Source organism: Leuconostoc sp. DB-1, from assembly GCF_013414845.1.
In the GTDB taxonomy this organism is placed as follows: Bacteria; Bacillota; Bacilli; order Lactobacillales; family Lactobacillaceae; genus Leuconostoc; species Leuconostoc mesenteroides.
Genome location: NZ_JABFNJ010000001.1, coordinates 1 through 57,671, shown reverse-complemented (window position 1 = coordinate 57,671; position 57,671 = coordinate 1). Strand labels below are relative to the sequence as shown.

Annotated in this window: 55 protein-coding genes, 1 tRNA gene, 1 other RNA gene and 2 pseudogenes (1 of these 59 running past the window's edge); 6 read left to right on the top strand and 53 right to left on the bottom strand. The window is 38.1% G+C overall.

Annotation, left to right across the window (positions count from 1 at the left end):
• Positions 1-645, bottom strand: the 5' portion of a protein-coding gene (locus HFP47_RS00295; protein ID WP_011679208.1) for an exopolyphosphatase. 279 nt of this gene lie to the left of the window's left edge; only the first 645 of its 924 coding nucleotides appear in the window; the start codon lies at positions 643-645; its stop codon lies off the left edge, out of view.
• Positions 646-704: 59 nt separating this feature from the next.
• Between HFP47_RS00295 and HFP47_RS00290 the strand changes: the two genes are divergently transcribed.
• Complete coding sequence (locus tag HFP47_RS00290; RefSeq protein ID WP_011679207.1) at positions 705-1,106, top strand: YbaN family protein; 402 nt, start codon at positions 705-707, stop codon at positions 1,104-1,106.
• Between the two features lie 49 nt (positions 1,107-1,155).
• Here HFP47_RS00290 and HFP47_RS00285 read toward each other — a convergent pair whose 3' ends face one another.
• The 31 genes from HFP47_RS00285 to HFP47_RS10450 form a co-directional block, all read right to left on the bottom strand.
• A complete protein-coding gene (locus tag HFP47_RS00285; protein WP_042251201.1) occupies positions 1,156-2,316 on the bottom strand; it encodes an LCP family protein in 1,161 nt (386 codons plus the stop codon).
• A 203-nt stretch (positions 2,317-2,519) separates the two neighbouring features.
• Positions 2,520-4,508: an ATP-binding cassette domain-containing protein gene (locus HFP47_RS00280; protein ID WP_050884211.1), complete on the bottom strand. Its 1,989-nt coding sequence runs from the start codon at positions 4,506-4,508 to the stop codon at positions 2,520-2,522.
• A 205-nt stretch (positions 4,509-4,713) separates the two neighbouring features.
• Positions 4,714-5,349, bottom strand: coding sequence for an SdpI family protein (locus HFP47_RS00275; RefSeq protein WP_042251207.1), 636 nt, complete (start codon positions 5,347-5,349; stop codon positions 4,714-4,716).
• On the bottom strand, positions 5,339-5,605 hold the full coding sequence (locus HFP47_RS00270) for an autorepressor SdpR family transcription factor (RefSeq protein WP_010290287.1): 267 nt from the start codon (positions 5,603-5,605) through the stop codon (positions 5,339-5,341). The genes HFP47_RS00275 and HFP47_RS00270 overlap by 11 nt, the downstream gene beginning before the upstream one ends.
• 122 nt (positions 5,606-5,727) lie before the next feature.
• Positions 5,728-7,770: a penicillin-binding protein 2 gene (locus HFP47_RS00265; RefSeq protein ID WP_179875898.1), complete on the bottom strand. Its 2,043-nt coding sequence runs from the start codon at positions 7,768-7,770 to the stop codon at positions 5,728-5,730.
• 80 nt (positions 7,771-7,850) lie between these two features.
• Complete coding sequence (locus HFP47_RS00260) at positions 7,851-9,104, bottom strand: aminoacyltransferase (RefSeq protein WP_042251210.1); 1,254 nt, start codon at positions 9,102-9,104, stop codon at positions 7,851-7,853.
• 75 nt (positions 9,105-9,179) lie between these two features.
• Positions 9,180-10,298, bottom strand: a complete 1,119-nt coding sequence (locus HFP47_RS00255) for a LysM peptidoglycan-binding domain-containing protein (RefSeq protein ID WP_179875897.1) — start codon at positions 10,296-10,298, stop codon at positions 9,180-9,182.
• A 191-nt stretch (positions 10,299-10,489) separates the two neighbouring features.
• Entirely contained in the window at positions 10,490-10,843 is a 354-nt protein-coding gene (locus HFP47_RS00250; protein WP_002815861.1) for an NlpC/P60 family protein, read from the bottom strand.
• Position 10,844: 1 nt separating this feature from the next.
• Positions 10,845-12,155, bottom strand: a complete 1,311-nt coding sequence (locus tag HFP47_RS00245) for a LysM peptidoglycan-binding domain-containing protein (RefSeq protein WP_042251212.1) — start codon at positions 12,153-12,155, stop codon at positions 10,845-10,847.
• Between the two features lie 317 nt (positions 12,156-12,472).
• Positions 12,473-13,441, bottom strand: a complete 969-nt coding sequence (locus HFP47_RS00240) for a beta-ketoacyl-ACP synthase III (protein WP_050894821.1) — start codon at positions 13,439-13,441, stop codon at positions 12,473-12,475.
• Positions 13,442-13,620: 179 nt separating this feature from the next.
• A complete protein-coding gene (locus HFP47_RS00235) occupies positions 13,621-16,305 on the bottom strand; it encodes a valine--tRNA ligase (protein WP_179875896.1) in 2,685 nt (894 codons plus the stop codon).
• Positions 16,306-16,621: 316 nt separating this feature from the next.
• Entirely contained in the window at positions 16,622-17,122 is a 501-nt protein-coding gene (locus HFP47_RS00230) for a MepB family protein (protein ID WP_011679198.1), read from the bottom strand.
• A gap of 86 nt (positions 17,123-17,208) precedes the next feature.
• Positions 17,209-17,566, bottom strand: a transfer-messenger RNA (tmRNA) gene (gene ssrA, locus HFP47_RS00225).
• 52 nt (positions 17,567-17,618) lie between these two features.
• Positions 17,619-18,422 (bottom strand): carboxyltransferase subunit alpha, encoded by an 804-nt coding sequence (gene accA / locus HFP47_RS00220; RefSeq protein WP_042251225.1) that lies wholly within the window; start codon positions 18,420-18,422, stop codon positions 17,619-17,621.
• On the bottom strand, positions 18,423-19,265 hold the full coding sequence (locus tag HFP47_RS00215; RefSeq protein WP_179875895.1) for an acetyl-CoA carboxylase carboxyltransferase subunit beta: 843 nt from the start codon (positions 19,263-19,265) through the stop codon (positions 18,423-18,425).
• Between the two features lie 56 nt (positions 19,266-19,321).
• Positions 19,322-20,698, bottom strand: coding sequence for an acetyl-CoA carboxylase biotin carboxylase subunit (accC, locus tag HFP47_RS00210; protein ID WP_014324252.1), 1,377 nt, complete (start codon positions 20,696-20,698; stop codon positions 19,322-19,324).
• 1 nt (position 20,699) lies between these two features.
• Positions 20,700-21,131: a 3-hydroxyacyl-ACP dehydratase FabZ gene (gene fabZ, locus HFP47_RS00205; RefSeq protein ID WP_014324251.1), complete on the bottom strand. Its 432-nt coding sequence runs from the start codon at positions 21,129-21,131 to the stop codon at positions 20,700-20,702.
• Between the two features lie 79 nt (positions 21,132-21,210).
• Positions 21,211-21,669, bottom strand: coding sequence for an acetyl-CoA carboxylase biotin carboxyl carrier protein (gene accB, locus HFP47_RS00200; protein ID WP_010286228.1), 459 nt, complete (start codon positions 21,667-21,669; stop codon positions 21,211-21,213).
• A 3-nt stretch (positions 21,670-21,672) separates the two neighbouring features.
• Positions 21,673-22,935 (bottom strand): beta-ketoacyl-ACP synthase II, encoded by a 1,263-nt coding sequence (fabF, locus tag HFP47_RS00195; RefSeq protein ID WP_042251238.1) that lies wholly within the window; start codon positions 22,933-22,935, stop codon positions 21,673-21,675.
• A 122-nt stretch (positions 22,936-23,057) separates the two neighbouring features.
• A complete protein-coding gene (locus HFP47_RS00190) occupies positions 23,058-23,789 on the bottom strand; it encodes a beta-ketoacyl-ACP reductase (protein ID WP_042251239.1) in 732 nt (243 codons plus the stop codon).
• A gap of 1 nt (position 23,790) precedes the next feature.
• Positions 23,791-24,729 carry an ACP S-malonyltransferase gene (locus HFP47_RS00185; RefSeq protein WP_011679192.1) on the bottom strand — a complete coding sequence of 313 codons (939 nt, stop codon included), beginning with the start codon at positions 24,727-24,729 and terminating at the stop codon, positions 23,791-23,793.
• Between the two features lie 57 nt (positions 24,730-24,786).
• Positions 24,787-25,752 carry a nitronate monooxygenase gene (locus HFP47_RS00180; RefSeq protein WP_002815884.1) on the bottom strand — a complete coding sequence of 322 codons (966 nt, stop codon included), beginning with the start codon at positions 25,750-25,752 and terminating at the stop codon, positions 24,787-24,789.
• A gap of 50 nt (positions 25,753-25,802) precedes the next feature.
• On the bottom strand, positions 25,803-26,042 hold the full coding sequence (locus tag HFP47_RS00175) for an acyl carrier protein (RefSeq protein WP_002815886.1): 240 nt from the start codon (positions 26,040-26,042) through the stop codon (positions 25,803-25,805).
• A gap of 75 nt (positions 26,043-26,117) precedes the next feature.
• Positions 26,118-27,089, bottom strand: a complete 972-nt coding sequence (locus HFP47_RS00170) for a beta-ketoacyl-ACP synthase III (protein WP_179875894.1) — start codon at positions 27,087-27,089, stop codon at positions 26,118-26,120.
• An 11-nt stretch (positions 27,090-27,100) separates the two neighbouring features.
• Entirely contained in the window at positions 27,101-27,559 is a 459-nt protein-coding gene (locus HFP47_RS00165) for a MarR family winged helix-turn-helix transcriptional regulator (RefSeq protein WP_011679190.1), read from the bottom strand.
• The gene (gene fabZ, locus HFP47_RS00160; RefSeq protein ID WP_014324248.1) at positions 27,552-27,998 is read right to left on the bottom strand and encodes a 3-hydroxyacyl-ACP dehydratase FabZ; all 447 of its coding nucleotides are present in this window, start codon (positions 27,996-27,998) and stop codon (positions 27,552-27,554) included. The genes HFP47_RS00165 and fabZ (HFP47_RS00160) overlap by 8 nt, the downstream gene beginning before the upstream one ends.
• A gap of 136 nt (positions 27,999-28,134) precedes the next feature.
• On the bottom strand, positions 28,135-28,944 hold the full coding sequence (locus tag HFP47_RS00155; protein WP_011679188.1) for a metallophosphoesterase: 810 nt from the start codon (positions 28,942-28,944) through the stop codon (positions 28,135-28,137).
• A 203-nt stretch (positions 28,945-29,147) separates the two neighbouring features.
• A complete protein-coding gene (gene gap, locus HFP47_RS00150; protein ID WP_146957100.1) occupies positions 29,148-30,167 on the bottom strand; it encodes a type I glyceraldehyde-3-phosphate dehydrogenase in 1,020 nt (339 codons plus the stop codon).
• A 197-nt stretch (positions 30,168-30,364) separates the two neighbouring features.
• A complete protein-coding gene (gene bioD, locus HFP47_RS00145; protein WP_042251247.1) occupies positions 30,365-31,042 on the bottom strand; it encodes a dethiobiotin synthase in 678 nt (225 codons plus the stop codon).
• A complete protein-coding gene (locus tag HFP47_RS00140) occupies positions 31,032-31,184 on the bottom strand; it encodes a hypothetical protein (RefSeq protein ID WP_179875893.1) in 153 nt (50 codons plus the stop codon). Before HFP47_RS00140 ends, bioD begins: the two co-directional genes overlap by 11 nt.
• 130 nt (positions 31,185-31,314) lie before the next feature.
• Positions 31,315-31,458 carry a hypothetical protein gene (locus HFP47_RS10450; RefSeq protein ID WP_223316403.1) on the bottom strand — a complete coding sequence of 48 codons (144 nt, stop codon included), beginning with the start codon at positions 31,456-31,458 and terminating at the stop codon, positions 31,315-31,317.
• 171 nt (positions 31,459-31,629) lie between these two features.
• Here HFP47_RS10450 and HFP47_RS00130 point away from each other — a divergent pair, with 171 nt between their 5' ends.
• Positions 31,630-32,199 carry a biotin transporter BioY gene (locus tag HFP47_RS00130; protein ID WP_096638892.1) on the top strand — a complete coding sequence of 190 codons (570 nt, stop codon included), beginning with the start codon at positions 31,630-31,632 and terminating at the stop codon, positions 32,197-32,199.
• A gap of 38 nt (positions 32,200-32,237) precedes the next feature.
• Here the strand turns inward: HFP47_RS00130 and HFP47_RS00125 are convergent, their stop codons facing one another.
• Both HFP47_RS00125 and metG read right to left on the bottom strand, forming a co-directional pair.
• The gene (locus HFP47_RS00125; protein WP_059442251.1) at positions 32,238-33,221 is read right to left on the bottom strand and encodes a biotin--[acetyl-CoA-carboxylase] ligase; all 984 of its coding nucleotides are present in this window, start codon (positions 33,219-33,221) and stop codon (positions 32,238-32,240) included.
• A gap of 108 nt (positions 33,222-33,329) precedes the next feature.
• Positions 33,330-35,438, bottom strand: a complete 2,109-nt coding sequence (metG, locus tag HFP47_RS00120) for a methionine--tRNA ligase (protein ID WP_011679184.1) — start codon at positions 35,436-35,438, stop codon at positions 33,330-33,332.
• Positions 35,439-35,695: 257 nt separating this feature from the next.
• On the opposite strand from metG, the gene HFP47_RS00115 reads away from it, so the two are divergent.
• Both HFP47_RS00115 and HFP47_RS00110 read left to right on the top strand, forming a co-directional pair.
• Positions 35,696-36,349 carry an HD domain-containing protein gene (locus tag HFP47_RS00115; RefSeq protein ID WP_179875892.1) on the top strand — a complete coding sequence of 218 codons (654 nt, stop codon included), beginning with the start codon at positions 35,696-35,698 and terminating at the stop codon, positions 36,347-36,349.
• 75 nt (positions 36,350-36,424) lie between these two features.
• Positions 36,425-37,294, top strand: a complete 870-nt coding sequence (locus HFP47_RS00110) for a DNA/RNA non-specific endonuclease (RefSeq protein ID WP_042251259.1) — start codon at positions 36,425-36,427, stop codon at positions 37,292-37,294.
• A 46-nt stretch (positions 37,295-37,340) separates the two neighbouring features.
• Here HFP47_RS00110 and HFP47_RS00105 read toward each other — a convergent pair whose 3' ends face one another.
• Positions 37,341-38,351 carry an NAD(P)/FAD-dependent oxidoreductase gene (locus HFP47_RS00105; RefSeq protein ID WP_011679181.1) on the bottom strand — a complete coding sequence of 337 codons (1,011 nt, stop codon included), beginning with the start codon at positions 38,349-38,351 and terminating at the stop codon, positions 37,341-37,343.
• Between the two features lie 138 nt (positions 38,352-38,489).
• Between HFP47_RS00105 and HFP47_RS00100 the strand changes: the two genes are divergently transcribed.
• Positions 38,490-39,446, top strand: coding sequence for a nucleoside hydrolase (locus HFP47_RS00100; protein ID WP_036089650.1), 957 nt, complete (start codon positions 38,490-38,492; stop codon positions 39,444-39,446).
• A gap of 79 nt (positions 39,447-39,525) precedes the next feature.
• Here HFP47_RS00100 and HFP47_RS00095 read toward each other — a convergent pair whose 3' ends face one another.
• From HFP47_RS00095 to HFP47_RS00060, 8 genes are all read right to left on the bottom strand, one after another.
• Positions 39,526-40,767, bottom strand: coding sequence for a glutamate-5-semialdehyde dehydrogenase (locus tag HFP47_RS00095; protein ID WP_179875891.1), 1,242 nt, complete (start codon positions 40,765-40,767; stop codon positions 39,526-39,528).
• A gap of 4 nt (positions 40,768-40,771) precedes the next feature.
• On the bottom strand, positions 40,772-41,560 hold the full coding sequence (gene proB / locus HFP47_RS00090) for a glutamate 5-kinase (protein WP_002815906.1): 789 nt from the start codon (positions 41,558-41,560) through the stop codon (positions 40,772-40,774).
• 69 nt (positions 41,561-41,629) lie between these two features.
• Entirely contained in the window at positions 41,630-42,277 is a 648-nt protein-coding gene (locus tag HFP47_RS00085; protein ID WP_179875890.1) for a deoxynucleoside kinase, read from the bottom strand.
• A 98-nt stretch (positions 42,278-42,375) separates the two neighbouring features.
• Positions 42,376-43,149, bottom strand: a complete 774-nt coding sequence (locus tag HFP47_RS00080; RefSeq protein ID WP_011679178.1) for a D-alanyl-D-alanine carboxypeptidase family protein — start codon at positions 43,147-43,149, stop codon at positions 42,376-42,378.
• Positions 43,150-43,216: 67 nt separating this feature from the next.
• A tRNA-Lys gene (locus tag HFP47_RS00075) sits at positions 43,217-43,289 on the bottom strand.
• Between the two features lie 427 nt (positions 43,290-43,716).
• Positions 43,717-44,583, bottom strand: a complete 867-nt coding sequence (locus HFP47_RS00070) for an ROK family protein (protein ID WP_042251269.1) — start codon at positions 44,581-44,583, stop codon at positions 43,717-43,719.
• Positions 44,584-44,683: 100 nt separating this feature from the next.
• Positions 44,684-45,949 carry a glycoside hydrolase family 32 protein gene (locus tag HFP47_RS00065; RefSeq protein ID WP_179875889.1) on the bottom strand — a complete coding sequence of 422 codons (1,266 nt, stop codon included), beginning with the start codon at positions 45,947-45,949 and terminating at the stop codon, positions 44,684-44,686.
• 52 nt (positions 45,950-46,001) lie between these two features.
• Positions 46,002-47,963, bottom strand: a complete 1,962-nt coding sequence (locus tag HFP47_RS00060; protein WP_179875888.1) for a sucrose-specific PTS transporter subunit IIBC — start codon at positions 47,961-47,963, stop codon at positions 46,002-46,004.
• Positions 47,964-48,122: 159 nt separating this feature from the next.
• Here HFP47_RS00060 and HFP47_RS00055 point away from each other — a divergent pair.
• A pseudogene (locus tag HFP47_RS00055) lies at positions 48,123-49,087 on the top strand (LacI family DNA-binding transcriptional regulator).
• Positions 49,088-49,615: 528 nt separating this feature from the next.
• On the opposite strand, the pseudogene feoB reads toward HFP47_RS00055, so the two are convergent.
• The 10 genes and pseudogenes from feoB to recR all read right to left on the bottom strand — a co-directional run.
• A pseudogene (feoB, locus tag HFP47_RS00050) lies at positions 49,616-51,728 on the bottom strand (ferrous iron transport protein B).
• Positions 51,729-51,731: 3 nt separating this feature from the next.
• Positions 51,732-52,205 (bottom strand): ferrous iron transport protein A, encoded by a 474-nt coding sequence (locus HFP47_RS00045; protein ID WP_102753418.1) that lies wholly within the window; start codon positions 52,203-52,205, stop codon positions 51,732-51,734.
• Between the two features lie 197 nt (positions 52,206-52,402).
• Positions 52,403-53,395 carry a UDP-glucose 4-epimerase GalE gene (galE, locus tag HFP47_RS00040; protein WP_002815920.1) on the bottom strand — a complete coding sequence of 331 codons (993 nt, stop codon included), beginning with the start codon at positions 53,393-53,395 and terminating at the stop codon, positions 52,403-52,405.
• Positions 53,396-53,423: 28 nt separating this feature from the next.
• Positions 53,424-54,155, bottom strand: a complete 732-nt coding sequence (locus tag HFP47_RS00035) for an acyl-[acyl-carrier-protein] thioesterase (RefSeq protein WP_011679173.1) — start codon at positions 54,153-54,155, stop codon at positions 53,424-53,426.
• A gap of 1 nt (position 54,156) precedes the next feature.
• The gene (rsmI, locus tag HFP47_RS00030) at positions 54,157-54,945 is read right to left on the bottom strand and encodes a 16S rRNA (cytidine(1402)-2'-O)-methyltransferase (protein ID WP_257229670.1); all 789 of its coding nucleotides are present in this window, start codon (positions 54,943-54,945) and stop codon (positions 54,157-54,159) included.
• A 29-nt stretch (positions 54,946-54,974) separates the two neighbouring features.
• Positions 54,975-55,928 (bottom strand): DNA polymerase III subunit delta, encoded by a 954-nt coding sequence (locus tag HFP47_RS00025; protein WP_257229669.1) that lies wholly within the window; start codon positions 55,926-55,928, stop codon positions 54,975-54,977.
• The gene (locus tag HFP47_RS00020; protein ID WP_002815926.1) at positions 55,928-56,257 is read right to left on the bottom strand and encodes a cyclic-di-AMP receptor; all 330 of its coding nucleotides are present in this window, start codon (positions 56,255-56,257) and stop codon (positions 55,928-55,930) included. Before HFP47_RS00020 ends, HFP47_RS00025 begins: the two co-directional genes overlap by 1 nt.
• Positions 56,254-56,895 carry a dTMP kinase gene (gene tmk / locus HFP47_RS00015; RefSeq protein ID WP_025267709.1) on the bottom strand — a complete coding sequence of 214 codons (642 nt, stop codon included), beginning with the start codon at positions 56,893-56,895 and terminating at the stop codon, positions 56,254-56,256. The genes HFP47_RS00020 and tmk overlap by 4 nt, the downstream gene beginning before the upstream one ends.
• A 30-nt stretch (positions 56,896-56,925) precedes the next feature.
• Positions 56,926-57,186, bottom strand: coding sequence for a YaaL family protein (locus HFP47_RS00010; protein WP_011679170.1), 261 nt, complete (start codon positions 57,184-57,186; stop codon positions 56,926-56,928).
• On the bottom strand, positions 57,183-57,671 hold a 489-nt coding region (gene recR, locus HFP47_RS00005; protein WP_179875887.1), incomplete at its 5' end, for a recombination mediator RecR. The genes HFP47_RS00010 and recR, both read right to left, overlap by 4 nt.

The window sequence follows — 57,671 nt, the reverse complement described above, 5'->3', positions numbered from 1 at the left end:
CATACGCGCGAGCGAACGATTTGCCCCACCTAATAAAATAACTGGCTTTTGGTATTGCGTTTCCAACCACTGCAACGTGTTATACTGACTTAATATATAATCACTTGCGGAAGCCAGATTGTTCGGCATGATATTATTAGCTAAGTGATATTGTTCTGATAAAGTAACTGCGCCAAAAGATAAGCTTACAGCTTCCTTGCTGCGTCGATTATCCACAGCAATCAATTCAACTGAAGCACCACCAGTATCTAGAATCACACCCTCGGTAACATTTAAGGTTGAGATCACACCCAAATAATCATAATATGCTTCTTGATCACCCGTCAAAACTTGAAACTGAATTCCCGTTTCTCGTGCGACACGATCTAAAAACTCAGTTTGATTTTTAGCCATACGAACTGCTGCCGTTGTAATCGCACGGACTTTCGGATGAAAATTGATATATTTAGATTGAAAATATTTTAGCGCCTCAATAGTACGCAAAATTGGTGTTTCTTTTAGTAGTAGTTCTTCTCCCATATTTTGAGCAATACGCGTGTCTCTTTTTTCGCGGATTAACTCAGTATGAGTACCATCATCATGCAGCTCTTCGACTACCATTCTAGCAGAATTACTACCAAGATCAACGATTGCTAAATAGCTCATATAGACATCCTAATCAATTTTATTAGTTTAATTGTACCATGTGATGGTACACTATATATATGAAAATACTATTAATTGCCCTTGGGGCGCTCAGTTTTGCTATTGGTACCATCGCGATATGGATTCCCGGCTTGCCAACAACAGGATTTTATGTCCTAACCGCAATTTTGTGGTCTAAATCTTCTAAAAAGCTAGATAGTTGGCTACACAACAATAAATATTATCAAAAGTACGTTGACGAAGCTGTTTTTGATCGGCAACTATCACTAAAGGGGCGGGCTTTAATTTATTTAGTGACTGCTGCCATGATGGCTATCCCATTTTTCAAGACAGATATGGTTTGGCTAAAATGGGTACTACCACTCACCTCGTTAACACAGATTATATCAATGGAAAGCTACTATCGTGGCTATCTTTGGCGCGACGGCATTCCCTTTACCAAAGCAAAAACACGTGAGTAATTCAAATAAAAAAATACTTCCCTCAAACAAATATGAGGGAAGTATTTTTTTATTGCGCGTCTAATGTTTCACCAATAACATTTAAGTTATATTCAGCAACGCCATAAGATAGTACGGGTACCGAACTACCAAACTGTGTGCCTGTTGTTTTACTGCCCAAGTTTAATGACTTGCGTAGTAGATTTGTAACACGTTGCTTTTCTGATGCTTTCACCATTTGGTAACTCACACCATTATACATATCACCAACGCCCTGTAAATGATCAGATTTCTGATTTTTAGTGGCTGCCATGTAAGATAAAGCAATTTTTGTCACATTATTATAAGTTAAGTCTGTTTCTGCATTTTTAGATATTGATTTCATAAACTTTGCATTCAGTAGAGTTTTAGCGCTGGCTGATTTTTTAACCAAAGCTTTCAAAACTAGCCGTTGACGCTTTTGTCGACCGTAGTCTCCCTCTGGATCGTCATAACGCATTCTTGAAAATGACAACGCGGCGTAGCCATCCATTGTCGTATACGTTTTAAAATTCTTACCATCAGAGGCATATTCATATTTTTCTTGATTTTTGTAAAATTTATAAACATCAGACTTGTCATTTTCAGGCTGATAAGTGAATGTTAGTGGAGACTTAACTTTCACGCCACCTACTTGATCAATAACTTTTTCAAGTCCGCCCATGTTAACCAGAGCGTAAAAGTCAATTGGTACGTTCAAATAGTTTTGCAACGTAGACATCGTTGCCCCAACACCAGCAATTGGAAATGCAGCATTAAGTTTTTGTGGAAAAGTATCTTCTCGACCGACAATTGAAACCATAATATCACGAGGGATTGACAACATTGTCGTTGTTTTAGATTTTGGATTAACAGTGATTAGCATCATAGAATCGGTTAACCCTGTTCGATCACGTGCTAAAGCACCTGTGTCTGTACCCAGTACTAAAATTGAAAATGGTTTGCCATCTTTTAAGACTTGGTTAACATCACGAGCTTTTGTAATATTCGCACTACGATGCATTGTATCAACCGATTCTTTGATATTACTCAATAGCATCGATATCACAACGCCACCAATAATCAACAGAATAACAATTATACTAACAATCCAACGCAATTTTTTATGTCGTCTTTTAGGTTTTCGTGGTTGCTTATCGTCTGGTCTTGGCGCTTGATTTTGACGTGCCATTCGACTCATGTTATTATCCATTGTTTTGTACCCCCAGGGATATCCTGATTTAATATTATACCATTAAAACCAAGAATGGCGCTAATACAATTAAGTTAATAATAACGCCATATTAATTAGGTTAGCCGATTTATTTTAGAGCTTTTGTTGACATTTTTGTTTAAAACTTGTCTAATCAATAACAAAAAAACACTCACAAGAAGTGAATGTTTTTGTTCAACATATTAATCAGCTGCTAATGCATCAATTGTATTCAAATTAGCCGCTCGACGCGAAGGAACAAATGAAGCAACTAGAGCAATAACAAGAGAAATCACTACCGCAAATATAACATTACCAAGAGAAACCTGTACAATATCAAATTTAATTAAGCCATACAAAGCTGCGTTCATAGCAAATTGTCCTAGATAAGCTGTGACAATACCAAGAACAGCTGAAATGATTCCCATTAACAGCGCTTCATTTGTAAATAAACCACGAATATCTTTTGAACGTGCACCAAGTGCGCGCAATACACCGATTTCTTTGGTACGTTCAGAAACAGACATATAAGTTGTCACAATAATCATAATCGCTGATACGATCAATGAAATTCCGGCAATGGCAGCCAATACATATGAAGCCAAACTTGTAATTGTGTTAATCGTGTCTAGCACACTACCAATGGATACTGCCACGACGGCTTGCTTACCATTATCCTTGATTTTGTTAACCGCACTCACTGTTGACTTTACGTTTTCCGTATCATTAACCTTTAATGTCAAATAGTTAGCTTCGGTCATGGCATTAGCCTTTGCTAAGTCTTTTTTCATTGCAGCAAATGTAGTTGCAAACACTGTACCAGCTTGTCCGCCGTCAGTGATTCCAACAATTTTCATTGTTGATGTCACAGGAACTGCTTGATTATTTTGATTATAAGCTACGTAAGTATACGTGATACTCTTACCAATCAAAGATTTCCAATTTTTATTAGCTTTTTGAGCAAATGTTTTGTCAATCACAATTTCATTGTCACCAGATGGCTTGTGCCCCGCCTTGATGACTTTGTCGGCATAGATTGGTGACCATGTTTGTACCTGCGTACCAGCCTGTGATTGTGCTTTCCCGTACTTGAATACAGCACCATTAAACTCATATCCTTGATAAGTCTTGGCAACATTTTTTACATTACTAACTTTTTTAATTACATTATCAGAAAAAACAATCGACGAGTAATTTGTTGTTGATGCTTGCGCTCTGGCTTGAACACGTTCATTGCTTGACGCATCATCATCATCTAACGTGTTCTTAACAACAGTTGGATAGTTAGGATTAGCCAACGAACTAACTTGATTATTAATATACCCTTTAATACCATTACCCAATCCGAGGAATAGTATTACCGAGAAAACACCAATAGCCGATCCGAGAATAATCAAAAAGTTTTGTAATTTTTTATACTTCAAATGATCAAAGGCCATGTCCCAAACTGATCTAGTTGACAACGGTCTCGATGTTAACCGATCAGGTGCCGATGGTGCCTCAAACTTGTCTTTCAAATTTTTTTCTTCATCAATTTTTCCATCAGCCATGTGCAAAATACGCGTTCCGTAATTAGCTACCGCTTGTGAATGCGTAACAACAATAACCAATTTACCTTCTTGGGCGATTTGCTCAAGAAGCTCCAGTACTTCAGTGGTATTCACAGAATCTAATGCGCCCGTTGGTTCATCAGCAATCATGACATCAGGATCTGCTGCTAACGCACGCGCAATGGCGACACGCTGCTTTTGACCACCGGAAAGTTGTGATGGATACTTATGAACATGCTCGCTCAAACCAACTTTTTCCAATAATTCCATGGCACGTTGTTTACGTTGCGCGGATGATAAAGTAGTCATGTTTAAGCTGGTTTCAACATTTTCCAAGTTCGTTTGATAATTAATTAGGTTAAAGCTTTGGAAAATATAGCCAATCGTCTCACGACGATAAACATCTAACTTCTTTTCTTGTTTATGATCTAATCGATTTCCGTTGATCAACACATCACCTGAAAAGTTTCGATCAAGGCCACCAATAATATTCATTAGTGTTGATTTACCGCCACCTGATTCACCAAGAATGGAAACAAATTCACCTTTATCAAATGATAAGTTGATCCCCTTCAAAACTGGAAATTCATCTTTTCCTAAAAAATAGGATTTATGAATATCTTTTAATTCTAAAAATGACATACTTTTTCTCCCTCTTTTGAATTTACTATGTCGTTTAATATGCAACCCTTTTAAAAATAGTTAAATTAGTACACTACTTTTGACTAGTTGTAATCTAGTATACAATAGTCATGTTCTTTTTCAATCTTTTCCGTTAAATATTTTAGTTTCTTATTTATTTCTTCTGTTTGATCAAATGTGAAAAACACTACTATGCCGACTCAAATTAAGCTTTATGGCTTGATCTAATCGAATAAATAATCGGTACGACAGTAATTAATACTAAGGACAGAATCATTAATGCTATAGTCCAAAATTCAGAAATCATTCCTAAAAAACCACCACCAATCATCATAAACCCGCCAACAACAAACATCAAACCACCAATACGTTGCGTCTTAAACCAATTTATATCATTATTCAGAGCGGTTGGTATTCGTATCCCAACAAAGCGATTTCGCTGTGTTTTGGGCATGTAGTTACCTAATGCTATAAATAAAATGCCAATAGTCGGCAACAATATACTAGTTATATTGATGTGATTACCTAATCCATAAGCAAATATATAAGATAATAAAATGTTATTGCCTAATGGAATAGACCAACTAATAATTGTATGCATTTTATTATTTTGACTACGAGCAACTATTTTCGTACGATAAATAATTAGAAACAGGTGCAAGAGTGTTGCTATTATTGGCCAAATAATGATAAGCCATACTTTATTAGCATATCTATCCACTTCTCCGTTAATATTAAAATGGATTGGAAGCTCAACTGGCAGCTTCGTCCACAATATTAGCCCATAAAAAATGGGTAATAAGGTAATAATTAGTGGTAAAAAGCTTTTTTTATTTTTCATTAGTAAATCCTTTCAACCATAATGTGGCTTCTTCAAACACAGATAAATTTAATTCATAATAAATAAAATTTTTATATTTATCTTCTCTTATCAAATCAGCTTGTTTTAATTGGGCTAAATGTGATGATATTGTTGCTTTACTCAATTCAAAATGATCCGCAATGCTTCCCGCTGACTGAGGCCCTTCTTTCAGTAGTGTAAGAATATCGCGCCTGACAGGATTCGAAATCGCTTTCAGTGTATTTTGTAAACTCATTATTTCTTTCCTTTACCTATTTCGCTATATTTCTAAATAGATTATAACATCTATTTAGAAATATAGCGAAATAGGTAAGAATAAAAAAGACAGTAATCATGATTACTGTCTTTTTTATAAAGTTATGGTTTATTTTGAACATACTTCCAGTAAGCATTAATTATTTTTGCCGCAATCTTACCATTGGTACCATCTAAATAATTATTCATACCTGGGATAGCCATGGCCATGACCATCGGTTGTCCCGGTACATAAGCAACAATGGATTCTGTATAAGTCGTATGTCCATTGGTTGTCGTTTCGGCGGTTCCTGTTTTAGCATAAACATGTGGTTCAAGTTTATGTATATCTGTTCCACCAGTATTGTACGTGTCCGTACCATTTGCAACACGATTCATTCCTTCATGGATTACTTTCCATTCGTCAGAATCCAACTGAACTTGCCCTTGTATATTCGGTGTGGCTGTCCACACTGTACGCTTTTTTGAACTATTAGTTGAACTTTGTAATATTGAGCTTACCAAATGAGGCTGAATCAAATACCCACCATTAGCAATTGTAGAAACGTATCGTGCAAGTTGAAGTGTTGTATAGGTGTCATATTGACCAAATGATTCGTACAAATATTTACCAATATTTGACCCTGTAGTATCTCCGCGATAACCAGCAGTTTCTCCGCTGACATCAATACCTGTTTTTGTCCCTAATCCGAATTGTCCTAACCCATTACGTAATGTCTGAAAGGCATCAGAATTCAATGCTAATGCCGATCCCGAGCTATAAGTCTGTCCACCAATCTTCATACCCAATTGAACGAAATAAGTGTTCGAAGAACGCTCTAAGGCTGTTTGTGCATCAACTGAAACAGGCGTACCTGTTTTATTCCAATATGATGTGATTGTTGGTGTTCCCGCAATTTTAATAGCTTGATCCAACAATGTAGAATTTGAGGGAGTAATCACACCTTTTTGGAAAGCTGTAGCTAATACCGCCGGCTTAACCACAGATCCCATGACAATAGCATGGTTAATATTTCCCAACGGATCAGCTGTTTTTGTTCCGGTTGAGTAATCTCTGTCTACGCCTGCCATAGCATAGATACCGCCAGTATAGGGATTCATTACTGTAGCATAAGCACCTTGAACATCCCCAGTTGGTAAATTGTCTTCCAAAATTTTCTGAACTTCTTTCTGAAAGTCAGCATTAATGGTTAATTTAAGACTATCTCCAGACTGCCCTTTGTATTTTACAGAAGATGATTTTACCGTACCGTCAGAAGCAGTTGTAACTACAGTCTGTGAGGCTGATCCCTTCAATAAGGATTCATAGCTAGATTCCAAATTAGAACTACCAACTGATTCATTTTGTGAATATCCTTGTGCTAAGAGTGTGTGTAACTTATCATCTGGCAACCCATTATCTTCACTAGTTACTGTACCAATCAAAGCCTTAAAATCGTTTCCTTCAGGATATTGTCTTGCCCAGCTTGTACCTATCTTAATACCAGGGAATTGGCTTAAACGCTCGCCAATCTCCGCTAATTCTGTTTCTGTCACATCGTCTTCTTTGATAAATGTCGTTGACAATGAATAAGCACCGCTCATCCGCTGAAATATCATTGCATCATTATCACTAACTTTTGAAAGCAAGTTATGCTCTTCTACATAACTTACCGACAGACTATTAATCTCTGATGTCGTCAGGCTACTACCATTCTTATGTTCTTTAGCAACGTGTTTCTGCACCTTAGCCGCGTTAGTTGCGTCAGCCAAATAAAAGTCAGCTTTAGAACGATCACTGAGGCGGGTCGTATCAACTGTCAAATATTTTCCAAGTTTAATTGCAGTGCTTCGCATTGTGCTAGAAGTAATATTAGTACCACGCGTAAATGTAATCGCCGTTTGCGCCTTGTTTCCAGCCAGAACACGGCCGGTTGAGTCGTAAACTAAACCTCGTGGTGTATTTCCTTTTTCAACGGTCTCTTCACTTCGGTTGACTTCAGCCAAATAATTGGCTCCCTGCTTAATCGTTAAAAACCCTAATTGTACAACTAGGGCAACCATTAGTATAAACGATATAAACAACAAAATTCGCAGACGTGTCGGTAAGTTAGCACGTGCGTCATTTTTATTATCTCGCTCTTCTAGATATGGATTGTGTTTCATAAGTATTGTGTACCGCCAATTTAATAATTACCTTATATACCATACCACAAAACGGGTTTTACTCGCTAAAAAAGCTCATTTTAAGCACGGCCCATCATTTTTTTGAGCAATCGATAGACGCCATATTTAAAGGGATTAACAGGCATCATGAAGTTTCCTACCAGTTGACGTGCTTGTCCCTCAAAAGTCGTTTTGAATCCTAGTACACCATCGCTACCATCGAACTTTCCAGCAATGCCGTAGAAGTTATAGCGCTTGAGTCCTGCCTGAACTGCCTTGTTGATCATAACGTCTTGTATTTGATAAGGGCCGTAATAGTCCATATACTCTTCATAAGTGCCTGAATACAGATAATTCATTTCTTGAGGTTGCTGTATAAATAATGCACCAGCGACGACGACTGTCGATTTACCAGCAGCTTCTTTCTGTTGTTCCGCTTTTAATATGCGCTTGCTATGTTGATTTTTTTGATCATCAAATTCAGCATACTGACGCTTAAATTTATCATTCGTAGGATATTTTTCGATCTTCTGATTAATTTTGGCCAGTTTGGCATCTAATTCAGAGATTTTTTCATTCTCTTCCTTAATATAGTTGTCAAAGTTTAGTTCAGCAAAGACAAATGTTGCCTCATCGCCATACACATCATATACTGTTTGATAAAAATTCAAGTTTTTATCTTTATAATGTAACCTATCGGCAGTTTTTTGTGTTAATTCCTTAAAATCTGGCAAGTCATCTCGTGTTAATTGACGTAAACGAATACCGAACTGAGCATTCTTTTTTAAATAATACTGAGCCTTCTTATTATACGAGGCACGAACAGATTTCTCATCGGTTAATTCTGACAAATCTTTGATATACTCCCATTCTGGAGAACCAGCTGTAGTGAAACCATCTACAAATGGCAAATGAGTAAATCCAAGCTTTTTCATCTCTTCGATAAACACCGTATTCTCTTCACCTAGAAGATCGCCATGGTTATTCGTCATTTTCAAAGTCACATTTGGCCTTACTTCAATATAAAGCCCTTTATTCTCGCGTGAAAACTTTACGAAATTAGACATGAAAAAAGCCAACAATTCATGATTTTCAAAATCCAATAATGGCCCACGATCAATTGAAAAGATGTATCCCATATGTACCTTTTCACGCATGACCAACGCTGCAGCCACTACCTTGTCGTCAGCTTTGATACCTAACAACCATATTTTATAGCCTCGTTTTTGTAATAATTCAGCTTGTTCACCTGATTGTAAAAAGGTACCCACAGAACTTTGCTTTTCAAATTCTGTATATTCTTCTTTTGTTAATTCAGTAAATTTGTACAACATTTTTTATACCTCTGCACTCTACTATACATGAGAACACAAAAAAAGTGGATAGCAACTATCCACTTTTTGGTGTTATTAATGTGCGTCAATGACGATCCATCCGTCATAATAACCTACACCAGCTTCGGTGAAGCTAGAGTTAACAATAAATTCAGTGTGACCACCGTTAACCATACCTGTTTCATAGTACCAAGCATTAATTACAGTTGCACCTGCAGCAAAACCATTAGCAACAACTTCAGGAGTTGATGATGATTCATGCAAACCAAACCAGTTAGATGATGTTGCAAGAGCTTGTGCACGGCTTTGAGCTTGTGCTGTCAATGAAGCTGAAATCTTAATTGGTGACAAGCCAAGAGTAGCACGCTTTGCATTCCAAGCATTAATAGTAGCATCAGCTGTTGTTGAAGTTGATGAGCTGTTGCTTGTATTGCTTGTATTTGATGTTGAAGCAGTATTATTAGAAGTTGATGATGATTGTGTAGAACTTGATGATTGTGATGTTGTTGCAGTTGATGAACTTGAAGTTGAAGCAGATGATGCTGACAACTTTAAAGTTTGACCAACAGTAATCACATTAGCATTTGAAATGTTATTAGCAGCTACTAAGTTAGCTACTGTTGTCCCGTTTGCTGCCGCAATCTTGTTTAATGTATCACCTGACTTAACAGTGTATGAACCATTTGAGGCAGTTGCTGTGTTATTTGATGTTGTTTGAGTTGTCGTAGTTGATGATTGCGTTGTTGTTGAGCTTGAAGTTGATGAAGCTGATAACTTCAATGTTTGACCAACAGTAATCAAGTTAGCATTTGAAATGTTATTAGTTGCTACCAAATTTGCTACCGTTGTACCATTTGCTGCTGCAATCTTGTTTAATGTATCACCTGACTTAACAGTGTATGAACCATTAGATAATGAAGTTGTTGTAGTTGAGCTCTCTGATGATGAACTTTGTGTAGTAGTTGATGATGAAGATGCAGTTTGTAGTTGCTGTCCAACAAAAATCAAATTAGCATTTGAAATGTTATTAGCTTTAACCAAAGCGTCAACAGTTGTACCGTTTGCTGATGCAATCTTGTAAAGTGTGTCACCAGCTTTAACTGATACAGTATTAGCAGAAACTTGAGCAGCACCAGCAACGGCAAAAGCACCGGCAGCTGTAACGACAGATTTAGCAATAGTAGATTTTTTCATAATAGTCAAACTCCTAATAGGGACTCATATTCAGTAATATATTTTAATTTAAATTCTTTTCCGTCTTCTCGACAATTCCTAGTATAGCAATCCGCTGTGTCATGGATATTTTCTGTACTTTGCACTTTGTTGTCAATATATCAAAGGAGTTTCTTTTGTAACAAAACAAACATCTAAATGACAATTGTGTGTCAAAATATAGAACCGGCAATACATGGATACCAGTTTCTTGATAACGTTTGAATTTTTGCCACATGGTCCCCGTTATTTACAGCAATAAAGTGGTTCCCACCGACATAAATACCCACTTCATATGGTGCATTCTGTGTGCCCCAAAATAGCAAATCTCCTGGTGTCGCTTGTAAAACGCCCAATAAATGATGCATTTGTTTAATGAGATGCGCTGGTGAAGCATCCCAATGCGATCCTTCGGGTAATGGTACTTGCGCTCTCATAAGCTGTTGAGCAACAAAACGACCACTATTGTAGTCGTTGAATGTTTTTCCTAAGTTATCTAATGCTAATTTTAAATAATCATTTTGCATATTATTGTGCGTTAATAACAATCCAACCGTTGTAATAGCCAACACCTGCTTGTGTGAAGTTAGGGTTAACAATAAATGCTGTGTGCCCGCCGTTCACCATACCTGTTTCATAATACCAAGCATTAATAACAGAAGATCCAGCACCAAAACCATTTGCAACAACTTCAGCAGTACCGGAAGACATATGTGTACTAAACCAGTTTGACGATGTTCCAATTGATTGTGCGCGACTTTGAGCTTGTGAAGTCAATGATGCAGAAATTGTAACGGGTGATAATCCTAATTCTGCACGCTTTGCATTCCATGCGTTGATTGTTGCATCTGCCGTTGTGCTACCAGTTGAAACGTTAGTTGTTGTTGCAGTGGCAGTAGTATTAGTAGTTGTCGTTTGCGTTGACGAAGAAGCTGATGATGCGCTAGATGTTGAACCGCCATTAGCCTTGTACGCATTGTACTCAGCCATTGTCATGTAGCCATCATTATTAGTGTCAGCCGCAGCAACATAAGTGATATTGTCACTAGTTGATGATGAAGCACTTGATGTGCTTGCTGAAGATGAGGCCGTTGATGTGGTGGCTTGCGCTGATGATGATGTTGACCCACCGTTAGCTTTGTATGCATTATACTCAGCCATTGTCATGTAACCATCATTATCTGAATCTGCTGCTGCAATATATGTGATATCTTCTGTAGCTGATGAAGCGCTTGCTGATGAAGCTGATGATTCTGTCGCAGCTGATGATGTTGAGCCGCCATTTGCAACATATGTATTATATTCATCAAGCGTCATAAAGTTATTGCTGTCTGTATCAGCTGCTGCAATATATTTCAAATTACTTGTGTCAACAGATGAAGATTGTGCAGAAGCTGCTGTCACAGTTGTAGCAGCTGAACTGGTTGCTTGAGTAGTTGAAGCCTTCAATGACAATTCTTGTCCAGTCAAAACAAGGTCAGTATTTGACAAACTATTCAATGAAGACAATACTGATGCATCTACACCAGTTTTTTCAGCAATCTTTGATAATGTATCACCTGATTGCACTGTATATGATGTACCGTCTTCTGATAAACCAGAAACTTCTTGTGTTGCGTTAATTTCTAGTGATGAACCTGCTAAAATCAAATCTTTGTTGCTAATTCCATTAGCCTTAGCTAACGCATCAACAGTAGTATTGTTTGCTGCTGCAATCTTTGACAAAGTGTCGCCTGATTGCACTTCTACTGTATCAGCAGAAGCTGCTGCATGTCCACCAACAAAGGCCGCAGCACCAGCTGCAGTAGTCAATAAAGTCTTCTTAAAAAATTTACCCATATTCTTATGTAACTCCTGAATGAATTGTATTAACTCGTAATAATTAAATTTTAGATTTACTGTTAAGCAAATCTTAATAACATTAATTAGTATATCCGTTTGTTGTAACGTGTGTATTGTGCGACTATATCAATATTGTAACAATATTACTGAAATATGTCATACTCGAATAAACGTTGATACATAGGTATTTTAAGACCTTTTAATAATTTAAAAATGAACTCATTCCACATAAAAATGGTGAAAAAGTACGCTTCATTTTGCATTTTTCACCATTTCAATATTATTAAATCCAACTAAAACTCTTAAGGTTTTCTTTAAAATTGTAAAAGCATGCTGCCATAAGTAAAGCCAGCACCGAATCCAGTTAGCAATACCCGTTTTCCTTTTAAGCTAACTGACTTATTTAATTCATCTAGTCCAATAGCGATCCCAGCAGATGATGTATTACCATTCGTAACAACGTTTGTTGAAAACTTTGTCATTGGTTCGCCGAGATCATTTGCAATATACTCGATCAAACGTAAATTTGCTTGATGGGGTATAAAGTAATCAATATCACTAGTTGATAAATTATGTTCGCTCAAAAAATTGCGGATATGATCTGGAACAATAGTTGTTACTTCATCAAATACATTACGTCCTTGTTGTGAAAAAGCATCTATTTTTGGATAGTTATCCACAGATAGACTTGTCAGTGGTGCTATTCGCCCTGAATGTACAACATCGGCATTCCCGATTGTGTGCATTTTTTCAGCTTCCACAACACCGGCATCATCAGCTGTCATCAGCACTGCTCCTGCACCGTCTCCAAAAAAGACAGTACTGGTGCGATCCTTGAAATCCATCATTTTGGAGTTGACTTCCGCAGAAATAACTAATGCATTCTTATATTGACCAGATTTAATAAACTTGTCAGCTGTGCTCAATCCAAAAACAAACCCTGAGCAAGCTGTTACAATATCGTAGGCCCAAGCATTTTCAGCATGTAAATTGCGCTGTACTAATGCTGCCGTTGACGGTGCCAATCCATCTGGGGTAAATGTTGTTACAATAATTAGATCAATATCTTCTGGTTTAATATCAGTTTGGCTCAATACTGACTCCGCGGCACGTGTCGCTAAATCACTCGTATTTTCACCTTGCAATGATATATGTCGCGTTTTGATACCAGTATGAGCCTGAATCCACTCGTCACTGGTATCTATGATTTTTGCTAAATCATTATTAGTCACGATGTCTCTAGGTACATAATGTGCACTTGCGAGTATTTTACTTCCGGACATTGTAACTCTCCTTAAAAAATTGCATACTGCCATATATTACACGCTATTTTATACTCTAACTATTGTATCGAATTTAAGAAAAAAGTCCACTACTTGATTTTTTTACCATACAAAACTATTGCTCATTACCTTGTCAAATAATAAATAAAATCACCCTGTTAAGAGTGATTTTATAATTTCTATTGATTTGCTTTTAATGTCTGTAATCTTTCTTCTGTTGCGTTAAGTTTGGCTTGCCAATCAGCTAATTTTTCTTTTTCCGCAGCAACAACCGCTTCAGGGGCCCCAGAAACGAACTTATCATTTCCTAGTTTTCCTTCAGCTCGTTTTACTTCCCCAGCAAATTTTTTCACTTCAGTTTGTAAGCGTGTTATTTCTTCGTCAATGTCAATCAGCTCAGCCAGTGGAACATAAATTTCAGCACCTGAAATTACTTGTGACATTGCCAAATTAGGAGCTTGCACATCATCACTGATTGTTAACGTTTTAGGATGAGCAAAACGATTAATGTAATCAGCATTCGCTTCAAAAATGTGCTTCAAACTATCATCCGTGGTTTGAATCATTAAATCAATTGGTGTAGACATTGGTGCATTTGCTTCTGCTCGGATATTACGAACAGCTACAATCAAATCCTGCAACGATTTGAAGGCTTGTTCTGCGTCAGGATTGCTTAACTCTTCGTGCACGACCGGATATTTTACAATGGCAAAATCGGCTTCGCTGCCATTTTGAGCTGGCATTTCCTGCCAAATAGCTTCAGTAACAAATGGCATGATTGGTTGTAATAGACGTAATGTCTGATCCAATACGTAGGCCAATGTTTGCTGAACTGGTGCCTTATCTTGATCACCATTCAAAGTTTCCTTGGTCATTTCGATATACCAATCGGCAAAATCAGACCAAATGAAGTTGTACAACTCACGTCCTGCTTCACCAAACTCGAATTTGTCAAAATTACGTGTTACATTCGTAACCACTGTATTCAAACGTGACAAAATCCATTGATCAGCTAATGTTAATTGACTCATATCTGGTAACGTAGATGGTGTATCTTCATCCAAATTCATAATAACATAACGTGACGCATTCCAAATTTTGTTAATGAAGTTCCAAGCCGAATCCATCTTTTCGTAAGTAAATCGTAAATCTTGTCCCGGAGTTGACCCCGTTACTAGGAACCAGCGTAATGCATCAGCACCATATTTTTCAATAACATCCATCGGGTCAACGCCATTACCCAATGATTTTGACATTTTACGCCCTTCACCATCACGAATTAAACCATGAATCAAGACATTTTTAAAAGGTCGTTGTCCAGTAAATTCTTTCCCCTGGAACATCATCCGTGCTACCCAGAAGAAAATAATATCATAGCCAGTTACTAATGTATTTGTTGGATAATAACGGGCGAAGTCACCGTCTAGCTTTTCTGGCCAACCCATGGTTGAAAATGGCCATAGAGCAGATGAAAACCATGTGTCCAAAACATCCGGATCACGCTCCCAGCCGTCACCTGCTGGTGCTTCAGTACCAACATATAATTCTTCTTTATCTGTTCCTTTATTTTTGTACCAAGCAGGAATTTGATGACCCCACCACAATTGACGTGAAATAACCCAGTCACGAATATTTTCCATCCAGCGTGAAAATGTATCTTCAAAACGTGCTGGTACAAATTCAACCTTTTCATCGTCATTCTTTTGCATGTCTAAAATTTGTTTAGCCAATGGTTCCATTTTAACAAACCATTGCGTTGATAGACGTGATTCAACCTGAACACCTGTACGCTCTGAATGACCAACAGAATGAACAATTGGGTCTACTTTTAGCATGTAATCGCCAGCTTCAAGGTCAGCAACAATTGCTTTACGAGCATCGAAACGATCCATGCCATTGTATTTACCAGCAAATTCATTTAAATGACCGTCTTCAGTCATCGTATTAATGCGTTCCAAATCGTGACGATTACCCACTTGGAAATCATTAGGATCATGGGCTGGTGTGATTTTCACCATACCAGTACCAAAATCTTTTTCTACATACTCATCTGCAATAATCGGAATTTCACGACCAACTAATGGCACCAAAACCTTTTTACCAATCAAATCTTTGTATCGTTCATCGCTAGGATGGACCGCAACAGCGACATCCCCAAACATTGTTTCTGGACGAGTGGTTGCAATTTCAATGTAATCTTTTCCGTCGAATGTTGTCCCATCTGTAAATGGATACTTAACGTGATAAAATGCGCCAGCATCATCTTGATAAATAACTTCAATGTCAGATAAGGCAGTTCTTGCCTGTGGGTCCCAGTTAATGATATATTCCCCACGGTAAATTAATCCTTTATTGTATAGATCAATAAATACCTTGTTAACAGCCTTATTCAGACCTTCATCAAGCGTAAAGCGCTCGCGGTCAAAGTCAAGTGACAGCCCCATCTTACCCCATTGTTGCTTGATGGTAGTAGCATACTCGTTTTTCCAGTCCCATACTTGTTCAACAAATTTTTCACGACCCAAATCGTAACGTGAAACACCTTCACCACGTAATCTTTGTTCAACTTTTGCCTGCGTTGCAATACCAGCGTGATCCATTCCGGGCAACCACAAGGTATCAAACCCTTGCATCCGCTTTTGGCGAATGATCATGTCTTGTAATGTCGTATCCCATGCATGCCCTAAATGAAGTTTTCCGGTAACGTTAGGAGGTGGAATGACAATAGAATAAGGTTCTGGCTCATTGCCTTGAATTTCTTTGTTTGATTCGGGTGCAAATAACTTTTTGCTTTGCCAGTTGTCATAACGGCCAGCTTCAACAGAAGTTGGATCATACTTTGTTGACATATCAATATCACGCATAGTTAATTCCTTTCTTTTAAGTCGTAACACGAAAAAAGATCGTCCTAATCTCAAATTACAGAGATTAGGACGATCTTTCTACCGTGGTACCACCTAATTTGTCGTTTTTAAACGACCGCTTATTTATTTAATATGATTAATTATAATTCTCAGCAACCTTGGGCATTAACACGATTGATTTCCACTAAACATCAACTCTCTAGACGTGCGCTTGCTTAATCCTCTAAGATTATTTTAATGTTACCGTAAATTAGACAGTTCGTCAAGCAGATATTCAAGACGCTGCATAACTGGTATTTATTTCATAGCATCTTAATCAACAGTTAGATTTAGAAAGCAATCTTTTAAACCTATCTTCATCAACTTGATCAGTTGACAAATCCACAAAGTAATTTTTCTGCCATGTTTGTGTTTGCTGGGCAGTTTTATTTAATTCAACTACCCAATCTGGATAAACTCTGAAAGCCATTTTTCCTTTGGTTTGCTGCGAACTCAATATTTTCTGTTGCACCAGTAACACTTTAGGAAAAATGAAGACTCCCTTTTGCTGATTATCTATCACACAAACCACTAATAACTCAGGACTATTGTACGCATCAAATGGTTTATTTTGACCTCTGTCGTCTTTTTCCCACAACACGACAAAGTATCCTTGTTTAGTAGGTGTTTTCTTCGCCAAACGGATACGAAGACTTTTGTTACCAACAAATAAAGTTGTCCCTTCATATTCGTTATTTTGTGATTCTTCTGATACTCGTGTTACGTCACATTGGTACATACGTGCAACAACGCCTTCAATTAAGTTGAGTGACTCCATTTTACTTTTCCTCACAATCAACGTTTTTCATAAGAAAAAGCGCTACATCAAGGTTTTTGAAACCTTATGCAACGCCATGAAATGCTAAATGGATCTGAGGGGAGTCGAACCCCTGTCCAAATCGCCCGATACACCAATATCTACGTTTATAGGGCTATTATTTGTAGTTCATTATATTGTCTGCCATAGCTCAAGGCTCTTCAATATAACTAACCTGATTGATTTAATACTGCTTTTCCAGATGTGAGAAGCAGTACGATCTGGCCTTTTATGGCCTAACCTCAGACGCCAGCAACCAAGATTAAGCTACGCATCACTGGTTTTTAGGCAGCGATAGCGAAAGAGTTTTCGTTTTTTGCAGTTAAAATTTCTGCCCGTTTTGCGCCCGGATGGCGAAACGCAATCAATGCTCTAAACGACCTGTCGAATTCCAAAAACAGACCCGTCTAAAATCTACCCATTATCTGAGAGACTTTATTATAACATATTTATCGGATTAGAATGCTCTAAAGCGGTTACGTCGCTTCGTTAATAGTTCATCTGGTGTTAATTGATTCAATGTATGTATCTCGTCATTTAACCGCTTCCGAATTAAGTTGAAAACTCGAGGATGATTACGAGACTCTGGAATAATATACTCAATAACATTTTTCTCCAAGAGATCTTTAGCAGTTAGTCCCATAACAGCCGCTGCTTCTTCACTACGTTTGCTATCTTTCCAAAGAATGGATGCAAATCCTTCTGGTGATAGTATCGAATAGGTTGCATTTTGGAACATCCAAACTTGATCAGCCGTGGCCAATGCAAGTGCACCACCAGAGCCTGCCTCACCATATATGATAGAAATCATTGGAACGGTTAACTTCATTGAGTCTAGGATTGATTTGGCAATTGCCTCACCCTGCCCTTGCGCCTCAGCCTCTTTGCCTGGAAAAGCACCTGGTGTGTTAACAAACATGATAATTGGACGATTAAATCGATTAGCTTGTTGCATTAGACGTTGAGCTTTACGGTAGCCCCATGGCTCTGGCGAACCATTACGTTTGCTCAACTTGTCATGAATATCTGTACCCTTGTCAACAACAATCACCGTAACAGGCCGGTCTGCTAAAAATGCAATGCCACCAATGATAGACATATCGTCACCACCGAGACGATCCCCATGCAATTCGACAAAGTCTGTAAAAATGCCATCAATGATTTCCCGCGCCATAAAACGGTCTTCACGGGATTTTTTAACCACTTGCGCTGGCGTTAATTCACGTTTAAATAATTTCAATCCACTTAAAATATCAGGCATTTATTCGGCCTCCGCTGTATGTAATCTAACAATTTTGGCAATCAGTTGAGCTAATTCTGATCGATGTACAATTTGATCTAAAAAACCATTTTCCAATAATGTCTCTACCCGTTGAAAGTCTTTTGGTAGTTTTTCATGTATTGTTGATTCAATCACTCTTGCCCCAGCAAAACCAACAAGCGCGTGTGGTTCAGCTAAAGTAACATCCCCTTGCATAGCAAAACTTGCAGTTACTCCGCCAGTTGTAGGATCAGTTAGCACAACTAGGTACAATAACTTAGCTTCCTGGTGGGCTGCAACAGCTGCTGAAACCTTGGCCATCTGCATTAAGGAATCAATTCCTTCTTGCATACGTGCGCCACCTGATGCAGTGAACAAAACAACCGGTAACGTATGAGCCGTTGCGTATTCAAACAAGCGCGTAATTTTTTCACCTGTCATTGAACCCAAAGACCCCATCATGAAGTAGGAATCCATGATTCCTAAAGCCACCTGTTCCCCTTCAATGTCAGCCGTTCCAGTCAAAACAGATTCTGCCAACTCAGTTTGTGACTGTGCCCGCTTTAGTTTTTCTGCATAACCTGGAAACTCTGGATGATCCATTTGGATATCTGAATCCATTTCTTCAAAGTTTTTAGTCAATAATTCAACACGTTCCCATGCTTGGAGACGAAAACCATAATTACACTTTGCACACACACGATATTTGCCAAGCTGTTTATTGTACATTTGTGCACCACAGTATGGGCACGCTAGAAAAAGACCATCAGGAATGCGATCATTAACCGAAGCATCTCTTTTAATTTTTGATGTATCGCTATTTTTATTGTTGTATAAGTCCATATTAAATGTCTCCATTTACTAGAATACCGCACACGTCAAACGCATGCGGCATTGTATTATTCATCTTCTGATAAGCTCTCAGTCCACCGTGGTAAGAATTCAGTTTCTAAATAGCGTGTATCAAATTCGCCACGCTGCACGTGTGGATCTTCCAATAAAGCTTTTTGGAAATTTAAACTTGTAGAAATGCCATGCACAACAGTTTCATCAACAATGCGATGAATTTTTTGAACCGCTTGTTCACGAGTATCTGCCTTCGCCACTAATTTACCAATCATTGAATCGTAAAATGGTTGGACTTTATCGCCCACAAATAGTGCGGAATCAATTCGAACACCGGGTCCTCCGGTAGGTAAAAATACAAGATCAACTGTGCCTGCACTTGGTGCAAAATTACTTTCAGGTCTTTCGGCCGTCAAGCGTACTTCGATGGAATGACCATTAACTTGAATATCGTCCTGTGTTATAGGTAAATCTTGCCCTGCAGCGACTTCTATTTGTAATCTAATTAAATCTAAATTGGTTACCATTTCAGTGACTGGGTGTTCAACCTGGATACGAGTATTCATTTCCATGAAGTAAAAATTGCCCTCATGGTCTTGCAAAAATTCAATTGTTCCAGTGTTCTCATACCTGATCGCTTGCGCAGCTTTTGTTACAATACCACCTAAATAAGCACGCATCTCAGGCGTTACACCTACAGCAGGTGACTCTTCCAACACCTTTTGATTTTTACGCTGTAATGAGCAATCACGTTCTGGTAGATAGACAACATGACCATTTTCATCTCTCAAAAGCTGCATTTCAATGTGTCGGACATGTTCCATCACTTTTTCAATGTACATTTGATCATCACCAACAGACAGGCGCGCTTCATTTTGGGCATCATCAAATTTGTCGCTCAATTCATCTTCGCTATAAACAAAACGCATGCCTTTTCCACCACCACCAGCAGCAGCTTTTAGCAACAAAGGATATCCGATACGATCAGCAACAACCTTAGCTTCGGAAAAGTCACGGATGAAACCGTCAGATCCAGGAATAACCGGAACACCTGCTTGACGCATTTCTTCACGTGCATTAGCTTTGTTACCCATTAATTCAATTGTGTCTGGACGTGGGCCAATCCATTTAATTCCTACTTCGCCAACCATTTCAGCAAATAGAGCATTTTCTGACAGAAAGCCGTATCCTGGGTGAATAGCTTCAGAACCTGTTAATAGTGCCGCACTCAGAATGTTTTTCATATTCAAATATGAATCTGTTGGCTTAACACCACCAACTGCGATTGCTTCATCAGCAATTTGAACGTGCAAGCTATCTTTGTCAGCTGTTGAATAAACAGCAACTGATGCAATACCCATTTCTCTCAATGTCCGAATAATACGCACCGCGATTTCACCGCGATTTGCCACTAGAACCTTTTTGAACATTTTAGTCTCCAATAATAAACGTCAATTCTGCTGTTGTCGCTTTTTTGTCACCAACCCAAACAATACCTTTGCCAGTACCAATTGGTCCGCGCAAACGATCCAAAGTAACTTCTAAACGTAGTTGATCTCCTGGACGAACCATTCTACGATAACGAGCCTTTTTAATGCCCCCGAAGTAAGCCGTTTTACCCTTAAATTCAGGCATAGATAACAGTGCAACCGCACCAGTTTGAGCTAATGCCTCGACAGTCAAAGCACCCGGGAAAGTTGGATTCCCAGGGAAATGGCCTTGGAAAATTTCTTCATTGACACTGATATTTTTAATTGCTACTGCTCTCTCACCTGGTACTAATTCTTCCACTGTATCTAGCATAAGCATTGGATAACGGTGAGGTAATATTTCTTGGATTTGTTGTGTGTTTAGAATCGACATTTTGGCTCCTTCGTAGTATGTATTATGTACGTTTGTATGATATTTATATTTCATACCGATACAAACCTTAAAATTACATTTAATCTGTTGTTATTCTATAGAGTGGCTTATTGTAGTCTACTACTTCTTCGTTAGCAACTAGTATTTCGGCTACTGTTCCACTGACTTCACTATGAATTTCTGTCATTAATTTCATCGCTTCAATCACAGCAACTGTTTCTCCCACTGAGACCTTATCACCAACTTGTTTGAACATTGGTGCATCAGGTTTTGGTTGCAAATATACTGTTCCAACCATAGGAGCAACAATTTCAGTTCCTGTTTTAAGCGTTTCAGGTTCTGCAGCTACTTGAGCTTGATCTGATGTAACAGCGGCAGGAGCAACAACTGGAGTTTGAACTGGCGCGTTCACGACTGCTTCATTTTTGTTCTTTGATAAATGCAAACTGAATTCGCCATCAACAACTTTGAATTCGCGTAAAGAACTGTTCTCTAAATCAGCAATTAATCCACGAATTTCCTCAATATTTAAACTCATCAATTACACTCCTTCATGCCATTTCTTAAATACGATGACAGCGTTGTGACCACCAAAACCATAATTAGCACTCATTACATACTCAGGTGCTTGATGCTTGTTTTCTTGATCAACTAAATTAACTACCTTAGTGTCCTCGTCCTGTTCATCAAGACCGACGTTTACTGGTAATTCACCACGTGTCAAAGAACCTACAGAAATCAAAGCTTCTATGGCACCAGCAGCACCAAGCAAATGACCTGTCATTCCCTTTGTTGAAGAAACAGGTACTGTATTTTCTCCAAACACAGTGGCAATAGCATGTGCTTCACCCGAATCATTTGCTCCTGTTGCTGTTCCGTGAGCATTGATATATGAAATTTGATTGGCTTCCAAATTAGCGTCATTTAATGCATCGCGAATTGCGCGTGCAGCACCTTCACCATCTGGGGATGGTGACGTCATGTGATATGCATCAGATGATGCACCATAACCAACTAATTCCGCAAGAATATGAGCACCACGTGCTTGAGCATGTTCTAGACTTTCAATAACCAAAATTCCTGAACCTTCACCCAAAACAAATCCATGACGATTCTTATCAAAAGGCTTTGAAGCTTGTGTTGGATCTTCTTCCTTTGATAACGCAGTCAAGGCTGCGAAACCAGCAATACCAATTTCGTTAACCGTTGCTTCTGAACCACCAGTTAACATGACATCGGCTTTACCAGATTGAATACGCCAGAACGCTTCCCCAATCGCATTTGTTGCTGAAGCACAAGCCGTAACAATTGTTGAATTAATACCCTTTGCACCAAAACGTAACGAAACATTTCCTGATACCATGTTGGGAATTGATTCAGGCACAAACAATGGGCTAACACGTTGTGGTCCTTTATCATGCATCTTGATTACTTGATCTTGTATAGTAGTCAACCCACCAATACCATTACCTAAAATTACACCGAATCGAGTAGAATCAGCAACAGTGGTTGGTGCTTCAGCACCTTCTTCTGCCTTTAATCCAGCATTAGTCAAAGCCTGATCTGCAGCATCAACCGCATACTGTGAAAACAAATCCATCTTACGTGCATCACGCTTACCAACGCGAGCTGCGGGATCAAAACCATCAACCTGTCCTGCCACAGTGATTCCCGTCTCTGATGCGTCAAATTTTGTAATTGGTTTAATACCAATTTTTTCATTGAAAATACCGTCCAAGAAAGACTGTGTATCGTTTCCTAATGGCGTTACTGCGCCAAGTCCTGTAATTACTACGCGTGTCATAATATTAAGAGCGTGGACGGACACTGATTAAAAAGACATTATACTAATGAATTTAAATCAAATGGCCGAGGACGCATTTCCTTTCTTTATGTTCTCAGTGCCTCACATCAATAAATTGTGCGTTAAATGTATAACCCACCATCAACTGTGATTGTTTGACCGGTAATATAATCATTACCTGCCAAGAATAATGCTACATCTGCAATTTCCGAAGCTTCACCAAAACGAGATAATGGAATATTTTTTAGAATCTCTTCCTGTGTCTTTTCTGGCAAAGCACCAGTCATATCTGAAACAATCATACCAGGGGCAATCGCATTTACTCGGATGTGGCGACGTGCACCTTCTTTAGCTAGAGTCTTTGTCAAGCCGACCAGACCAGCTTTTGATGCAGAATAATTCGCTTGACCCATGTTACCCATTAATCCAACAACAGAGGCTAGATTAATAATCGCCCCATGCTTTTGTCGAATCATCTTTTTAAATACAGGTTGTGTCACATTAAAAGTACCGTTTAAGTTTACGTTAACAACCTGTGCAAAATCTGCTGGTGTCATTGCAATAGTTAGCTGATCCTTTGTAATACCGGCATTGTTGATTAATATGTCAATACCTGAAAAGTTTTCTTGCTTGTATAATACTTTCAAACTGTCTTCTGCTGCTTCTGCATCAGCAATATCAAACTGTAATGTTTTTGGTTCTGACTTAAACTCTGTTAAAGTTTCAGGACTAATTTCTGAACGTGCATGTAAAATGACGTTTGCTCCTGCAGCATCAAATGCCTTTGCAATTGCAAGTCCTATACCACGTGATGAGCCTGTTACTAAAACAGTTTTATCTGTAAAATCTGCCATGTTATACCTCTTCTGCTGTGAGCAATTCTTTTACTTCATTAAAGCTTTTTAAGTCTTTAATAGCGTATCGTTTCACATCCTTGGGAGCAATTTTTTTAGCAAACTTAATCAATGTATCCGAAGGACCAACTTCAATAAATGTATCAACACCTGCATCTAACATTTTTTTCATCGCTTGCGCGAAATATGTTGGCGATACAATTTGTTTAGTCAACGTTTCATGGAGATCCGCGATAATAAACGGTTCACTTGTTGTATTGGAATAAACAGGATAATTCACATCTGTAAATGCTTCAGTTGCCAACCGTTCAGATAACTGAACAGCAGCGTCTTTCAATAATGGGGTGTGAAATGCACCAGAGACTGGCAAATCAATCGTACGTTTGATGCCAGCCGCTGTTAATGTCGCTTTTGCCTCGTCAACATCAGCAGCAATTCCGCCAATGACCAGTTGAGCAAACGTATTATAGTTTGCTGGGAAAACTTGCTTTCCTTTGGCCTGCAATTGAGCTAAAACAGCTTCAATGAGCTTTTGATCTTCGCCCATTATTGCCGCCATCTTACCAGGATTTGCGTCTCCAACCGTTTGCATATATCGCCCACGATCTTTGATAATAGCAACAGCTTGTTCAAAGTTCATGGCCCCAGCTGCAGTCAACGCCGAATACTCGCCTAAACTCAATCCTAGAGCTGCAACTGGCTGTTGCAAAGCACTACCCAAAGCATTCACAATGGCATTACTCATAGATAAGATAGCAGGTTGTGCATATTGCGTTTGTGCAATTTTATCAGCATTCTTCATCACGTCAGATAAATCATATCCTAAAACTTCAGAAGCTCGATCGATTGTTGATTTATATTCAGGAAGTGCTTCATATAAATCTGTGCCCATGCCGGCTTGCTGTGCGCCTTGCCCGCTGAACAATAATCCAATTTTCATGTTAAACCCCATATACTATATATAAACAATGAAACCGAAACCAATCGGATTCTTTACTTACAATGTTGTGTTTTCAATACCCATTAAATCGGTAGCTTGCGCCCAAATGTCGGACAAGATATCAGCTGCAGGCTTCTCATCCTTAATCAAACCAGAAATTTGACCGGCCATGAATGCACCGCCTTCTTTATCACCTTCTTGAACAGCACGACGTAGTGTACCAGATTCAAGTTTTTCAATGGCTGCAGCGTCTGGCTTTTCTTTTTGTAATTCGTTTACTTCATTTTTAACAAATGACTTTGCCATTTTATTTTTCAAAACACGGGCACGATTACCAAGCAAATTACCCGTAACGATAGTGTCAATATCTTTAGCTTTAAGTATTTTTGACTTAAAGTTAGGGTGAACTTCTGATTCAGTAGCTGTCAGAAACCTTGTACCCATTTGTGCACCAGCCGCACCAAGCATAAACGCAGCGGCAACACCACGTCCATCACCAATACCACCAGCAGCAATTACTGGAATATTAACGGCATCGGCTACTTGCGGTACTAATGTCATCGTAGTCAGCATACCAATATGCCCACCTGATTCCATACCTTCAGCAATAACCGCGTCAACCCCTTTTTTTTCCATCATACGTGCTAATGAAACTGAGGGAACGACAGGCATTACTATAATACCAGCAGCATGTAACTCATCCAAAAATGGCGATGGGTCTCCTGCTCCAGTTGCAACTACAGCAACTTTTTCTTCGATAATGACATCAAAAACTTCTCTAATATGACGACTTAATAACATTACGTTAACGCCAAAAGGCTTATCTGTCAGAGCTTTTGCACGTCTGATTTCTTTACGAACGTCATCACCATGCCAATAACCTGTGCCGATAAAGCCAAGTCCACCAGCCTCTGAAATAGCAGCTGCCAACGCACCTGTTCCAGCCCATGTCATCCCACCTTCAACAATTGGGTATTTCATGCCTAATTTTTCAAAAATAGGGTTCATTGTTTTAACTGTCATGTTCTCATCCTTAAAAATTATGTTATGTACGTGACAAAATGTCACCTAAATTACGCTGCTAATTGTTCTTTAATCTTATCAACCAAATCTTGAACAGTCTTGATATCTTCAGCAACAGCCAACTTAATATCAAAATCATCTTCAACACGGTTCAAAACTTCAAACAAGTCCAATGAATCAGCGTCAATATCATTTGTTAAATCGGTTGTTAATGAAACTTCATCTTCTTCTAAATCAAATTGATCAACCAAAATTTCTTTTGTCTTGTCAAAAATTTCTGCGTCTGTCATGAGTGTTTTTCTCCTAAAATCCGTTTTATGTATTTTCGTTAGATTTTTGCGGTGCAGCCGACTACACCGATAGATTTAAATTTTCCAAATTTGTGCGCCGACAGTTAAACCACCACCAAAACCAGCAAAGGCAATCGTTTGACCAGCATGAATTGTATTAGACTCTATCAATTCATCTAATAAAATACCGATACTTGCTGCACTAGTGTTACCATTTAAAGCCATGTTGGTTGGGAACTTAGATACGGGCTGCCCAAACCGTTTAGCAATGGAAGATACAATACGTGCGTTTGCCTGATGTAATAGATAATAATCAACATCTTCAGCCGTAACTTGAGCTGTCTCTAAGGCTGCTTGGAGTGCTTCGGGAACCTCACGAGTTGCAAAGCTGTATACTTCCCGACCATTTTGATGAAAATAAGGGTCTAACGGGCTAATATTTTCCGAAAATGGGTTTGTATTCGCAAACCTACCAGCTACTAAATTGTCACCCTTTTCACCAAAAGTCCTAAGTTCTTCACCTAAAAGTCCAACATTATCCTGTGTTCGTTCCACAAGTACCCCTGCAGCTCCATCACCAAACAAAACTGCCGTAGTTCGATCTTTCCAATCAACTAATTTCGATAACACTTCTGCACCAATAATCAATCCACGTTGATAGCGTGACATTAACAGACTCGAGGCGACACTCAATCCATAAACAAAACCAGAACAAGCTGCGCTTAAGTCGAATGCGAATGCATTAGTGGCACCAATGTTAGCCTGGACAATTGCTGCCGTGCTTGGTGATAGGCTGTCTGGTGACATCGTGCTAACAATGATAAAGTCAATACTGTCTGGTGAAACACCACTTTTCACCAATATTTTCTTTGCCACTTCACTGGCTAAATCACTAGTGTTTTCCGTTGTCACGACATTACGCTGATGAATACCTGTCCGAGTATAGATCCATTCATCATCAGTTTCCATCATTGTGCTGAGCTCTTGATTCGTCACTTGTCGATCTGGAATTTGACGTGCTGAAGCAACGATTTTCAATTGTTCCATAATTCCCCTCTTTAATGATTAATTATCTGTGCTAAATAGCTAACCAAATTATGGATCGCTTGTTTGACAACGCTCACGTCGTTTGGTGACATATTTTTTACCAGATTGTGCGTTAAATCCCTGTGGAATTCTTGATGAGCGCGATAAACGACACGCCCCTTATGCGTTAAGCCTAATCGTACCACACGCCTGTCTTTACTGGAACGACGTCGCTCAACATAACCCTTTTCAACCAATTTATCAATGGCTGCTGTCATAGAACTTGGTGTCAAATGAATAATTTTTGCGACCTGTGAAGCACTTTTTTCATCATACATTGAAATAGCTTCAATGGTGTGCATGTCTTTTAAGGTTATATCAGAGAAGTAACTGCGTTTTAAAGCAGCTTCTTCTATCCACATGACATTATTAAATACACCAACCAGTTCAGTATTTATTTGTTCAAAATCAGTTGTAATTGCTTCATTCATCTTTTTCATCTGGCGCCACAACGAACATCAACTCGGCTGATGTAGCTGTTTTACCATCGACTTTGGCTTCAACTAACACACTGCCCATGTTAGCACGTAGCTTACCAAATGTGACATGTAACTTCAATACATCGCCTGGTTTAACCATTCTCTTAAATTTAGCGTTATCAATTCCTGTCATGTAAGCTGTCTTACCTTGAAATTGCGGTGATGACAAAATCAAAATTGATGCTGCTTGGGCTAGTGATTCAATGATTAAAACACCTGGCATCACTGGATTTCCAGGGAAGTGACCTTGGAAAAACTGTTCGTTAATGGTCACATTTTTGACAGCGACTATTGATTCATCTGGGACCATTTCTTCCACGTAATCCATATAAAGAATAGGATAACGATTGGGAATTAAATCCATAATTTCTGTTGTTGTAAGAACTGGCATAATTGATTCCTTTTTTAAAATACTTTGATAATCGAAATATCTGATAGTCAAAATATTATCATAATTTATTTCGATTGTCAAAGTATTCTAAAATCATAGTGTTTCCTTAAGAAATAAAAAACACCTATCCGGTGTTTTAAAATTCAAGTACAACTAGTCTTTTTTGCCATTCTGTTAGAAAATCATCACTTGACCATTCGTGAACACGTTCAGTACTATAACCCACAGCAGCATTATAATAAACATTGTTACCGAACTTTAACGGTGCGGGATGTAAATGCAAATGCCCTGTAATTGTTGCAATGGTATATGATTGATCGACAGCTTGACCAATTTTCGAACTGCCAAGGAACGCATTTGCTATATCCAATCGTGTGTTCCCATTTGGAAAACGTTTAATATAGTCTTCACGTGGCACAAAATGGCTCACAACTATAGTCTGTTTGTTGCCCGCAGCCAAGAGCTGATCCTTAATTTGTTTTAGGTTAATATCAAAACGTTCTTTATCAGTTATTGGTTGCTTAATGCGTCGGTCATACCAATAGCTATTTTTAAACGATTGAATTTCTTCTTCTGTATAATCATTACCGACGAAACTATAATCATACCAACCATTGTTGCCAATAAGTCGGATATCATCAGTTAAGTCAATGTACTTGTTATGAAAATATAACTCGTCGATATCACTTTCAAGTTCTTCATATGTAACATTTTTACCCATATCATGATTCCCAGCCAAAAAACGAATGGTTAATTTGTTTTTTACTAAGTCTTGCATATTACGCGCAAATGCTAAGGATTGCTTAAAGTCATTAAACAAATCGCCAGCAATAACGTAAACGTTCACATTTTTGTTCAACAAATAGAGCGCTTGTGCCCGCATAGCGCGTTCAACATTAATTTTATTTAAATCAAAATGATTATCAGATGAAAATGCAACTTTCACAAATAGAACTCCTGTTCGATATTTGAATAAAGTATATCATATTTTTTACTATAAGTACCTACAAGTAGCCATTTGTTTAAGATTTGCTTGCCTCTTTTCAAAAAATATACATAATAGAATACCTTACAATAAAAAAACACACCGAAGTGTGTTTTCTAATATTATGATTTAGTACACTAACAGGTAAAACAGAATAATCTATCTTACAAAGTAGCGAAGTGCAACAATGTACGGATCATGTTTGAAGTGAAACCGTATTCGTTGTCATACCATGCAGCAACTTTAACCAATTGTTGTCCTTCACCAGCAACAACTTCAGTTTGTGTTGGATCGAAGACAGTACCATGTGTGTCGTTGATGATATCAGTAGATACCAATCCGTCACCATTGTAACCAAATGAATCTGATTCGTACTTCTTCATAGCTGCATTAACTTCTTCAACTGTAACGTCCTTCTTCAAGACTGCAGTTAATTCCGTAATTGAACCATCAGGAACAGGAACACGGATAGCTGAACCAGTCAACTTACCATCCAATGAAGGAACAACCATTCCGATTGCCTTTGCGGCACCAGATGAATGTGGCAATGAGTTTGAAGCTGCGTCACGATTAGCTTGACGCTTTGCAAACTTAGCTGACTTAGGACCATCTTGCAAGCTTTGTGAAGCTGTGTAAGCGTGGACTGTCAACATCAAGCCAGTCTTAACACCGAATTCTTGTTCCAATACGTTAGCGATTGGAGCCAATGATTGCGTTGTGCATGAACCAGCAGAAACAATCTTGTCATCTGCAGTCAAGATGTCTTGGTTAACACCGTAGACAACTGTAGGAACTGCACCGGCTGGAGCTGAAACCAATACCTTCTTAGCGCCTGCATCCAAGTGAGCTTGTGACTTTTCTGCTGATGTATAGAAACCAGTAGCTTCCAATACGTAATCAACACCATCGTTAGCAACCCACTTCAAGTCAGCAGCGTTACGTTCTGAGTAAACAGCATAGTGCTTACCGTTAACAATAATACCTGTGTCGTCAGATGAAACTTCAGCGTTCAAAGTACCGTGAATTGAGTCATACTTGAGCAAGTATGCCAACATATCTGGGCTTGTCAAATCGTTGATGGCAACAACTTCAATATCTGAAGCCTTGTCTGACAACTCAAGAATACGACGGAAGGCCAAACGACCAATACGTCCAAATCCGTTAATACCAATCTTAACAGTCATGTGTTTTAGATCCTCCAAAAATTTTTGACTTTAGTCAACACCATTATTATAGCACAAAGTGCAGTTTTGAGCGAATGTAGCTGCTTAATATAACATTTTGTTTTTTTCTTAACATGAGTGCAGATAGTACTCTCATTAATCTCAAAATTTATAGTATTATTTGTTATTTAATCTGATTATCCATTATGATCAATAAATCACATTAACAGATTTATATCCAAGTACTTTTCCAAAGGTAATTCTGCGTTTATCTGAGTGGTGATCCATGGTAATTCACCAATTATTGGTACATCAGTCATCTCTTTTAATAGTGTTAAATTCGTATCTTCTACCACACCTTTGTGCTTGACACCATTAAAAATTATCCCCGCTATTGTTAAATCATGATTTTTAGCAAATTCAATGGTTAATATAATATGATTAATCACACCTAGTTTGTTTGGTGCCACAATAATCAACGGTAAATTCAACGCACACGCTAAATCCGTGACGGTAAAATCATCGCCGTATGGTACTGTAATGCCGCCTGCTCCTTCAACCAACATGCCCTTGTGTTTCTGAGCTAATACATTATATTTTTTCAGTACATCATCTAATGAATAGTCTGTTTTTGCACGCTTTTGAGCTAAGGCTGGTGCGAGCGCTTCATCCCATTGAAAAGGGTTAATTTCTTCTAAACCATCCAAAACCTTTGCACCGGATTTTAAAATATAGGCATCGCTACAAGGGTTTTCTCTACGTGTACCACTCATCAATGGCTTAAAGACACCAATATCTTGATTGTGCTTATTGAAATAACGTGCCAACCTGGCCGTTACAAAGGTTTTACCAATTTCCGTATCAGTTCCTGTAATAAAATAGCCCTTATTCTTCATGATTCATTTCTTCCATGACAGTTTGAATGCCTTCTTTAATTATGACAATTATTTGCTCTATTTCTTCTTTTGTTGCAATCAATGGCGGCAAGAATGCAATTGTGTCCCCCAATGGTCTTGTGAGCAAGCCAAGTTTTCGCATGGTTAATGTTGCTCACCAAACTGCTCTTAAATCAGGGTCAAAAGGTTGTCGCTTCTCTTTATTTCTAACCAATTCAATGCCTCAGCACAACCTAATTGATTACCCGTATAAGAATGACCGCGAAACAATGTTATTTCATCGTAATCATCAAAAAAACTTGATAGATCGCTTCAGATATCATAGTGATGGCTAATGGTAAGTATCCTCCCGTCAACATCTTCCCAGCAGCCAAAATACCAGGAACAACGTTTTCATTTGCGTGAATAGCAACCATAGTACTTCTTGACTACGTTTCTTATAATGCATGCTTTCCTCCAGATTTTTGTTAACCAAATCATATACAAAGGGTAACATATTTGACAAAGAAATGCATTTATAGTAAATTGTTTTTGTTATCCATTTTAATAAAAAAGGGTAACATCTAATATTGAGAGGATTATATATTATGTATCAACAGACGAACGTTAGCGTTAGTGCACAAACTATCTGTAAAATAGGTATTTACTTTGCTCTATTGGTGCTTTCTGCCAAAGTAGCTATTCCGATTCCTTTTTACGACTACATTTCGCTACAAACGGCTTTTATCTTTTTAGTTTATCCGATTCTCGGTGCCAAGTATGGTTCTTGGTTGACAGTGCTTTACCTTGTTTCCGGATTACTCGGTTTACCCATATTTGCATCTGGTGGCGGACTAGGCTATATATTCAAGACAACGTTTGGTTTCTTAATCGCTTTTACACTAATGCCATTTTTGGCTGCTATCATTAGAAAGAGCAACAAACTATTTAGCCATCACCAATTTTTGAATACCTTGGTCAGTAACTATCTCTGCTTAATTATGGTTCATTTAATTGGTTTTGCATACAAGTGTTTTATTATTAAATTTTACATAGGTAACATAATTAACGTCACTGGTATACTAGGTTTTACCAGTTTACTTGATTTTTTAATTGATGTTGGTTTAATCTTTTTTGTAACCTTAGTAGAGTTACAAATTATCAAAAGAATCCACTAAAAAAGCAACTACAGTCTGTGTAGTTGCTTTTTTAGTGTCTAACCCTGGTATTCATTATTTGGCAACAGTAATTTAGTAATTTCACCAGAATTAATGCGCTCTATGCCCCGCTTCGTATCAAGCACGAGGCAACCATCATTATCGATTTCTCTAATTATCCCCGTTAAGTTCACCTGACCACGCTTTAGTTCTACTGATTGTCCAACACCAACCACCTTTTTGCGATATTGCGGTATATAATGCCCGTCCTGATAATCCTGGTACATATCAAAAAAGTGATTAATTAAAGAACCTACAACTTCATTTCTTGATACAGCCATTTCATCAGTCAGCGCACCTGCTTTTTGAGAAATTTCATCTGGAAATCCACCATCAGGCGTGGCAAGATTCATACCAATACCCACAGCTAAAGATGAAAACTGTTGACTTTCAAAGTCCGTAATGGCTTCGGTCAAAATACCACCAACTTTCTTGTTATTGTACAATAAGTCGTTGACCCACTTAAACTGAATATCGATATCAAATACTTCTTTAACCATTTTTGAGACAGCTACTGCGGTACTAGTAGTTAATCGGCCGGGGTTTACTATCGTCTCCACAGGTAGTGGCAAAGCAAAAGTGACGTACATACCCGTATTTTTCGGCGAAAAAAACTTTCTTCCTAATCGACCAATTCCCGCCGACATGCTTTCACTAACAATAACCGTATTTTTAGTAATTTCGCCAGAAGAAAGCTTCTCTCTAGCATACACATTAGTCGAGTCAATCGTGTCAAAGACTTTCAGATCCACATCTGATTTTAAATACTTTTTAATGCCAACAGCAGAAATTTTAGCGCCCTCTACATATCGATATCCTTGCCCACGAACACTCTCGATGAGATGTCCTTGAGACTCAAGCTTTTTAACAGACTTCCATATAGAAGTTCGGGTAATCCCTAACTGTTGCGCAATTGCTTCACCAGACACCCACTCGCCTGCTGTATTAACCAACAAAGCTAACAGTTTATCAGCTGTACTCATCACTTTCCTCCACTATTATCACAATGTTTACTTTATAGTTAATTTTAGTTAACAATTGTCCTTTCGTCAAATCAAATAAAAAAACAACTCCGAAGAGCTGCTCTTTTATTATTCAATTCCTGAACCCGGTTCAATTGAATCCGGCAATATCGTTACAGTAACAATATCATTCTTCTCAGCCGACAAAATCATCCCTTCAGAAAGTTCACCAGCCATTTTTCGTGGCTTCATATTGGCAACAATAGCAACCGTTTTACCCACCAAAGCAGCAGGGTCTGAATACCATTTACGAATACCCGACAAAATTTGGCGTGGCTTCCCTGATCCATCATCAAGCGTAAACTTTAACAATTTTTCAGATTTAGCAACAATTTCTCCTGCCGTAATTTTAGCAGCCAAGATTTCAACTTTATCGAAATCATCATAAGTAATCAAATCCTTAGATGGCGCCACCTGAGCTGCTTCTTTTGCTGCCTCTTTAACCGCACGCCCTTTACCTTTGGTATCTTTTGAAACTAGTCCTGAAATAAAGGCCACTTCTTCTTCAACGTCTTGGCGTGGGAAAATTGGTTCACCCTTCTTGACAACATGACCGCCAGTTGGTAACTTACTGAAAGTCAAACCTGCAATAGCAACACCTTTGTCAGAATAATCTAATCCTAATTGATCAAAAATCTTCTTTGGTGCTTGTGTTAATACTGGCTGTAACAAAACAGCAGTAACCCGTAATGCACCAGCTAAATGAGCCATTACGCTAGACAAAACTTCCTTTTCATTTTCATCTTTTGCCAACACCCATGGTTGTGTCTCATCAATATACTTATTTGCACGACGGATGATTTTCCAAACACTTTCAAGTGCGTCAGCAGTACGTAATTCTTTAAAGTTTTTGTTGTATTCAACAATGGCATCTTCTACAGTTCGAACCAAGTCTTCATCAAAAGAAGTCTTACCTGTTAGTAGCTCGGGAATAACCCCATCCACATACTTATTAATCATGGCTACTGTACGATTCAACAAATTACCTAAATCATTAGCTAAATCATAGTTAACACGCGCCACAAAATCTTCAGGTGTAAATACACCATCATTACCAAATGGCATTGAACGCAATAAATAATAGCGAACTGCATCTAGACCATAGCGTTCTTCAAGCACTTCAGGATAGATTACATTACCCTTTGATTTAGACATCTTACCGTCTTTCATCACAAGCCAACCATGACCTACAACTGATTTAGGCAACTCTAATCCCAATGCATGCAACATAATTGGCCAATAAATAGTATGGAAACGAACGATTTCTTTTCCAACAAGTTGAACGTTTGCAGGCCAGAACTTATCAAATAGGGTTGTATCGTCCGAATTATAACCTAGAGCAGTAATATAGTTAGCTAATGCGTCAATCCAAACGTAAATCACATGCTTCTCATCCCCTGGTACTGAAATACCCCAGTCAAATGATGTACGTGTTACCGCTAAATCTTCCAGACCTGGTGCAATGAAATTATTAATCATCTCATTCATTCGAGCTTCTGGCTGAATAAACTCTGGATGTGTTTTGTAATAATCAAGTAACCAATCAGCGTATTTACTCATCTTGAAGAAGTATGCTTCTTCTTTAACTAACTCAACTTCATGCCCTGATGGTGCTTTCCCACCAATTACTTTGCCTGCGTCATCACGATAGACTTCGGCTAATTGAGATTCTGTAAAGTACTCTTCATCAGAAACAGAGTACCAACCTTCATACTCACCTTTATAAATATCCCCATTTTCTAGTAATTGCGTAAAGATTTTAGCGACTGCTTTTTCATGGCGATCTTCTGTAGTGCGAATAAAATCGTCATATGAAATATCCATTAGCTTCCACAAGTCTTTAATTTGCTTCGCCATACCATCAAGAAAATCTATTTCAGATATACCCGCAGCCTCAGCTTTTTGTTGAATTTTCAATCCATGTTCATCTGTACCTGTTAAAAAATAAACATCTTCACCCAGTAATCGGTGGTATCGTGCTGCTGCATCAGCGAGCACCGTTGTGTAAGTGTTTCCCAACTGCAACTTACCAGACGGATAGTAAATTGGCGTGGTAATATAAAAGGTCTTATCCTTTTTTACTGAAAATTGCTGTTCTGCCTTTGAAAACTTGTCATAAATGACAGCCGAATCAGTGTGATTTCCGGTATTAAACAAAATATTATTTGGTTCTGACATATGAGTCTTCCTCTTTCTTTAAAACACTCACAATAAAAGAATCGTCTCTTTCTACGTTAAGCATGATTTTTACCGTATGAGGTAAAGTTATATTAAAATAATTATAACTAAAATCAATAATTTTTCATAGAGACTCAAGTTATTATTTATGATATATTGAAACTTTTACGAATTAATCCAACTTTTAAACGCGATTGCTTATTAATTAGTTTAAACTAATTAATAAGCAATCGAAATAAAACTTAAAGGAAATTAAAATGGATCAACTTGAAATGATTAATCGTTATATGAAAGACGCACTCACTAAAGATAATACTGGACACAGCATTGATCACATTAATCGCGTCCTTGCACTAGCTAACAAGATTCTTGCCCATGAGAAAAAAGCAGATGCTTTTGTTGTACGTGCTGCCGCATTGCTGCATGACGTCTATGATGATAAATTATACGATAGTCAAGAAGATATTCTTGCAGCAAAAAATAATATGATTTCGTTTCTTCTATCTATCGGCGTTCATCCAGAAATGATAGAAGAAATCACCTATATCATCGACAATATGTCTTGGTCTAAGTCACTAGAAGGTACTCAAGAGCTCAATATCAATGGACAAATTGTACAAGATGCTGATCGTTTAGAGGCTATGGGAGCTATCGCCATCACACGAGCAATTACTTATGGTGCGGTAAAAAATCGTGTATTATATGATCCAGAAATTCAACCACATTTACCACAAAATAAAACTGATTATCGCAATCAAAAAAGTACGACAATTAACCATTTTTATGAAAAATCATTACTTATTCAGGACAAATTAAATACAGACACAGCACGCAAAATTTCTGAAAGTCGTCAACAGTTCATGCTATCATTCTTAGCGCAATTCAAAGCCGAGTGGGAACTGGAACGCTGATTTCTATTATCGTTTTTGTTGATGTTTTGGCGTAGCATAAATGTTATGATATAAGAACTTGAAAGAGAGAGAATCATGGCACGAAAACGCACTTATAGACGCAAAAGCAAACCACAAAATAAGATACTATCCCTTCTTATTCTAATTGTTGTTGCCGGATTTTATTTGTGGCAAAACTACGAATCGACAAATACTTCTACTGAAACATCTCATCCAACAGTAACTGCCCAATCTGATCAGGCCCTGCTCAACTTAAAATGGGATGGAACGCTAGATGGTGACATCGTTCATGTCAACAACAATAAAGCAACCTTCACAGACGATCAAATGAAAGAAACTTTCCCAAGTCAAGCATCTAAGCTCAATCCAGTTGATGGGTTAAGCCTCTCAGCTCTTGATTCGTTAGGCCGTTCGCAACAAGGAAATTTCGTGGCCAGTAAGTCGGCCATATCAAAAGTTACTAAACGGCCGGATCGTATTCCTTACACTGTCCGCCCATCCGGTTGGTTTATTAACGATCGCTACGATGGTACTAAGTGGGTCGGTGGTTATCATGATAACCCTAACGTTAAATTGGGCAATGGTATGCAAGCGCTTTGGAATAAATCTCACATTGTGGGCTATCAATTTTTCGGGTTACCCACTATGGTCACAGAAAATATGATTACGGGTACACGTGTTGAAAATGCCTATCCAGGTCAGCTCGTCCCTGAAAATGATATTCGCAATGCTATCCAAAACAATCCAACTATTACGGTCCGTGCACAGGTCACGCCACTTTATGTTGGCAACGAACGGCTTGCTCGTGGTGTTCACTATATGGCTAAATCAGTTGAAGACAACGGCAAAACACTGAACTTAAACTATTGGATTTTCAACGTACAGCCAGGTATTCAAATTGATTATGCTACAGGAAAAGCAACTGTTTTAGATTCCGCTAAGTAGCTTTTAAAAAAGTAGTAGATGATATACTCATCTACTACTTTTTTACTTATATAAGTTTTCCATCTTGAATAACCATTGAACTCGAATGGCCGGGGCCACGTCGCTGTGGATCAAAAAATCGAATTGCAGCATTAACTGCTGTTGGCGCTTCACCAAATCCAACAGCAATTAAATCTGCTTTCCCCTCATAATGGCTAGCATCCCCAATAGCAAAAACGCCGGGTATCGTCGTCTGCATTGCTTGGTCGACGGAAAACGCTTGTCCTTCATTTTCTGGTTGTATATCCCAACCATGCACAATTTTATTTTCCGAAATAAAACCATAATTAATAATTAAATCATCAACACAAATATCATTAGTTACCTGATCATTCTTCACTTGCGCTAACGTAATTTTCAATTTACCATCACTTTGTTTTTCAATCTGTGATACTTTCTTCGGCGTTTCTTTGATAACGGATGATTGGCTCAGTTGTTTCACACTTTGCTCCATTGCACGAAATTGATCCCGGCGGTGAATAATTCTTGTAGAATGGGTAAATTCATTAAGCATCGTAGCCATATCAATAGCTGAATCACCACCACCAGCAATCGCTACATCATGGTTATCAAAATCATGTTTATTCGTTACAAAATAGTGAATACCTTGGCCAACCAATTGATCAACGCCGGACACCTGCATCTTGCGTGGTTCAAAAGAGCCTTTACCTGTTGTGATGATGATTGTTTTAGCCTGAAATGACGAACCATTGTTGATGGTCACTGTGAATAAGTCGTTTGTTTTCGTCACATTAGTCACAGTTGTTGAGGTTTTGATATCAATTGGAAATAACTTCATTTGTTCATCCAATGAATCAATCAATGCTGATCCTTTAATTCCTGTGAATCCAGCAACGTCAAGAATTTTTTTCTCAGGATATAACGATGTCACTTGTCCGCCGAGTGTTGCTAAACTTTCAACTAGAACTGCTTTAGTATCACGTAATCCGGCATAGAAAGCTGTAAACATACCAACTGGTCCACCACCTATGATTGCTACATCATATAACTCTGTCATTTAAATATTCTCCGATTTTACTTTATTGCAACGTCATTCTAACATTGCGTTAATTTAAAACAAAAATAGTTTTCGTCCGTTATAATTAATATATATTACAATTTGGAGGAAATGTGCGTCTGCACATAATTACAATTTATGGCTACTAAAAAAATGATTCTTGATCTGGATACTGGCGTGGATGATGCTCTGGCGCTCGCCTACGCTGTAGCTGATCCAAATGTCGATTTGATTGGTATTATCTCTAGTTATGGTAACACACTTGTTGAAACGGCCGCACAAAACTCACTGAATTTATTACATTTACTTGGTGCTGACGATGTCCCTGTATTTATTGGTGCTAGTCATTCAAGTACAACCAATAATTTTGAAGTTATGCCTATTTCACAGCTTATTCACGGTAAAAATGGCGTAGGTGAAATCACCTTAGAAACTTCACCAAGACAAATCGAAACCCAATCAGCTGTTGATTTTTTAATTGAATCTGCTCATCAATATAAAGAAAACCTAATTTTTATTCCAACTGGGCCTCTCACCAATTTGGCTGCAGCGATTGAAAAAGATAATGACGTGGCTACCTTGATTGGTAATACAACGCTAATGGGCGGTGCTTTAACTGTACCAGGTAACGTAACGCCTTTTACCGAAGCAAACATTCACCAAGACCCTGAAGCGGCTGACTTTGCTTTCGTTCATCAGCAAAACCTAACAATGGTTGGCCTTGATGTTACCCTCCGCACGCTGCTAACGAAAAAAGAAACTGCAGCATGGCGTACACTAGGAACCTTAGCCGGAGAAAAATTTGCTGACTTAATGGATTTCTATATTGATGCGTATGCTAACTTAAACATCAATAAAAATGGTGCTGCCCTCCACGATCCACTAGCAGTTGCTGTTGGAATCGATCCTAGCTATGTTACATCAATTGCCTTAGCAATGCGGGTAACATACGATAAAGAAAGTGGCGATTATGGCCGCACAATCGGTGATAAAGAGAAACTTTTGGTCCCAACAACTACTAAAGCTGCTGTTTTAGTTGATTCAAAAAGATTTGTTCATGATTTTCAAAATCTAATGCTAACTGTGCTTCAATAACATAAAAATGATCCACGATACGACACCAAACCTAGTTGTCCGTATCGTGGATCATTTTTTTGGGTCAAAAATACTGTGCTTATTCTCTAATTTGTCCTTCACCGAATACTTCATACTTAATTGTGGTTAACGCACTTAGTCCCATTGGGCCACGCGCATGAAGCTTTTGTGTAGAGATACCAATTTCTGCGCCAAATCCAAATTCAAAACCATCAGTAAATCGGCTTGAAACATTCTGATAAACAACAGCAGCATCAACAGTATTCATAAAATCAGTAACATGATTAAGATCTTCACTGATAATTGTTTCTGAGTGATGGGTTGTGTGGTCATTAATCCAGGTAATTGCTTCATCGTTATTGTGAACAATTTTTATAGCCATAATTAAATCGTTATACTCAGTATCCCAATCTTCAGCACTTGCGCCAATTACTCGACTATCTATACTACGGGCTTTTTGGTCCCCGCGCAACTCTACACCAGCAGCCAATAAATCATCGACAATTTTTGGTAAAAATTCACCCGCAATTGCCTCATGAATTAATAGTTTTTCGGCAGCATTACAAACTGCTGGTTTTTGTGTTTTGGCATTATGAATGACACGAATAGCCTCATCCTGCTTGGCACTCTCGTCCACAAATATATGTGTGTTACCTGCGCCAGTTTCAATAACCGGTACCGTTGCATTTTTTACAACAAAATCAATAAACTGACCTGAACCACGCGGAATTAATACATCAACATAGTCACGCAAATTTAGTAATGTGTTGACTGAATCATGTGTTGTATCCGTGATTAACTGTATTATATCTGGGTTTAAATTGTGTTTACGTAACACATTACGCAAAATATTCGTTAAGATAATATTTGACTCGATAGCCTCTTTACCACCGCGTAAAATAACTGCATTACCTGATTTAAAGGTTAATGCGGCAGCATCTACGGTCACATTCGGGCGCGCCTCAAATATCATCGCCACAACCCCTAGTGGCACTGTTTTTTTAACAATTTTAAATCCTGTATGATTTTTCCAATTGTCATATGGACCTGCCAAAGGATCAGCTAACTTAGCGACCGCTGACAGCGACGCTGCAATACCGCCAATTGTTTTTTGGTCAAGCGTCAATCGATTACGCATTGGCCCCGAGAGCTGCGTAGCCGCGTCCAAATCTTTTTTATTAGCTGCCACAATTTCTTGCCAGTTAGCTACCAGGGCTGACGACATATCCAATAATATTTGATTACGAATATCTACTGACAAATTAGCGACATCAGAAGTCACTAATTTGGCACGCTTACCAATTTCTTCCACTGCGTTCATAGACTCATTCTCCTTGAAATAATGTTCCCACCGTTTTACCAGCTATTACTTCTAAAATCAAGGCTGGATTATTACCATTAATTAACACCATTTTACCACCATTTTTCATCACAAATTCACCAGCAGCAAGTTTTGTGCTCATTCCACCTGTTCCTAAACCAGAAGTTGATCCGGTGGCGCTCATACGAATATCATCGGTAATTTTCGTTACCTTATCAATGGCTTGTGCAAATTCATCAATATTAGGATTAGCCGTATACAACGCGTCGACATCGCTCAAAATAATTAATCCATCGGCACCAATTTCACGTGTCACAATAGCAGCTAAGCGGTCATTATCGCCAAATGAATGTTGATGGTCAAGCTCATCAACTGCAATCACATCATTTTCATTAACAATGGGAATGATGTGCTGTGAAAACATCATTTCAATGGCATTCATTGTGTTTTCAAGCATCGCTTTATTGTCGAACACATCATACGTCAATAAAACTTGTCCAATTAATTGTTGATAGAATGCAAAACTTTGATTGTACAATGACATCAAGTATCCCTGACCAATGGCAGCTAATGCTTGCTGTTGTGGAATTTCTTGTGGTCGTTTTTCTAGATTCATCTGATCCAATGCCACACCGATTGCCCCAGATGTAACTAATAAAATTTCGTGACCAGATTTTTGTAAACTGGAAAGTGTTTGTGCCAACCGATTGACGACTGGGTAATTAATTTGCCCATCACGATTAACAATTGTGCTCGTGCCGACTTTAACAACAATTCTATGCCAACTATTCATTATATGTTCCTTAGTTAATTTTAATTATTATATCAAAAAAATCCCTAACTTCAAAAGTTTCGGGATTTCTCAAAATGATAGTACACCAGTTTGTGCTAGTTTAGTATCAATCATGTCCAAGACTTTTGCACCTGACTCTTCATTTTCCACAAAATCAAAATGGTCACCATCAATCTGGATTTTTGGTGATCGGTCGTACGCCGCAAACCAATCATCATAACGTGAATTAAGTTCTTTGTAGTAGTCATATAATCCCGGATTTGCTTCAACTTGCTCAAATGAACGACCACGCTTTTTGATTCTTGCGAGCATAGTATCAAAACTAACACGAACATGAATTAATAAATCAGGATCCTTAGACGTTGCACTACCAGGAATTTCAGCCATCATATTATTAACCAATGACTGATATATATCTACCTCAGTTTGCGTTGCGCGATTCAAATCAGCTGTCAATTGGAATAGTAAAGCATCTTCAAAAATAGAACGATCTAAAATATTTTTGGCATCCACTTGGGCTCTTTTTATTTGTTCTAGCCTTTTGTTTAAAAAATAAATTTGCAGCAAAAAACCATATTTTTTAGGTTTTTGGTAAAATAATGGCAAAATTGGATTATCATCAACACTTTCATAAAACGCCTGTGAATCTAAATGTTTTGCCAACATTTTCGTTAAACTCGTTTTGCCAGCGCCGATGGTGCCTGATAGTACAATCATGCCATTTCTCCTTAGTTTCAAATAAAAATATTACTAATATAGTATATCAAAATTACATTATTCCTGCTGAGCAATTGTTTTGATGGTCAAATATTGTATCATCTACCCGCCTTTTTCAAAGTTTGAATATATTTTTCTAGCGTGAGGTGATGATTAGTAATATATGTTGCATTGGACACACCAACGTATCTAAAGTGCCAAGATTCATAGTCAATCCCCGTCTCCTTTATAGACTGACTATCACTCGGATAACGTAGGATAAATCCATATTCCGGTGCGTGTTTCATCAACCACTGCTGTGATTTGAATTTATCCATACCTGCTTCTAATGAGGGATATGCAGCCAAGGCATCATTACCTGCTAAATCAACTGCTTGTCCCGTTTGGTGTTCCGAGGATCCTGGTACCTGAATTACGGACTCAGTCAGTCTTTTGGCCTCTGTCGCGCTCATCCCATTTGATTCATATTGACTAATTGAATTGTTATACACAGTGGTTTGATATGCAATGGAACGATATCCCGATACTAAGGTTGTCGCGTAACCAGCCTTTTGAGCTGCTGAACGAAAATTTGCAAGGGCTTGTGCGATTCGTTGATCAATTTGTTTACTATCGACAGTAACCTTCGTAAAGTTCAATTCTGTCTGATAGGAATGATTTTTATTGACTAATACTAAATTCCAATCTGTCGTTTTTACACCTTTTGGTAAATCATCTACTTTTTTTACAGAAGACGTCTTAGCGATCTTTCCAGTGTTCTTGATTGGTTGTTTAGTATTAAAAAAACAAATAACAACCACAACAATCAGCATAATAACCAACACAATTAAAAGCAGATGCTTTTTAAGCTTCTTCCCGACATTCCGTTGCATTCTTCCTCTCCTCGATATTTAAAATTAAAATAAAAACCAGCAAACAAAGTTTGCTGGTTTCATATAGTGGTCAGCCAGGGGCTCGAACCCTGGACCCACGGATTAAGAGTCCGTTGCTCTACCAACTGAGCTAGCTGACCATTTTTCGTATTTCACAACATAAAATATATTATCATATTTTTAAATATCGTGCAACATAATATCTAATTATCATAAAAATTCTACTAGAAACACGAAGCCCCGATGAACTAACGCGTTCACCGGGGATATTTATTATGAGAGAGAATATTTGAGAGAGAAGAGAATAGTATATTCGGGAGAGAATATGAGTTATTTATAGTCGCGCGGGAGAACGCGACTTGGCTCCCTTTTGCCGTGAGGCTTCGTGTTTCTGATGTGATGCTCATCAGTTATACCGCTTATACTGTCCAATCCTCCAGATTATAAATTTATCGAATGTTACATTTTAATTCAACTAGGCTTGTTGTTTGAGATAACTTGCTTTGTTGATGTTTATAATATAACGTTCTAAAATTAAACTCACGTAAACTGAGGATAAATTGAAAATTAAAGTAATGTTTTTGCCAAATAGAAGCAACCCAAGATGCCAGCATTATCGCCATTAGCAACGGGTACGATGTATTCATCCAAATCAGGAACTGCTAAATAATCACTCATTTGCTCAGCAAAACTTTCGCGAATTAATGGGAATAAGATTTCACGATGAGGTACACCGCCACCAAAAACAATTTTTTCAGGGCGTAAAATCATTGTATAATCAAGGGCTGCTTGCGCAAGATAGAAGGCTTCAATCTTCCAGGCAACATCATCGTCTGGAATTTCCTTCGCACTACGTCCCCAACGCTCTTCAATTGCTGGACCAGCAGCTAAGCCTTCCAAACAATTATCGCCATGGAATGGGCAATGACCTTCATATTTATCAAGAGGATGCTTTTGTAAGAAAATATGTCCTGCTTCAGGATGTCCATATCCAGCAACTAACTTGCCACCAGAGACAATTCCTGCACCTACACCAGTACCAACTGTCAAATAAACCATGTTATTAACATCTTTAGCTGCACCAGTTTCAAACTCAGCCCATCCTGCGCCATTAACGTCAGTAGTCCAATAGTAAGGAATATCACGCCAGTCTTTCATTGCACCCAGAAAATCATATCCTGACCACCCGCGTTTTGGTGTATCTAGAACGTGACCATATGTTGTTGATTCCTCTACAATGTCAATTGGTCCAAAAGCTGCAATACCAATTGCGTCGATGTCGTCAAACTTATCAAAAAAAGCGATGACTTGCTCTACTGTTTTTTGACCATCAAGTGTAGGGAATGATGTTCTCTCAACAATATTATAATCGTGATCCGCAACAGCGACCACAAACTTCGTTCCACCTGCTTCAATTGCTCCTAATAAACCCATGATTTAATTGCTCCTTCTTCACGAAATTATCGTGTTTGTGTTAGACGTTAACCAGTTACTACAATTACATTGTAATCGTTTACACAAATATTTTCAATGCTTAAAAATAACGTGCCGTCATGACTGATTGATTATTGTTTGTAAACACTTCAATAATGTCTGTGTCAACAATTAATAATGTGTGATTAATATCTCCTACAACCTGCCTTTTTTCAATTTCACCATTTTCCCACTGACGACGTGATAATATAAGTTGATTTTTGTTTCGAACTAAAGTCATATTTTCACCAAAAGATAATGTCCAATTGTCGTGAGAATCAATTGTATATTGACCTACATTAACAGCACCAAAGTTCGTCAAAGGTTTTGTATGCAAAATTTCTGAAATAGGTGTCTGTGTCAAAAGATTGTCCGACGTCACGTGTAATTCGCGTGGAATCGTTAACACATGAACCCAATTGTTGCTAGCAATCGTTGGAGTCGAAGCTTCACGTTCTGGTGTCATCATACCAGCCCATCCCCACATTATTTTACGGCCCTCATTGGTATGCATGGTTTGTGGCGCATAAAATTCAAATCCCTTGTCAACTTCTTTAAAGGAAGTTTCTGGTTTAAAATGCAACGTCTCTTCATCAAAAGTACCGACAACATAACCTGTGTTATGAATGTTTTGATAGCGATAGTTCTCTTTATCCGCTGGTAATCCTTGCGGTGAAAACATTAAAATTTGCTTACCATCTATCTCAATTAAATCTGGACATTCAATCATATAGCCACGAATATCAGTTAATTCACCTTCAATTAACGAACCATGTAATTGCCACTGACTAAAGTTTTCCGATTCATAAATAAGAATGTCACCTATACTTTCATTTGATCGTGCACCTACCATCAAATAGTATCGCCCGTTTCTCCCCTGCCAAACTTTAGGATCTCTAACATCTTTTGTAAAACCTTCTGGATGAGGGAATAGTTCACCAAGTTTTTCAAAGTGAATCCCATCCTCACTAACGGCCCACATTTGATGAGACGCCACACTTCGGCCAGATTCATCGCGAACATTACCTGTATAGAAGACATATAACTTATCATCTTTAACAAATGCTGTACCAGAATATATTCCAGCTGAGTCCATGTCTGGAAGTGAAGGCTTTAAAGCTGTTTCTAAACGAGTCCATGTTTTCAAGTCGTTTGAAACAAAATGTCCCCATTCCTTATATTTGTGGTTACAAGCATGTGGATTCCATTGGAAAAACACATGATATTGTCCTTTAAAATATATAAGTCCATTTGGATCATTCAACAATCCTTGTGTTGGATATAAATGATATTTTTCAAAATGATTGATGTCATCTTTAATAAGCATGAATTATTTTAGTTGCGTATTCTTGATAAATACGTTTTCCCCTTTTTTGTATTTATGCTGGCGCACCAACAGCTGAATCACTAGTTTTTGGTATGGCCGTTATAATCTGATGGCCTGCTTGGATATCATTATCGAAAGCTTTATCTACCGCAACATCATTAAATGCTTTTGTGTTCGTGATAATGACCATAGTTGTAACAGGATATCCAGCTTTTTTGATAGTATTCGTATCAAAGGTACCTAATTTATCACCTTTTTTAACTTTTTGTCCTTGCGTTACAAAGGTTTCAAATCCCTGACCTTCAAGATTAACCGTATCTAAGCCAATATGAATTAATATCTCAACCCCATCATCCGTCGTCAATCCATAGGCATGTTTTGTTTGATAAGCTACTGTAATTTCACCATCGGCCGGCGCGTAAATCGTACCATCACTCGGTTCGATTGCTACACCCTTGCCCATCATTCCAGTTGAGAAAACATTATCTGGGACATCAGCTAACGGTATTAAATGACCTGAAACAGGTGCATCGACCTCAAAACCTGCTTCATGTTCAGTAACTACTGGATTTGCTGGTCTATTACCTGACTTAGAAACTGGCATGTGTGAACGACCGTAAGCTAGGGTTGCTGTAAAAGCAATCACGAATGATAACGCAATGGCGATGAAGAATCCTACCCATTTGTTAGCTGGAATAGCAATAAAGCCAATTATACCAGCTGGTCCCAGCGACGATGACATCACTTGGAACAATCCCATTACTAAGCTTGAAATTCCTGCTGATCCCAGAGCGATGAAAAATGGAAACTTATATTTTAAGTTAACACCAAACATTGCTGGTTCAGTAATACCCAGCATGGCTGAAGCACCTGATGATGAAGCCAATGCCCGTACTTTTTCATCCCCTTTGCTTAAGAAATAAATAGCAAATGTTGCAGCTCCTTGTGCCACGTTAGATGCAGCGGCAATAGGGAAAATGAAATCACCACCTGTTTTAGCAACATCTGCCAACAACTGTGTTTCGATTGCCGGAAAACTCTGATGTAAACCAGTAATAACAATAGCAGAGTAGAATGTACCAAAGACCCCGTAACCAATAAAGCCAAACGTCGTAACCAACCATGTCAAGCTATCAGTAATACCATTAGAGACAATTCGTAATACCGGACCCACAACAATAAATGTGATAAACCCAGTTAATATGATAGACAACATCGGTGTAAACGTAAAGTCAATAGCACCTTTCAAGTGCTTATGGAAAAACTTTTCCAAGTTAGCTAAGATGAATGCCACACCGATCACCGGTAACACTTGACCTTGATAACCAGCTTGCGCAACTGACAAACCAAACAAGTCCCATGTTGGCATCTTCCCAGTGGCAACCGCTTCGGCAACATTATATCCGTTGACTAAACTAGGCATAACTAACATCATACCAGCAGCTGCTCCGAGAATTTCGTTTCCTCCAAAACGTCTTGTTGCTGTAATTCCTATCAAAATCGGCAAGAATGCAAACGGTGCAGAAGCCATCAGATTGATCATTTCTGCTAAACCTGTGATTTGCGGAAACATTTCAACCAAAGATTTGGCGCCAAACATTCCCTCACCAGTTAGAATGTTATTCAATGCCATCAATAGACCGCCGGCAACCAGAGCTGGAATCAAAGGAACAAATATATCTGACAATACTTTAACCAAATCCATCAAAGGATTTCTTTTTCCTGATTGTGCTGCAATTTTTTTCAAATCAGCAGTTGAAGCTTGCTCAACACCGGTAATTTTAACAAATTCATCGTAAACACCATTAACATCGCCTGGTCCAACAATAATTTGATATTGTCCGTTAGCGTTAAATGTTCCTTTAAGATCGGAATCGTTGTCCAAGGCATCCTGATCGATCTTTTTAACATCTTTGATCACCAATCGTAAACGCGTAGCACAATGTGCAGCGGCTACAATATTGTCCTTGCCGACAGCATCGGCAATACGCTTTGCTACTTTATTATGATCCATTTTGCTGCTCCTCTAAATTTCTTTAAGTTTTTTGGAACCGTTTCCATTTATTTATAAACTAATTGTAACCGCTTTCAGAAATAATTGCAACCTCCTTTTTAAGTTAAATATTACAAGTTAATGACAACGCTTTCATTGCGTTCATGGTAATATGTGTCTATGGAAAAAAAATTGACAATAACTGATATTGCTAATATGGCTCAAGTAGCAAAAAGCACTGTCTCCCGCTATTTGAATGGCGGACCAGTCAGTGCTAAAACACGTGAAAAAATAAACAAAGTTGTTACCGAAAATAATTATCAGCCCAATACCTTTGCACAAAGTTTAAAACAGAAAGTCAATCACACGATAGGTGTGATTGTGCCTCGGCTCGATTCGTCCGCCCAAGTTGAAATGCTCCGTGGGCTAGATGATGCAAACGAAAATGATACTTTCTTGATCGTCAATACCTATCAATCGACTAAACGTGAGCTCGCTGCTATTGAAAAATTACGTACACAAAATGTTGGTGGCTTGATTGTTTTAACAGCTAATTTAAATGACGAGTTACGTAACGCATTAACTGAATTTGATGCACCAGTAGTTATCCAAGGACAAGAAGAACCTAACTTTCATCGCGTAGTCATGAACGATCTGCAAGCCGGAACCGTTGTCGGTGAATTTGCTGCATCACTGCATCCTCAAAATACTTTACTGTTAAAAATTGATGAAACAATGGATTGGGCCATTGGTCATGATCGTTTTCTCAATATTAGAAAAAAACTGTCAACTAGCAAGGTGACTGTCGTTGATTCAAAGTTCAGCATAGCAGAAGCAAAAATAGCCGCACAACAAGCGATGCAGTCCCAAAATTTTGATTTAATTATTGGCGCGACTGATCGCATCACAATCGGTGCTCTTCAAGCTGGTTTAGCAACTGGACAAAATGCCCAATATATTGGATTTGGTAGATCCGATTTAAGTACGACCGTTACACCAAACTTAACTAGCTTTGAATATGATTTTACCAAACTGGGAAAAAAATTTATGAACTGTTTTGTACTGTACGCGATACCAACCCATCTAACACTATACGTACTGTGTTAGATGGTGAACTCGTTGTGCGTGATTCAACAGAGAAATAATCATTTAATGTTCACTTTATCTTCAGTTTACATGAATTTAATTTTAGAACGTTATATTATAAACATCAACAAAGCAAGTTATCTCAAACAACAAGCCTAGTTGAATTAAAATATAACAAATAAAAAATCTAAATTTTTGGAGGACTAAAAAATATAAGCAGTATGACTGATGGCGATCACATCAGAAACACGAAACCCCATGGTAAAAGGGAGCCAAGTCGCGCTCTCCCCGCGACTATAAATAAACTTATATTCTCTCCCGAATATACTATTCTCTTCTCTCTCAAATATTCTCTCATAATAAAAAATCCCCGATGAACGCGTTAGTTCATCGGGGTTTCGTGTTTTAATGATTGCTTTTTTTGTTTCTTAACATTTTTGATTGATCGGCAAGCGGACAACCAATGTCGACACAATCATGACAACTACCACTAGCATTTTTCTTAAAAAATTTATTGTATATGACCAACGCAAACAAGATAAAAATAATAGCAGCTATGATAAATGTTGACATATTGACTGACCTTTCTAATACAATTCTAGTTGTTGCGGGCGCTCACGTTTGATAAAAATACCATATAGCATCAACCCAATAGCGATGAATGATAACGCAACAAAGTACACCGAAACATTACCTTGAATGATTTCACTCACTTGAAAAATACTGAGCGCACACATATAAGCCACAACGGTTTGATAGATTACCGCGCGCCAAGTCCAAAGTGCATCACCAAATTCTTTATACATAGCACCGATGGCAGCAAAACAAGGTGCACATAATAAGTTAAAGACAAGAAACGAATAACCCGCCATAGGAGAATAAGTTTGTCTTAAGGTGCTCATAAATGAGGCAGTGCTTGATGAACCAAAAGTAATGTTTAATGTGCTAACACAATTTTCCTTAGCAATTAGACCAGCAATCACTGCAACGGTCGCATGCCAGTCACCAAATCCTAATGGTGCAAAAATAGGTGCTATAACCATACCTATGTCTCTTAAGATACTGTCGTTTTGATCGACCATTTGAAAGTGAAAATTGAAATTGGACAAAAACCAGATGGCAACACATGACGCAAAAATTATAGTCCCTGCTTTTTTGATAAAGGCATGTGCTTTAATCCACACACTGTGGCTAACGTTACCAATACTAGGCAAATGATAAGCAGGCAGTTCCATTACAAATGGCGTTGGCGGTTCTGAAAAGAGCTTTGTTTTTTTCGAAAAAATACCTGAGCCAACAACTGTCAAAATACTAATAAAATATGATGTTGGTGCAACCCATGAATTTTCTGGAAAAAATGTCCCACTGACCAGCGCAATAACGGTTAACTTAGCCGAACATGGCATAAAAGTCGTTAACATAATTGTCATACGGCGATCACTTTTACTTTCAATCGTTCGTGTCGACATGATGCCTGGTACACCACAGCCTGTTGAAATTAACATGGGGATGAATGATTTCCCTGAAAGATTAAAACGATGAAAAATGCGGTCCATAACAAACGCAATTCGCGCCATGTAACCACAGTCTTCTAGAATACTTAAGCACAAAAAGAGCATCATAATTTGTGGTAAGAAACCTAACACAGACCCAATACCGTTAATAAGACCGTCAATAATTAAACTCTTCAACCATACTGAAACATGCAAATACGTTAAAATTGCATTAGCACTATTCGGAATAAAGTCCCCGAATAATACATCATTCACCCAATCACTTCCTATTGTTCCAATGGTTTGGATCGATAAGAAATACACAATCCACATGACAAATATAAAATAGGTAATGCAAGAATCCGGTTAGTGACTACCATATCAACACGATCACTCATACTCATTGAAAAATCACTTGTTCGTACTACACACATGTTTATGATGCGTTCTATATAGTCATAGCGTGCATTAACAACTATGCTATCACTGTCATCATTAAATAATTTTTCTGCTGTATCAATTATATTGTCAATTTCAGTTTGCTGCTGTGCCGTTAATTTTAAATGTCCAACTGCTTCATCACGCTCAAAGAGCTTAATCGCATACCATCGCAACTGATCTGCTTCGATAATGCCATCATTCTGTTCTTCAATCATGGATAATGCCGATTCCAACCGCTTATCATAAACTGGATGTGGATAGGTTTGTGGCTGGTCAGTGTTAGCAATAACCTGTTTAGTCAGCTGATTGATATTTTTCTTTTTTAACGCACTAATACTAACAACCGGTACATTAAGCAAATAAGATAATTTTTTGGTATCAATTCGATATTGCCTTTGCTTTACTAGTAAATCCAACATATTCAAAGCCAAAATAATTGGGACACCAGTTTCCATTAATTGCAAACTAAAATAAAGATTACGTTCAATATTTGTAGCATCGAGCACATTGATGATCTGTTCAGGTTTATCATTAATTAAAAAGTTACGAGTGATTATTTCCTCTGGACTATATGCTGATAAGGAATAAGTTCCAGGTAAATCTTGAATAATGATGTCAGGATTATTTTTTAAACGACCTGACTTTTTTCAACAGTAACGCCTGGCCAATTTCCAATGTGTTGATGCGAACCTGTTAATAAATTAAAGAGTGTTGTTTTCCCACTGTTTGGGTTACCTGCTAAGGCTACTGTACATTGTTTATTCATAGACTAAATCTCTGTTAATACTACTAGTTGTGCGTCACTTTTTCTTAAGCTTAACTTATAGCCTCTGACAACCAACTCTATCGGGTCTCCTAAAGGCGCTACACGGTCAATTTTAACAACGGTATTTTTTGTAATGCCCATATCCATCAAGCGCTTACGCAATGCTTTATTACCAAGTATTTTGGCTACTACGCCTGGTTTATTGATGGGCATATCGGATAACGTTTTAAAATGATCCGTGGTAATTTCACTGGCTGGTGCTACACTAATTTGACTAGCAATATCATTGCTCACCGCTAAACGCTGCCCTTGAAAATAGATAATCAGCCCTGAAGTATGATCAGGCAAAGAAATTACTTCAATACTTTTCCCCGCTTTAATCCCTATCTCTGCTAGTCGTTTGGTTAAGCGCCGGCTACCAGTCAATTCTCTAATGATGTAAGTCCCTTTTCCAGCTATTTCAGATAACATTTGCATATTTATTTCTCGTTTATCTTTAAATTGTAATTTTTTACGTACTTACAAGTATATTACTTCCCTTTAGATTAATCAATCATTAATTTTAAATTACAATAAACTCATCTTATTTTCGAATAAATAAAAAAATCCTATCAAGGAAGATTCTAAATAACTTAGAATCACTTCTCTTGATAGGATTATATTTAAGAATTATGTTACTTGTCATTATATCCTGATGGATGGTTTTTGTGCCAATTCCAGGCTGTTTTGATAATATCTTGTACATTATCATACTTAGGAGCCCAGCCAAGCACATCACGTGCTTTGTCTGAATTAGCAATCAGAATATCGGGGTCACCAGCTCGGCGGGGACCAATCTTGGCGGGAATATCAACACCAGTAGCTGATCTAGCTGCTTCTACCATTTCTTTAACAGAGAATCCAGTAGCAGATCCCAAGTTAAATTGGTTTGAATCGTTTCCATCGGCTAAATACTTCAATGCCAAAATATGAGCATCAGCCAAATCCAACACATGGACATAATCACGAACATTGAAACCGTCAGGAGTATTGTAATCATCACCAAACATCTCAATATATTCACGTTGACCTAAACCGGCTTGCAAAATAATTGGTACTAAATGTGTTTCAGGCGCGTGATCTTCTCCAATTGTACCATCTTCGGCAGCACCAGCTACGTTAAAGTAGCGCAATGCAACCCACTTAACACCATCCGCTTGATCAGACCAAGCCATGATTTTTTCCATCATTAACTTTGACTCACCATAAGGATTAATTGGTCGTTGCGGATCTGTTTCTTTAATAGGAATATTAACAGGATTACCATAAGTAGCTGCCGTTGACGAGAACACAATTTGTTTAACATCGTGTTCTTTCATCACTTCTAGCAAAGTAATCATACCACTAGTATTATTATCAAAGTACTTTAGTGGGTTTGCTACAGATTCTGGAACAATTGAAAAGGCTGCAAAGTGAACAACTTGTTCGATATTTTCTTTGTCAAACACTTCCGACAATGCTGTCTTATCACGAATATCAACTTGATAAAATTTTGCTTTTGGATTAACCGCTTCGCGGTGCCCCGTAAACAATGCATCAACAACAACGACGTCGCGATCCGCTTCTATCAAACGCTTAACCATGTGTGAACCGATATAACCGGCTCCACCAAGAACTAAAATAGCCATATCTTTTTTTCCTCTACACACTATTATATCAAATTTTCCGCCACTTGAACTCTGCTTCTGCACTTATTACATTTTCCATCATAATGCGATGTTTGGATTTATTATCATTTTGAACTACTTGCGATAAAATCGTGTGTCCAAGCCGAATTTCATTTTCGAATTTTAGATTAATGTATGTGATTTCATGGGTTAACAAATACTCTGGTGCGATAACGTCCTGCATCCATTCAAAATACTTCGAGTTGTTCACATGCTTATTACCATCAATATCTAAGTATCGCACATGATAGTCCCTTTCAGTATATTGATCATCATCTGAAAACTTCTCAGGATTAGGGATTCGTGAAATTTGCTTAACTCTTTTGGCATCATACTGATCAATTATATCTTGTGGTAAACGTGCCATGCGACGATTTGTCATATCTATCATAGTCCAAATAGAATCAACACGAATAATTTCATTATCATTTTCATCTAAAAAGACGAATGGTCGACGAACAAAAAAAGGATTGTATTGTGTAGCAAAGGTCTGAATACGAATTATTTCACCAATTTTAGGACGTCGCTTAATTATTACTTCATATTGTAAGATGATCCAGCCAAGGCCACGACCTAAATGGAAGTCCTGCCCCACGCCAAGTTCATCACTCTGACATTTAGACGCTAAGACAGCATAATTTAAAATCATTGGTAAAGATAATTTTTGTGTTGTATCAGCTTCATAATATTCAACACGTCTTTTTATTTCATACTTTTTCATACTACTCTATCTCGTGATAGTCCGCATATACTGCTTGTCTATCAAGGCCTCGTTCCTTTGCTATTTGTTTTATTGCTGCGTTAGGCTTTAAGCCCTTTTTAATCAGTGCTGATACTGCTTCTTGGACAGTCAGTGCAATACTGTTATCTGGTTCAGAAATTTCTCCATGAAAGCCATCGATCATTACTACAAATTCACCACGAATTTCATTTGATTGCGACCACGAAACTAGTTCATCAATAGTTCCACGAATAAATTCTTCATAGCGTTTTGTTAGCTCTCGTGCTAAAACAATACGACGCTCATCACCCATTACTTTTTGGATATTTACTAGAGTTTGCTTTAATCGATGTGGTGATTCATAAAAAATGACTGTATCCCGCATTGTGGATAACTGCTGTAATTCTGCCAATTGTTCACTATTTTTACGTTGTAAGAACCCATAAAAATAAAACGGTTGCGGCACTAAACCACTGGCAATCAATGCTGTCACACCAGCCGTTGCACCAGGAATCGGTACGACGGCTAAGTTTTCAGCCACAGCTGCCGCAACTAATTCTTTACCTGGGTCAGAAATAGAAGGCATCCCCGCATCACTAACTTGTGCTACATTTTTTCCATTTCGTAAATCTGCAATAAGGCCAGGGATTTTCGCCTGCCAGTTGTGTTCATGGAAACTAGTTTGTTTTGTCGTGATTGCAAAATGATTTAGTAACTGTTGTGTGTGGCGTGTATCTTCAGCAGCAATTATATCTACATCGCGCAATGTATCAATAGCTCTTGGCGACATATCTTGCAAATTACCAATAGGTGTTGGAACTAAAAAAGTGTTCCTGTCTCTTGATTTTCAAAACTTTTTTGTTGCTGCATTTTATTCCCCAGAGCGATTATGACGTCTAGTGTCATTTTTTCTAACCGTGCTTGTAACGATAGGTTCACTTTACGCAATTTATCGTCAGCAAATACTTCATCACTTGCTTTAACCAATCGATACATATCATAGCGCTGTCGTAATGTTTTATATAGCCCAATTAGATTGGGAAAAGCTAATCGTTCATCGGGAATCTGGCCATAAACAATTGTATCTCTGGCCAACTCATGTAACCAATTTAAAAATAACTGCTGTTGCTTCGTGTCGTTTAATTGACTAATAATCTTTGTCTGCACAAATGCAAATGCTTCAATTCGTCTCTGCATCATAAGCTCAAACCACTTAAACAATACTAATTGGGTCTGCTTTTGCCAATCACCGTCCATTAAACCATCATCATCACTGGCAATAGCTGATGCTAACTGAACTACTTGCGCGCGCGATCTAATCGTCGGTAAAACATCGGACATGTTTTCCGTAAGCATCATAATTAATTGTGGTCCAGAAGGCTCCTCAATGAATTTTAACAGGGAATTTGCTGCGCTTGCTGTGAGTGTTTCAACCGCATCTAAAATAAATATTTTTCGTGGACTTTCAGTGGCTGTTGTTACAAATTCAGGTGTTAAATCACGAATTTGAGCCACTTTTAGTGAAGTAGCTGGCGGAATAGGCGCTGTGATATGTACGTCTGGATGTTCATTCTCAGTAATTCGTAAGGCATTGCGTTCATCAGCATGAACAACTTGCCAAGCTATATAACGCGAAAAAGCCAGTTTTGCGGACTGGCTTGGACCAACAAACAAATATAAATGACTCAACTTATCTTGTTGCAGTAAATCATTAAAATGAGCGAGTTGCGCTGGATAATTTTTTTGTGCAATTGTTGCAAAATCTGGTAACATCAGAACTGTTCAAATGAATCAATACTCTGAGTAAATACCGTCGCACCACCAACTTCAATTTCAATTGGATAAGCACCCGCGTGGTCACCACTAGCATCCAGGCTGATAGGTGGCACCATAAATTGCTTACGTTTCTGTGAAACCTTTTTAATAATTTCCATAACATCTGGTACTCGTTCATCTTCAATGGCAATCATAAACGTTGTGTTTCCTGATCTTAAGAAACCACCTGATGTGGCTAAACGTGTCGCACGAATATTTGCCTTCACAAAAGCATTACTGAGTTTTGTTGTATCTTTATCTTGCACAATTGCTGTAACTAATTTCATGATTTGTCCTCCAGAATTTGGTTGATGAGTATCCGCGTGTCATCAATGACTTTGTTAAGTGGTTGCGTAGCATCTACTATCTTAATTCTATCAGAAAATTCACTTTGAAGTTTTAAATATGTCTCTCGAACCTTCTGATGAAAGGAAATACTCTCTTTATCTAGTCGATCAATTTTACCCTGACGATTCTCATTTACGCGTGCCAAACCAATTTCAACAGGCACATCAAGATAAATTGTCATATCGGGCAATAGACCATCAATTGCGAATTGATTAATTTCCCAAATATTGTCGATCCCCAGGCCACGACCGCCCCCTTGATAAGCAAGTGAGCTATCAACATAGCGGTCAGATATCACAATTTTGTTTTGATCTAATGCTGGTTTAATATTTTCCACGAGATGTTGACGTCGAGCAGCTGTATATAAGAGCGCCTCAGTTCGTTTATCCATGCCATTATCTTCTTCTGGCTGTAAAATCGATCTAATTGCTTCAGAAATTGGATTCCCACCTGGCTCACGTGTAGTTACCAAATTATCGCCAAGTTTAGTTTTTAGTTCTGAAATCAATGCCTCAAGAACACTTGTTTTTCCAGCGCCCTCAGGTCCTTCGAATGATATAAATATTGGTTTTGGCATAACAGTCCTTATGAGTAATTTGTCTAATGATTAAATACGATCTGTTTTTAAAACATGGGTTTGCATGTGCCCAACTGTTTTACGACGACGTGCTTCACGATATAAATAATTAAATTTAGCACGTGCCAGTGCCGTTTGCGCTTGTATGAGCCGTAAATTTACTTGACCATCAAGTAATGCTGCTTCAGAGTTTCTTGCCGTATCCCAGTCAATTTTTGCTTTATCAATTTGAAATACAAGTGCTCTATCATACTCTTTGCGCAATCCAGTTTTTTTCTTGCCAAATATCATAATTTTGTCCGTCCTTGTACTGCTTTAATGAGTGTTAGTTCATCAGCATAATCAATATCAGATCCAACAGCTAAACCATGTGCTAAACGGGTAACTGCGATACCAGCCGGTTTCAGTAAACGTGCTAAATACATAGCAGTAGCTTCTCCTTCAGCATTCGCGTTAGTGCCGACAATTACTTCTTTAATTTCTTCATGCTCAGACAAACGTCGAATCAAACTTGGTAAATTAATATCCTCTGGTCCTGTTCCTGCACTAGGAGAAATAACACCATTTAAAACATGATATAGGCCGTGATAATCTCGCGTATTCTCCATCGCCATTACATCACGTGAATTTTCGACAACAAAAACAGTTGACTGATCACGTGATTGATCGCGACAAATAACGCATGGATCGGTATCAGTTGCAGTAATATTACCACAAATAGAGCAGAAAGTTAAATCAGTTTTTGCGGAAATCAATGCCTTAGAAAAATCCTGCAC

Bases quoted from the DNA above. Each gene is read 5' to 3' on its own strand.
- HFP47_RS00230 (WP_011679198.1), bottom strand. From the start codon at position 17,122: ATGGAGTCACTCAACTTAATTGAAGGCGTTGTTGCACGTATGTACCAA.
- accA (WP_042251225.1), bottom strand. From the start codon at position 18,422: ATGCCTGATATTTTAAGTGGATTGAAATTATTTAAACGTGAATTAACG.
- HFP47_RS00085 (WP_179875890.1), bottom strand. From the start codon at position 42,277: ATGATTGTACTATCAGGCACCATCGGCGCTGGCAAAACGAGTTTAACG.
- accC (WP_014324252.1), bottom strand. From the start codon at position 20,698: ATGTTCAAAAAGGTTCTAGTGGCAAATCGCGGTGAAATCGCGGTGCGT.
- HFP47_RS00045 (WP_102753418.1), bottom strand. From the start codon at position 52,205: ATGCAAATGTTATCTGAAATAGCTGGAAAAGGGACTTACATCATTAGA.
- HFP47_RS00270 (WP_010290287.1), bottom strand. From the start codon at position 5,605: ATGAGTTTACAAAATACACTGAAAGCGATTTCGAATCCTGTCAGGCGC.
- HFP47_RS00255 (WP_179875897.1), bottom strand. From the start codon at position 10,298: ATGAAAAAATCTACTATTGCTAAATCTGTCGTTACAGCTGCCGGTGCT.
- gap (WP_146957100.1), bottom strand. From the start codon at position 30,167: ATGACTGTTAAGATTGGTATTAACGGATTTGGACGTATTGGTCGTTTG.
- HFP47_RS00170 (WP_179875894.1), bottom strand. From the start codon at position 27,089: ATGGAACAATTGAAAATCGTTGCTTCAGCACGTCAAATTCCAGATCGA.
- HFP47_RS00010 (WP_011679170.1), bottom strand. From the start codon at position 57,186: ATGATATTTGGCAAGAAAAAAACTGGATTGCGCAAAGAGTATGATAGA.
- HFP47_RS00180 (WP_002815884.1), bottom strand. From the start codon at position 25,752: ATGACAGTTAAAACAATGAACCCTATTTTTGAAAAATTAGGCATGAAA.
- HFP47_RS10450 (WP_223316403.1), bottom strand. From the start codon at position 31,458: ATGGTTGCTATTCACGCAAATGAAAACGTTGTTCCTGGTATTTTGGCT.
- HFP47_RS00190 (WP_042251239.1), bottom strand. From the start codon at position 23,789: ATGGCAGATTTTACAGATAAAACTGTTTTAGTAACAGGCTCATCACGT.
- HFP47_RS00185 (WP_011679192.1), bottom strand. From the start codon at position 24,729: ATGAAAATTGGATTATTGTTCAGCGGGCAAGGCGCACAGCAAGCCGGC.
- fabZ (WP_014324251.1), bottom strand. From the start codon at position 21,131: ATGTCGATTCTAAACACACAACAAATCCAAGAAATATTACCTCACCGT.
- HFP47_RS00035 (WP_011679173.1), bottom strand. From the start codon at position 54,155: ATGAAAAAGTATGAAATAAAAAGACGTGTTGAATATTATGAAGCTGAT.
- bioD (WP_042251247.1), bottom strand. From the start codon at position 31,042: ATGAAGAATAAGGGCTATTTTATTACAGGAACTGATACGGAAATTGGT.
- galE (WP_002815920.1), bottom strand. From the start codon at position 53,395: ATGGCTATTTTAGTTCTTGGTGGAGCCGGTTATATCGGTTCACACATG.
- HFP47_RS00265 (WP_179875898.1), bottom strand. From the start codon at position 7,770: ATGAAACACAATCCATATCTAGAAGAGCGAGATAATAAAAATGACGCA.
- fabF (WP_042251238.1), bottom strand. From the start codon at position 22,935: ATGACACGCGTAGTAATTACAGGACTTGGCGCAGTAACGCCATTAGGA.
- rsmI (WP_257229670.1), bottom strand. From the start codon at position 54,945: ATGTCGCCAAGAGCTATTGATACATTGCGCGATGTAGATATAATTGCT.
- HFP47_RS00290 (WP_011679207.1), top strand. From the start codon at position 705: ATGAAAATACTATTAATTGCCCTTGGGGCGCTCAGTTTTGCTATTGGT.
- HFP47_RS00060 (WP_179875888.1), bottom strand. From the start codon at position 47,963: ATGGATCATAATAAAGTAGCAAAGCGTATTGCCGATGCTGTCGGCAAG.
- HFP47_RS00250 (WP_002815861.1), bottom strand. From the start codon at position 10,843: ATGCAAAATGATTATTTAAAATTAGCATTAGATAACTTAGGAAAAACA.
- fabZ (WP_014324248.1), bottom strand. From the start codon at position 27,998: ATGCCAGTTCTTACAACAACAGAAATTATGGATTTAATTCCCAATCGT.
- HFP47_RS00100 (WP_036089650.1), top strand. From the start codon at position 38,490: ATGGCTACTAAAAAAATGATTCTTGATCTGGATACTGGCGTGGATGAT.
- HFP47_RS00260 (WP_042251210.1), bottom strand. From the start codon at position 9,104: ATGTTGTACAAATTTACTGAATTAACAAAAGAAGAATATACAGAATTT.
- tmk (WP_025267709.1), bottom strand. From the start codon at position 56,895: ATGCCAAAACCAATATTTATATCATTCGAAGGACCTGAGGGCGCTGGA.
- HFP47_RS00025 (WP_257229669.1), bottom strand. From the start codon at position 55,928: ATGTTACCAGATTTTGCAACAATTGCACAAAAAAATTATCCAGCGCAA.
- HFP47_RS00140 (WP_179875893.1), bottom strand. From the start codon at position 31,184: ATGCGAAAACTTGGCTTGCTCACAAGACCATTGGGGGACACAATTGCA.
- proB (WP_002815906.1), bottom strand. From the start codon at position 41,560: ATGAATAGTTGGCATAGAATTGTTGTTAAAGTCGGCACGAGCACAATT.
- HFP47_RS00065 (WP_179875889.1), bottom strand. From the start codon at position 45,949: ATGCTTATTAAAGATGACATCAATCATTTTGAAAAATATCATTTATAT.
- HFP47_RS00175 (WP_002815886.1), bottom strand. From the start codon at position 26,042: ATGACAGACGCAGAAATTTTTGACAAGACAAAAGAAATTTTGGTTGAT.
- HFP47_RS00110 (WP_042251259.1), top strand. From the start codon at position 36,425: ATGGCACGAAAACGCACTTATAGACGCAAAAGCAAACCACAAAATAAG.
- metG (WP_011679184.1), bottom strand. From the start codon at position 35,438: ATGTCAGAACCAAATAATATTTTGTTTAATACCGGAAATCACACTGAT.
- HFP47_RS00215 (WP_179875895.1), bottom strand. From the start codon at position 19,265: ATGGACTTATACAACAATAAAAATAGCGATACATCAAAAATTAAAAGA.
- HFP47_RS00280 (WP_050884211.1), bottom strand. From the start codon at position 4,508: ATGTCATTTTTAGAATTAAAAGATATTCATAAATCCTATTTTTTAGGA.
- HFP47_RS00080 (WP_011679178.1), bottom strand. From the start codon at position 43,149: ATGCAACGGAATGTCGGGAAGAAGCTTAAAAAGCATCTGCTTTTAATT.
- HFP47_RS00115 (WP_179875892.1), top strand. From the start codon at position 35,696: ATGGATCAACTTGAAATGATTAATCGTTATATGAAAGACGCACTCACT.
- HFP47_RS00285 (WP_042251201.1), bottom strand. From the start codon at position 2,316: ATGGATAATAACATGAGTCGAATGGCACGTCAAAATCAAGCGCCAAGA.
- HFP47_RS00020 (WP_002815926.1), bottom strand. From the start codon at position 56,257: ATGAAATTAGTTACAGCAATTGTGCAAGATAAAGATACAACAAAACTC.
- HFP47_RS00235 (WP_179875896.1), bottom strand. From the start codon at position 16,305: ATGCGTGATATTGATATGTCAACAAAGTATGATCCAACTTCTGTTGAA.
- HFP47_RS00125 (WP_059442251.1), bottom strand. From the start codon at position 33,221: ATGAGTACAGCTGATAAACTGTTAGCTTTGTTGGTTAATACAGCAGGC.
- HFP47_RS00275 (WP_042251207.1), bottom strand. From the start codon at position 5,349: ATGAAAAATAAAAAAAGCTTTTTACCACTAATTATTACCTTATTACCC.
- HFP47_RS00105 (WP_011679181.1), bottom strand. From the start codon at position 38,351: ATGACAGAGTTATATGATGTAGCAATCATAGGTGGTGGACCAGTTGGT.
- HFP47_RS00070 (WP_042251269.1), bottom strand. From the start codon at position 44,583: ATGGGTTTATTAGGAGCAATTGAAGCAGGTGGAACGAAGTTTGTGGTC.
- HFP47_RS00165 (WP_011679190.1), bottom strand. From the start codon at position 27,559: ATGAATGAAGCAATTACAACTGATTTTGAACAAATAAATACTGAACTG.
- HFP47_RS00130 (WP_096638892.1), top strand. From the start codon at position 31,630: ATGTATCAACAGACGAACGTTAGCGTTAGTGCACAAACTATCTGTAAA.
- HFP47_RS00240 (WP_050894821.1), bottom strand. From the start codon at position 13,441: ATGTCCGGAAGTAAAATACTCGCAAGTGCACATTATGTACCTAGAGAC.
- accB (WP_010286228.1), bottom strand. From the start codon at position 21,669: ATGAGTTTAAATATTGAGGAAATTCGTGGATTAATTGCTGATTTAGAG.
- HFP47_RS00095 (WP_179875891.1), bottom strand. From the start codon at position 40,767: ATGAACGCAGTGGAAGAAATTGGTAAGCGTGCCAAATTAGTGACTTCT.
- HFP47_RS00245 (WP_042251212.1), bottom strand. From the start codon at position 12,155: ATGGGTAAATTTTTTAAGAAGACTTTATTGACTACTGCAGCTGGTGCT.